At 66.4% G+C, this 56,592-nt stretch carries 50 protein-coding genes (1 of these 50 only partly in view); 24 read left to right on the top strand and 26 right to left on the bottom strand.

Annotated features, from left to right (window positions below):
* Nucleotides 1–902 carry the 3' portion of a DUF445 domain-containing protein gene (locus Q9R30_RS16245; protein ID WP_104996586.1) on the top strand. The gene continues 457 nt to the left of window position 1, outside the view, so 902 of the gene's 1,359 nt are visible here — the last part of the coding sequence; its start codon lies off the left edge, out of view; it ends in the stop codon at nt 900–902.
* Nucleotides 903–994: 92 nt separating this feature from the next.
* Here the strand turns inward: Q9R30_RS16245 and Q9R30_RS16240 are convergent, their stop codons facing one another.
* Nucleotides 995–1,744: a 5-oxoprolinase subunit PxpA gene (locus Q9R30_RS16240; RefSeq protein WP_311218238.1), complete on the bottom strand. Its 750-nt coding sequence runs from the start codon at nt 1,742–1,744 to the stop codon at nt 995–997.
* Nucleotides 1,728–2,540, bottom strand: coding sequence for a hypothetical protein (locus Q9R30_RS16235; RefSeq protein WP_104999587.1), 813 nt, complete (start codon nt 2,538–2,540; stop codon nt 1,728–1,730). The genes Q9R30_RS16240 and Q9R30_RS16235 overlap by 17 nt, the downstream gene beginning before the upstream one ends.
* Nucleotides 2,541–2,699: 159 nt before the next feature.
* Here Q9R30_RS16235 and Q9R30_RS16230 point away from each other — a divergent pair, with 159 nt between their 5' ends.
* Nucleotides 2,700–4,028, top strand: a complete 1,329-nt coding sequence (locus Q9R30_RS16230) for an MFS transporter (protein WP_311218237.1) — start codon at nt 2,700–2,702, stop codon at nt 4,026–4,028.
* A 21-nt stretch (nt 4,029–4,049) separates the two neighbouring features.
* Here the strand turns inward: Q9R30_RS16230 and Q9R30_RS16225 are convergent, their stop codons facing one another.
* From Q9R30_RS16225 to Q9R30_RS16215, 3 genes are all read right to left on the bottom strand, one after another.
* The gene (locus Q9R30_RS16225; RefSeq protein WP_104996583.1) at nt 4,050–6,392 is read right to left on the bottom strand and encodes a glycoside hydrolase family 65 protein; all 2,343 of its coding nucleotides are present in this window, start codon (nt 6,390–6,392) and stop codon (nt 4,050–4,052) included.
* A 148-nt stretch (nt 6,393–6,540) separates the two neighbouring features.
* Complete coding sequence (locus Q9R30_RS16220; RefSeq protein ID WP_104996582.1) at nt 6,541–7,293, bottom strand: HAD family phosphatase; 753 nt, start codon at nt 7,291–7,293, stop codon at nt 6,541–6,543.
* 397 nt (nt 7,294–7,690) lie between these two features.
* Entirely contained in the window at nt 7,691–8,335 is a 645-nt protein-coding gene (locus tag Q9R30_RS16215; protein WP_104996581.1) for an alpha/beta hydrolase, read from the bottom strand.
* A 242-nt stretch (nt 8,336–8,577) separates the two neighbouring features.
* On the opposite strand from Q9R30_RS16215, the gene Q9R30_RS16210 reads away from it, so the two are divergent.
* The 5 genes from Q9R30_RS16210 (at nt 8,578) to Q9R30_RS16190 (ending at nt 13,324) form a co-directional block, all read left to right on the top strand.
* The gene (locus tag Q9R30_RS16210; RefSeq protein WP_104996580.1) at nt 8,578–8,835 is read left to right on the top strand and encodes a DUF6458 family protein; all 258 of its coding nucleotides are present in this window, start codon (nt 8,578–8,580) and stop codon (nt 8,833–8,835) included.
* Between the two features lie 251 nt (nt 8,836–9,086).
* Nucleotides 9,087–9,893, top strand: coding sequence for a DeoR/GlpR family DNA-binding transcription regulator (locus tag Q9R30_RS16205; protein ID WP_104996579.1), 807 nt, complete (start codon nt 9,087–9,089; stop codon nt 9,891–9,893).
* The gene (locus tag Q9R30_RS16200; protein ID WP_311218236.1) at nt 9,890–10,897 is read left to right on the top strand and encodes a hexose kinase; all 1,008 of its coding nucleotides are present in this window, start codon (nt 9,890–9,892) and stop codon (nt 10,895–10,897) included. Before Q9R30_RS16205 ends, Q9R30_RS16200 begins: the two co-directional genes overlap by 4 nt.
* 2 nt (nt 10,898–10,899) lie before the next feature.
* Complete coding sequence (locus Q9R30_RS16195) at nt 10,900–12,984, top strand: fructose-specific PTS transporter subunit EIIC (protein ID WP_104996577.1); 2,085 nt, start codon at nt 10,900–10,902, stop codon at nt 12,982–12,984.
* Between the two features lie 64 nt (nt 12,985–13,048).
* A complete protein-coding gene (locus Q9R30_RS16190) occupies nt 13,049–13,324 on the top strand; it encodes an HPr family phosphocarrier protein (protein WP_104996576.1) in 276 nt (91 codons plus the stop codon).
* A gap of 121 nt (nt 13,325–13,445) precedes the next feature.
* On the opposite strand, the gene Q9R30_RS16185 is transcribed toward Q9R30_RS16190, so the two are convergent.
* Complete coding sequence (locus Q9R30_RS16185; RefSeq protein ID WP_311218235.1) at nt 13,446–14,300, bottom strand: class I SAM-dependent methyltransferase; 855 nt, start codon at nt 14,298–14,300, stop codon at nt 13,446–13,448.
* 189 nt (nt 14,301–14,489) lie between these two features.
* Nucleotides 14,490–15,617: a Ku protein gene (locus Q9R30_RS16180; RefSeq protein WP_311218234.1), complete on the bottom strand. Its 1,128-nt coding sequence runs from the start codon at nt 15,615–15,617 to the stop codon at nt 14,490–14,492.
* Between the two features lie 40 nt (nt 15,618–15,657).
* On the opposite strand from Q9R30_RS16180, the gene Q9R30_RS16175 reads away from it, so the two are divergent.
* Nucleotides 15,658–18,150 (top strand): ATP-dependent DNA ligase, encoded by a 2,493-nt coding sequence (locus tag Q9R30_RS16175; RefSeq protein WP_311218233.1) that lies wholly within the window; start codon nt 15,658–15,660, stop codon nt 18,148–18,150.
* A 131-nt stretch (nt 18,151–18,281) separates the two neighbouring features.
* Here the strand turns inward: Q9R30_RS16175 and Q9R30_RS16170 are convergent, their stop codons facing one another.
* A complete protein-coding gene (locus Q9R30_RS16170) occupies nt 18,282–18,542 on the bottom strand; it encodes a hypothetical protein (RefSeq protein ID WP_104996572.1) in 261 nt (86 codons plus the stop codon).
* 519 nt (nt 18,543–19,061) lie between these two features.
* Here Q9R30_RS16170 and Q9R30_RS16165 point away from each other — a divergent pair.
* Both Q9R30_RS16165 and Q9R30_RS16160 read left to right on the top strand, forming a co-directional pair.
* The gene (locus Q9R30_RS16165) at nt 19,062–20,690 is read left to right on the top strand and encodes an MFS transporter (RefSeq protein WP_104996571.1); all 1,629 of its coding nucleotides are present in this window, start codon (nt 19,062–19,064) and stop codon (nt 20,688–20,690) included.
* A 224-nt stretch (nt 20,691–20,914) separates the two neighbouring features.
* On the top strand, nt 20,915–22,024 hold the full coding sequence (locus Q9R30_RS16160) for an FUSC family protein (RefSeq protein WP_104996570.1): 1,110 nt from the start codon (nt 20,915–20,917) through the stop codon (nt 22,022–22,024).
* On the opposite strand, the gene Q9R30_RS16155 is transcribed toward Q9R30_RS16160, so the two are convergent.
* The 5 genes from Q9R30_RS16155 to Q9R30_RS16135 form a co-directional block, all read right to left on the bottom strand.
* Nucleotides 21,974–22,780, bottom strand: a complete 807-nt coding sequence (locus Q9R30_RS16155; RefSeq protein WP_311218232.1) for an SDR family NAD(P)-dependent oxidoreductase — start codon at nt 22,778–22,780, stop codon at nt 21,974–21,976. The genes Q9R30_RS16160 and Q9R30_RS16155 overlap by 51 nt on opposite strands.
* A gap of 68 nt (nt 22,781–22,848) precedes the next feature.
* Nucleotides 22,849–24,735 (bottom strand): IucA/IucC family siderophore biosynthesis protein, encoded by a 1,887-nt coding sequence (locus Q9R30_RS16150; protein WP_311218231.1) that lies wholly within the window; start codon nt 24,733–24,735, stop codon nt 22,849–22,851.
* Complete coding sequence (locus tag Q9R30_RS16145) at nt 24,732–25,301, bottom strand: GNAT family N-acetyltransferase (protein ID WP_104996567.1); 570 nt, start codon at nt 25,299–25,301, stop codon at nt 24,732–24,734. The genes Q9R30_RS16150 and Q9R30_RS16145 overlap by 4 nt, the downstream gene beginning before the upstream one ends.
* Nucleotides 25,298–26,668 (bottom strand): lysine N(6)-hydroxylase/L-ornithine N(5)-oxygenase family protein, encoded by a 1,371-nt coding sequence (locus Q9R30_RS16140; protein WP_311218230.1) that lies wholly within the window; start codon nt 26,666–26,668, stop codon nt 25,298–25,300. Before Q9R30_RS16140 ends, Q9R30_RS16145 begins: the two co-directional genes overlap by 4 nt.
* Nucleotides 26,665–28,326 (bottom strand): aspartate aminotransferase family protein, encoded by a 1,662-nt coding sequence (locus Q9R30_RS16135; RefSeq protein WP_311218247.1) that lies wholly within the window; start codon nt 28,324–28,326, stop codon nt 26,665–26,667. Before Q9R30_RS16135 ends, Q9R30_RS16140 begins: the two co-directional genes overlap by 4 nt.
* Nucleotides 28,327–28,665: 339 nt before the next feature.
* Here Q9R30_RS16135 and Q9R30_RS16130 point away from each other — a divergent pair, with 339 nt between their 5' ends.
* Nucleotides 28,666–28,977: a hypothetical protein gene (locus Q9R30_RS16130; protein ID WP_311218229.1), complete on the top strand. Its 312-nt coding sequence runs from the start codon at nt 28,666–28,668 to the stop codon at nt 28,975–28,977.
* Nucleotides 28,978–29,067: 90 nt separating this feature from the next.
* Here Q9R30_RS16130 and Q9R30_RS16125 read toward each other — a convergent pair whose 3' ends face one another.
* From Q9R30_RS16125 to Q9R30_RS16100, 6 genes are all read right to left on the bottom strand, one after another.
* On the bottom strand, nt 29,068–29,397 hold the full coding sequence (locus tag Q9R30_RS16125) for a GNAT family N-acetyltransferase (RefSeq protein WP_311218228.1): 330 nt from the start codon (nt 29,395–29,397) through the stop codon (nt 29,068–29,070).
* Nucleotides 29,398–29,642: 245 nt separating this feature from the next.
* Nucleotides 29,643–30,956, bottom strand: coding sequence for an acyltransferase (locus Q9R30_RS16120; protein WP_311218227.1), 1,314 nt, complete (start codon nt 30,954–30,956; stop codon nt 29,643–29,645).
* Between the two features lie 148 nt (nt 30,957–31,104).
* Entirely contained in the window at nt 31,105–31,956 is an 852-nt protein-coding gene (locus tag Q9R30_RS16115) for a class II fructose-bisphosphate aldolase (RefSeq protein ID WP_311218226.1), read from the bottom strand.
* Nucleotides 31,956–32,102 (bottom strand): hypothetical protein, encoded by a 147-nt coding sequence (locus tag Q9R30_RS16110; RefSeq protein ID WP_158677169.1) that lies wholly within the window; start codon nt 32,100–32,102, stop codon nt 31,956–31,958. Before Q9R30_RS16110 ends, Q9R30_RS16115 begins: the two co-directional genes overlap by 1 nt.
* A 150-nt stretch (nt 32,103–32,252) precedes the next feature.
* Nucleotides 32,253–33,152: an NAD(P)-dependent oxidoreductase gene (locus tag Q9R30_RS16105; RefSeq protein ID WP_104996562.1), complete on the bottom strand. Its 900-nt coding sequence runs from the start codon at nt 33,150–33,152 to the stop codon at nt 32,253–32,255.
* A 19-nt stretch (nt 33,153–33,171) separates the two neighbouring features.
* On the bottom strand, nt 33,172–34,650 hold the full coding sequence (locus tag Q9R30_RS16100) for a four-carbon acid sugar kinase family protein (RefSeq protein ID WP_311218225.1): 1,479 nt from the start codon (nt 34,648–34,650) through the stop codon (nt 33,172–33,174).
* A 159-nt stretch (nt 34,651–34,809) separates the two neighbouring features.
* Here Q9R30_RS16100 and Q9R30_RS16095 point away from each other — a divergent pair, with 159 nt between their 5' ends.
* Both Q9R30_RS16095 and Q9R30_RS16090 read left to right on the top strand, forming a co-directional pair.
* The gene (locus Q9R30_RS16095; protein ID WP_311218224.1) at nt 34,810–35,514 is read left to right on the top strand and encodes a FadR/GntR family transcriptional regulator; all 705 of its coding nucleotides are present in this window, start codon (nt 34,810–34,812) and stop codon (nt 35,512–35,514) included.
* Between the two features lie 124 nt (nt 35,515–35,638).
* The gene (locus Q9R30_RS16090; protein ID WP_104996559.1) at nt 35,639–35,851 is read left to right on the top strand and encodes a dodecin; all 213 of its coding nucleotides are present in this window, start codon (nt 35,639–35,641) and stop codon (nt 35,849–35,851) included.
* 87 nt (nt 35,852–35,938) lie between these two features.
* Here the strand turns inward: Q9R30_RS16090 and Q9R30_RS16085 are convergent, their stop codons facing one another.
* Together Q9R30_RS16085 and Q9R30_RS16080 are read right to left on the bottom strand one after the other, a co-directional pair.
* The gene (locus Q9R30_RS16085; RefSeq protein WP_013599563.1) at nt 35,939–36,154 is read right to left on the bottom strand and encodes a hypothetical protein; all 216 of its coding nucleotides are present in this window, start codon (nt 36,152–36,154) and stop codon (nt 35,939–35,941) included.
* A 128-nt stretch (nt 36,155–36,282) separates the two neighbouring features.
* Entirely contained in the window at nt 36,283–37,185 is a 903-nt protein-coding gene (locus Q9R30_RS16080) for a helix-turn-helix domain-containing protein (protein WP_104999584.1), read from the bottom strand.
* Between the two features lie 192 nt (nt 37,186–37,377).
* On the opposite strand from Q9R30_RS16080, the gene Q9R30_RS16075 reads away from it, so the two are divergent.
* The 7 genes from Q9R30_RS16075 to Q9R30_RS16045 all read left to right on the top strand — a co-directional run bounded on the left by Q9R30_RS16075 (nt 37,378) and on the right by Q9R30_RS16045 (nt 44,391).
* Nucleotides 37,378–38,199, top strand: a complete 822-nt coding sequence (locus tag Q9R30_RS16075; protein ID WP_311218223.1) for an aldo/keto reductase — start codon at nt 37,378–37,380, stop codon at nt 38,197–38,199.
* A gap of 26 nt (nt 38,200–38,225) precedes the next feature.
* Nucleotides 38,226–39,197 (top strand): aldo/keto reductase, encoded by a 972-nt coding sequence (locus tag Q9R30_RS16070; RefSeq protein WP_311218222.1) that lies wholly within the window; start codon nt 38,226–38,228, stop codon nt 39,195–39,197.
* The gene (locus Q9R30_RS16065; RefSeq protein WP_311218221.1) at nt 39,191–40,219 is read left to right on the top strand and encodes an NAD-dependent epimerase/dehydratase family protein; all 1,029 of its coding nucleotides are present in this window, start codon (nt 39,191–39,193) and stop codon (nt 40,217–40,219) included. The genes Q9R30_RS16070 and Q9R30_RS16065 overlap by 7 nt, the downstream gene beginning before the upstream one ends.
* Before the next feature lie 79 nt (nt 40,220–40,298).
* Complete coding sequence (locus Q9R30_RS16060; protein ID WP_311218220.1) at nt 40,299–41,132, top strand: aldo/keto reductase; 834 nt, start codon at nt 40,299–40,301, stop codon at nt 41,130–41,132.
* A gap of 133 nt (nt 41,133–41,265) precedes the next feature.
* The gene (locus tag Q9R30_RS16055) at nt 41,266–41,532 is read left to right on the top strand and encodes a GlsB/YeaQ/YmgE family stress response membrane protein (RefSeq protein ID WP_104996554.1); all 267 of its coding nucleotides are present in this window, start codon (nt 41,266–41,268) and stop codon (nt 41,530–41,532) included.
* Between the two features lie 111 nt (nt 41,533–41,643).
* A complete protein-coding gene (locus Q9R30_RS16050; protein WP_311218219.1) occupies nt 41,644–42,087 on the top strand; it encodes a YtxH domain-containing protein in 444 nt (147 codons plus the stop codon).
* A 261-nt stretch (nt 42,088–42,348) separates the two neighbouring features.
* On the top strand, nt 42,349–44,391 hold the full coding sequence (locus tag Q9R30_RS16045; protein WP_311218218.1) for a DUF222 domain-containing protein: 2,043 nt from the start codon (nt 42,349–42,351) through the stop codon (nt 44,389–44,391).
* A gap of 34 nt (nt 44,392–44,425) precedes the next feature.
* Here the strand turns inward: Q9R30_RS16045 and Q9R30_RS16040 are convergent, their stop codons facing one another.
* On the bottom strand, nt 44,426–45,292 hold the full coding sequence (locus tag Q9R30_RS16040; protein WP_311218217.1) for a putative protein N(5)-glutamine methyltransferase: 867 nt from the start codon (nt 45,290–45,292) through the stop codon (nt 44,426–44,428).
* A gap of 117 nt (nt 45,293–45,409) precedes the next feature.
* Here Q9R30_RS16040 and Q9R30_RS16035 point away from each other — a divergent pair, with 117 nt between their 5' ends.
* Together Q9R30_RS16035 and Q9R30_RS16030 are read left to right on the top strand one after the other, a co-directional pair.
* Entirely contained in the window at nt 45,410–46,468 is a 1,059-nt protein-coding gene (locus Q9R30_RS16035) for a beta-propeller fold lactonase family protein (RefSeq protein WP_311218216.1), read from the top strand.
* 209 nt (nt 46,469–46,677) lie between these two features.
* Nucleotides 46,678–49,773 carry an alpha-amylase family glycosyl hydrolase gene (locus Q9R30_RS16030; RefSeq protein ID WP_311218215.1) on the top strand — a complete coding sequence of 1,032 codons (3,096 nt, stop codon included), beginning with the start codon at nt 46,678–46,680 and terminating at the stop codon, nt 49,771–49,773.
* Between the two features lie 146 nt (nt 49,774–49,919).
* On the opposite strand, the gene malQ is transcribed toward Q9R30_RS16030, so the two are convergent.
* The gene (malQ, locus tag Q9R30_RS16025; RefSeq protein ID WP_311218214.1) at nt 49,920–52,115 is read right to left on the bottom strand and encodes a 4-alpha-glucanotransferase; all 2,196 of its coding nucleotides are present in this window, start codon (nt 52,113–52,115) and stop codon (nt 49,920–49,922) included.
* Nucleotides 52,116–52,410: 295 nt separating this feature from the next.
* Nucleotides 52,411–53,145: a GAF and ANTAR domain-containing protein gene (locus tag Q9R30_RS16020; protein WP_311218213.1), complete on the bottom strand. Its 735-nt coding sequence runs from the start codon at nt 53,143–53,145 to the stop codon at nt 52,411–52,413.
* Between the two features lie 182 nt (nt 53,146–53,327).
* On the opposite strand from Q9R30_RS16020, the gene Q9R30_RS16015 reads away from it, so the two are divergent.
* Nucleotides 53,328–54,374, top strand: coding sequence for an aldo/keto reductase (locus Q9R30_RS16015; protein ID WP_104996547.1), 1,047 nt, complete (start codon nt 53,328–53,330; stop codon nt 54,372–54,374).
* Here the strand turns inward: Q9R30_RS16015 and Q9R30_RS16010 are convergent.
* Together Q9R30_RS16010 and Q9R30_RS16005 are read right to left on the bottom strand one after the other, a co-directional pair.
* Nucleotides 54,360–55,313: a DMT family transporter gene (locus Q9R30_RS16010; RefSeq protein WP_311218212.1), complete on the bottom strand. Its 954-nt coding sequence runs from the start codon at nt 55,311–55,313 to the stop codon at nt 54,360–54,362. The two genes, Q9R30_RS16015 and Q9R30_RS16010, sit on opposite strands and share 15 nt — an antisense overlap.
* Entirely contained in the window at nt 55,310–55,861 is a 552-nt protein-coding gene (locus Q9R30_RS16005) for a helix-turn-helix domain-containing protein (protein WP_311218246.1), read from the bottom strand. The genes Q9R30_RS16010 and Q9R30_RS16005 overlap by 4 nt, the downstream gene beginning before the upstream one ends.
* Nucleotides 55,862–56,093: 232 nt before the next feature.
* Here Q9R30_RS16005 and Q9R30_RS16000 point away from each other — a divergent pair, with 232 nt between their 5' ends.
* A complete protein-coding gene (locus Q9R30_RS16000) occupies nt 56,094–56,393 on the top strand; it encodes a DUF4193 domain-containing protein (RefSeq protein ID WP_104996545.1) in 300 nt (99 codons plus the stop codon).
* Nucleotides 56,394–56,592 lie beyond the last annotated feature (199 nt).

Genomic DNA, 56,592 nt, shown 5'->3' with positions numbered 1-56,592 from the left:
TTGCCCGCCGGGCCGGCGAATGGCTGGCCACGCCGGGCGGCGCAGACAGGGTAGCCAAGGAAGGCGCCGCCCTGATCCGGGGTACTTTCAAGGTTTTGAACGACGACGACGTCCAGGCGGTCATCGAGGGAATGGTGCGCAAGCACCTGCTGGCTCCGCCGTGGGGACCTCCCGTGGGAAAGATGGCAGAGCGCATTTTCCACGACGGGCACCATCACAAGCTGGTGGACCTGCTGGTGGACCGGGCCGCCGACTGGGTGGATGACAACCACGATACGGTCACCCACCTGGTGTCCGACCGCTCCCCCACATGGGTGCCGCAGTTCGTAGACGGACTGGTGGGCGACAAGGTCTATGTGGAGATCCTCAAGTTCGTTCGCGCGGTGCAGGCCGACCCGAACCACCAGGTACGGCAGTCGATCGATAAGTACCTGAACGACCTCGCGCAGGACCTGCAGCACGATCCGGCGATGATTGCCCGCGCCGAGGACATCAAGGCCCAGGTTCTCGGCGATCCCGAGGTGCGCGAACTCGCCTCCCGCACGTGGGGCACCGTGAAGAACGCCCTCCTGGGCGCGGTGGATGATCCCGGGAGCGAACTGACCATCAAGTTCAAGGCTGCCGTCCGCGACTTCGGCTCCCGGCTGGTCAGCGAACCCGAGCTCGCCGGGAAAGTGAACACCTGGATCGGCGATGCCGCCGGCTACCTGGTGCGGACGTACCGCTCCGACATCGCAGGAGTGATCACCGATACCGTGGCCCGCTGGGATGCGCAGGAAACCTCGCAAAAGATCGAACTCCAGGTGGGCAAGGACCTGCAGTTCATCCGGATCAACGGCACCGTGGTGGGCTCGCTTGCCGGGTTGGCAATTTTTACGGTGGCGCACCTGATATTTGGGTGAGCAATCGCCCTTTTCCAAGCAACGCGAGGTCACTTAGCGCCCAATAAACGGCCCCGCACGGGCCAAAAGTGACCCCGCGTTGCTCTTCAGGCCTAGGCGAACGGCTCCAGTTCCACGCCGGCTGCCTCCAGCCCCGTCCGGACGGCGGCAGCCATCCCAACGGCTCCCGGAGTGTCACCGTGAATGCACAGGGAATCCGGCCGGACCTGTACAACGCTGCCGTCCAGGGCCACGACTTCCCCCTTGGTCGCAAGGCGCACGGCCCGCTCGACGATCGCGGCGACGTCGTGCAGCACGGCACCTTCCTGTGAGCGCGGCACCAGCGTTCCATCGGCAAGGTAGGCGCGGTCCACAAACGCCTCGACAAAGACCGGGTGGCCTGCATCCTTCGCCTGCGTCAGCAGCTCCGACCCGGGCAGCCCAAGGACGGGAAGGCCGGGATCGTAGGCGTTCACGGCGGCCACAACAGCGGAAGCCTGTTCGGCGTCCTGCACCAGCCGGTTGTAGAGCGCTCCGTGCGGCTTCACGTAGTCCACGGACGCCCCCACTGCGTGGGCAACGCCGTCAAGCGCCCCCAACTGGTACAGGACGTCGCCGAACAGCTCATCGAAGCTCATGTCCAGCGAGCGGCGGCCGAAGCCGGCCAAATCCCGGTACCCCACGTGCGCGCCGACCGTGACATCGAGTTCGTAGGCGGCCCGGCAGCTGTCCAGCATGGTGACGGGGTCCCCGGCGTGGAAGCCGCAGGCCACATTGGCGCTGGTGACCAGCTGGAACATGGAGGCGTCGTCCCCCATCTTCCATGAACCGAACGATTCGCCAAGGTCAGCGTTGAGATCCAAAAGTGTTGCCTTCCAGCGTTTTGTTGTCCTGTGCCGCGGCCGCAGCAGTGAGCTCCCCGGGGATGGTGTCCGGCATGGGGCCGAACGCCTCCTTGGCGTTGGCCACCACAGCGCGCCCCATGATGAGGTTACCGGCTCCGCCCACCACAGCACCTATGCCGAACGGCAGGGCCCGGCCGAACAGCGCACTTCCCTGGCGCTTGAGGAGGTTCTTAAGGAAGGCCTTTTGGATCCTGCTCCGGATGCTGCCGAAGCCCGGCACCACCATCGACTTGGAAAGGACGTTGCCCCAGGCCTTGTTGGCGTTCACTTCCCTGCCGGCTGCCTGGCCGCTGAGCGTCCCCAGGAGCGCGGTCCCTTCCTCGCCCAGCATGATGGCCATGACCATGGTGCTGGCCTTCTCGGGGTTGGTGAGCCGGATCCCATGCAGCTCTGCCAGGGACGTCGAGTAGAGGGCTGTTGCTTCCAGGAATCCAACGGTTGCTGCGGCGGAAAGTCCGAGGGACGCGACTGTTCCGACACCGGGCACCACGGCGGTTGCGCCCACCAGCGCACCGCCGCCGGTGACGGCGCGGAGGTAGTCGCGCTCCAGGATGTCAGCCAGCTGCGCGGCCGTGGCCCGGGGGTGCCTCTTCTGCAGCCGGCGGATGTACGCCACCACCAGCGGGCGCTGGATCTCCACCGCCTTGAGGAGCATGTTGTGGACACCGGGCTTGGGCTTGCCGTCGGCATCGAATACCGCGTTGTGGGCGGTTTCCTGCGCGATTCGTACTGCGGGGTTGCTGCGCTTAGCCATGGTCACCTCTGTTTGTCTCGCCGGCGGGCCGATGCCGGAATCGCTAATACTAAGGTTGCTTAACATTAGGCTACCGCCGGTGCCCTTCCCCACCCGGCCGCGGACGGGAGGGCGTGTGGGCTGGCGCCCCGGCATCCGCCCAAAGCCTAGACTTACCCTATGCCCACCCCTAAAGCCCTGCGGCCCTTTGCGCACCGCGAGTACCGGGTGCTCATCGCAGCGTTGGCCATCTCGATTTTTGGTTCCGGCATGTGGGCCGTGGCCATGGTGTACCAGGTGATCCAGTTGGGCGGCGGTCCCCTGGAGCTCTCCCTGGTCGCCGCCGCGGGCAGCGCGGGCCTGGTGGCGTTCGTCCTGGCGGGCGGCATCGCAGCGGACCGGGTCCCCCAGCGGCGACTGATCATCGCCGTGGAGGGTGCCAACCTTGCGGTGATAGCCACCGTCAGCGGGCTGGCCATGGCCGGCCTGCTCCAGCTGTGGCACGTTGCAGCGGGGTCCTTTGTCCTTGGCGTTGGCGCCGCTTTCTTCTTCCCTGCCTACTCTGCCATCCTGCCCCGCATCCTCCCCGCCCAGGACCTGCTGGCTGCAAACGGGATGGAGGGGTCCATGCGGCCCGTGCTCCAGCAGGCTGCGGGTCCTGCCGTGGCGGGCCTGGTGGTGGCTGCCCTGTCGCCGTCGCACGCTGTCACGGCAGTTGCGGCGTGCCACCTGCTGGCCTTCATCGTCCTGAACTTCCTGGGGCAGCATGCACTGAAGGCGCCCGTCAACGGGGCGGAGACGCAGGAACGCGGAGCGGCTGCCGGTGAAGCCGCTGAGACTGCCGGGACATCCTTCTTCCACGACCTGCGCGAGGGAGTCCGCTACACCCTGCGGACACCATGGCTGCTGTGGACCCTCATCTGGGCGTGCATCTCCGTGCTGTTCCTGATCGGGCCCATCGAGGTACTGCTGCCCTTCGTGGTGCGCGACCAGCTGGCCGGCGACTCCCGCATGTTCGGCTTCCTCCTGGCCGTCATGGGAGTTGGCGCAGCGTTTGGCTCGCTGTTCACGGCGTCCTTCCGGCTGCCGCGCCGCTACCTCACGGTGATGATGGTTTCCTGGGGCGCCGGCAGCCTGCCCCTGGCCGCCGTCGGCGTCATGGACAGCTTCTGGGCCATCGCCGCGGCGCTGTTCGTCTTCGGCGCCACCGGCAGCGTGGGAATGGTCATCTGGGGCACCCTGCTCCAGCGGCGCGTCCCGCCGCACCTGCTGGGCCGGGTGTCCAGCCTGGACTTCTTCGTGTCGCTCGCCCTGATGCCGGTGTCCATGGCACTGGCCGGTCCGGCCGCCGAGGTCCTGCCCATCTGGCTGATCTTCCTGGTGGCCGGCGGCGTATGCCCCGTCATGGCAGTGGTTGCCATGGCCGCTGCGCGCATGCCCGACGACGAATTGGCCCACCCCCTGGACCGTTCACCGGAGGCGGAACGCGCGACGGCGGCGGAAGGCTAGGCTCTCCCAGCCGCACCGGACTCAGCTGTTGGCACGCACCACGGGGATACTCGCCGTCGGATGTCCGCTGGGGAACACCGTGGGCTCCGGCTCCGGCAACGGTTCAAGCGCCACCTGGACGGGCTCGGCACCCACCGTGACCAGCTGGCCGCGGACATCCACGGCCAGGGCTTCCCCTTCGCGGACCGTCAGGGTGAGGGTCCCCGCGCGCAGTTCCACCAGCAGCAGGCGCCCCTGGATCTTCAGGTGGAAGGTGAGCCCGTCCCACTCCGACGGCAGCCGCGGGTCGAAGTACGGAACCGGGCCCTGGTCGCGCAACCCGGCAAAACCGCAGACCAGGGAGCTCCACACCCCGCCCGTGGAGGCGATGTGCACGCCGTCGATGGTGTTTCCGTGCGTGTCATCGAGGTCGATGAACAAGGCGTTGGTGAAGTGGTCCAGCGCTTCCTGCGAGTACCCCACCTCGGCGGCCATGATGCCCTGGACGCAGGCCGAAAGCGTTGAATCGCCCGTCGTCAGGGGATCGTAGAAGTCGAAGGCGCGGTGCTTTTCCTCAGGCGTGAAATCCTGCCACTGCAGGAACATTGCCAGGACGGTGTCTGCCTGCTTCAGGACCTGGTGGCGGTAGATCACCAGCGGGTGGAAGTGCAGGAGCAGGGGGTACTTGGACCGGGGCGTGGTCCAGTCCCACGGTTCGAGGTGCATGAAGTCGTTGTCCTGCGAATGCACCTGCATGCGCTCGTCGAACGGCAGCTGCATGCGGTTCGCAGCCGCTTCCCACAGCTGCCGCTCCTCGTTCGTGATGCCCGCATGCTCCAGGGCCGCGGCAGCACGCAGGTTAAAGCGGGCCATTACGTTGGTGTAGAGGTTGTCGTTGACCACGGCGGTGTACTCGTCGGGACCGGTGACGCCGTGGATGTGGAAGAGCCCGTCCTTGCCGAAGAAGCCCAGCGAGATCCACATCCGCGCCGTTTCAATCAGCAGTTCGGCACCCATCCCGTCGCGGAACGCGGTGTCCCCGGTGGCCCAGAAATAACGGTTGGCGGCAAAGGCGATGGCAGCGGCGATGTGGAACTGTGCGGTACCGGCCGCGTAGTATGCGCTGGCTTCCAGCCCGTTGATGGTGCGCCACGGGAACAGGGCGCCGTCAACACTCAGCTCCTTGGCCCGGATCTTGGCCTCGGGAAGCATTCCATGGCGGAATTCGAGGACCTGCCGGGCGCCGCCGGGGTTGGTGTACGTCAGGTACGGCAGGAGGTAGACCTCCTGGTCCCAGAAGTAGTGGCCTTCGTAGCCGGATCCCGTCACGCCCTTGGCGGGGATGCCGGCGACGTCTGCACGCGCCGTCGCCTGGGCGAGCTGGAACAGGTTCCAGCGGATGGCCTGCTGCAGCACGGACTGGCTGTCAACCACAATGTCAGAAGTGGCCCAGTAGTCGCGGTAGTGCGCTTCGCTCTCGGCAAAGACGTCCTGCACCGGACGGAGGCCTTCCTCTGCGGCCGCGGCGGGGTCGAGGGCGGGGTCCTGGATCGCCGGGCCGGCCGCATAGCTGACACTCTTTTCGAGGCGGAACGGCTCGCCCGGGCCGACGGCCAGGACGTAGCGGACGCTGCTGTCATCCTGGTCCACCAGCGTGTCGAACGGCTGGTGCCCGGCGGAGGTCCAGTGGTCCACCGCGACGCCCACGCGCTGCTTGGATTCAGCGGCCTCCCAGGCCAGCCGGAGTGACCCGTCGCCGCCGTCAAGGCGCAGGGGCAGCAGCACGCGTCCGGCGTGGCGGCCCGCCCGGCGGGGATCGTGGACAGAGTGGTCCTCCACCGGCTGGTCCTGGCGGTTGATCACCGAGGAGGTGATGTCCACGGAAACCTCACGGTCCGTCACCACATCCAGGGATATCCCCAGGGCTCCGCGGGAGGCGAAACCCACGGCCCGGCGTTCGGTGGTGGTGACGACGGCGCCGGAGCGGCATTGCCAGGTGACGCGGCATTCGTACACCCCGGTGGAGAAGTCCACGGAGCGCCGGTAGTCCAATACCTCGGACTCGGCCAGGCTGAGAGACTCGCCGTCGATAACCACGGTGAAGTTGTTGGCATCCGGTATGTAGAGGATGCGCTGGCCGGTCCGGGCAAACCCGAAGGCGTTTTCCGCGTGCTTGATGTCCCAGATTTCGTGCAGCCCGTTGATGAAGCTGCCGGGCAGGTCGGAGTCGGCGGCGGCCCAGTGGGCGCCGCGGATCCCCAGGTGTCCGTTGCCCAGGGCAAAAAGGGTTTCCAACGTCCCTTCATTGCCCGGTACGTGGCGTGTCTCCACGAGCTGCCAGGGTGTGCTGGGGAATCTTTCGCGGTCCGCTGAGATCAGGGCCATGGTGTTGGGTCCTTTGGCGTTTGGCCGGGCAACCGGTTTGCTGCCGGCCTGGGGATACTTTTCGGGGGGGTAATGCGTTCGGGGGTAATGCGTACTGACGTGAGCTGCCGGGGGTAGCAGCGGGCGGCCTCGGGGAAGGCTGCAGTCTCTAAGGCAGAAGTTCCTTGAGGTCGTTGACCACCAGGGTGGCTCCGGCGTCGAGCAGCGCCTGCCGCCCGGCGCCGCGGTCCACACCGATGACCGAGTAGAAGGTTCCGGCCTCGCCGGCCTGGACGCCGGACACTGCGTCCTCCACCACCACGCATTCGCCGGTGGGGAGGCCCAGCAGGCGGGCGGCGTACTCGTAGGTGGCGGGACTGGGCTTGCCGGGCAGGCCTTCGCTTGCCGCGACCACGCCATCCACCACCACCGGGAACCGGGCGCTGAGTCCGGCTGCCTCCAGGACGGCTGGAGCGTTTCGGGAAGAAGAGACGACGGCAACCTTCAGTCCGCGGTCCAGCGCAGCCTCGAGGAAGCGCACCGAGCCGGGGAAGGGCTCCACGCCGGCGCTCACGATGTCGTTGAAGATCCGGTTCTTCCGGTTGCCCAGGCCCTGCACAGTAGTGTTGGCGGGGTCGTCGTCAGTGGGGCCCTCAGGGAGCACAATCCCGCGCGAGGCCAGGAAATCGCGGACGCCGTCGAAGCGCGGCTTGCCGTCGATGTGGTCGAAGTAGTCACTCTCGCTGTAGCCGGGAACCTGCGGCCGGTCCGCCAGGTAGTCCTCGAACAGTTCCTGCCATGCCCGCTCATGGACGGTTGCCGTGGGGGTCAGCACACCGTCCAGGTCGAAAAGGATGGCAGAGGCACCAGCCCAGGCGGACACCTCGGCTGTTGCGTTGTCTGCTGCAATGTTTTCAGTCATCAGCGGTGCGTTGTCCTTTCAGGACGGCGGGCAGCCTGGAAGGCTGGATGCTTGGCGTTGGGGAGGCATCGATGCCCGGACGATCTGCGGCCACGGGCGGCGGCGGAGTGTGAAGGGAGCCCGGCGGCCCCGGCATTGCTGATCGGTGTATCCCTACCATCATGGACACGGCACCGGTCGTCGGACAAACCGGCGGCACCTCCAGCAGCGCTGGCCGAATAAAGGGCATGGGACAGTATCCGGCTGCAGTAAACCCTCGGCACCGCGCTGATCTCCTTGTCCGCCCAGTTCAGGGCCGCGATAACGGCCGATGAAGAGTGTAAGCGCTTACAAATTTAGCTGGCAACTGTTTTTTCCAACGGACCTCACGTGAGGCACGTCTCAGCATGGGAGACCGTCAGGCGTCGATCTTTCCGGACCCGTCCGGACGGAGCACATAGTGTCGCAGGAAGGCGCTTACGTCCACCATCTCCGTCTTCGACATCGCATGGCCCATGCCGGGGTAGGTCCTGGCGGTCAGGAGCGTGTTCTGCTGGAGCCATTCCCCGGTATAGGCGATGGCGTCCTCGTTGATGACCAGGTCCGCCTTGTCCCTGCCCCAGAAAAAGGGCGGCTTGGTGTCGAAGGATTCCGTGAGGGACAGCAGCTCATTCCGGAGCACAAAACCGGAAAGTCCCACCACCGCCTCATAGTCCTTGGGGTGGAGGCGCAGCAGAGTGCTCGCCATTGCCATGCCCTGTGAGTAGCCGAGCAGGCTTACGCTGCTGTGCTGGACCTTGACGCTGTTGATCCAGGCCTGGACGGCGCTTGAGGCCTTAATGACATCCGCGAAGTCGTTGGCGAGGAAGTAGTCCAGCAGGAACCAGCCGTAATGGTCGCCGATCGGCATCGGCGCTCGGAGCGCTGCGCACGTGAACTCGGGCGGCAGGTACTCAAAAAGGCGGACCATGCGGGACTCGTCGGTGCCATAACCGTGCATCATCACAAGCAGTGGGGTGCCCGCCCGCTCACCCTCGGGTTTGGACCACACAACTGTTTCCATCAGATCAGCCTAGCCAAGCCAGCGACCCCGGGTGCCCGGGCCGTGCCGGTTGCCGGCAACACCGGGCAAGGCGCACCAGCCCCTTTCTCCTCACATGCCACAGCACAACGAATGGGTTACGCCCCGGCCCACTCCATTGAATACAGCAACGGCTGGCTGTAGCGTGACGCTTAACGGACAGCATGCTTATCAATCGTCCTCGGGCCAAAAAGACACCCGCCGTGACTAACAAGGAGCAACTCATGAGAATCGGATCCTCCATTTTCCTTATCGCCCTCGGTGCCATCCTCGCCTGGGCGGTTGCTCCAGGCCTCATCCCCTTCGTGGACCAGGTACTCATCGGCTACATCCTGATGGCGGTCGGCGTCATTGGACTCATCGCTTCCCTCATCCTCGCTTCCCCAGGGCGCAGCCGGCGTGTCAGCGAGAGCCGGTCTGTAGTCGATCCGAACACGGGGGAACGCATCACCCGGAACGAGAGCCGCGACAGCGGGCTGTAGCACCACCGGCGTCCGCGCCGCAGCGAAGGACAAGTAGTTGACCCGAAGAGCCGGGCCGGACCATCCCATGGTCCGGCCCGGCTCTTCGCTTCCCGGGCAATGTCACTTTGTTTCATGTTGGTTTCCATTGACAAACCAACACAAGCAAAGATAAAGTCAAATAACTCAACATCATGTGATGCCAGTCACGCAGGAGCGGCATCCGCCGTGAACGATCCACACCATCAGCAGACCTACGCAACGGAGGGTACGTGTTCGCCGAGGAGCGCCAGCAAAAGATTGCCGAGCTTGTTGCCGGCAGCGGCCGGGTCAGCGTGACCCTCCTGGCCGAGCGCTTCCGCATCACCACCGAAACCGTCCGCCGCGACCTTGCCGCCCTCGAGAATGCCGGCACCGTCCGCCGCGTCCACGGCGGGGCCGTTGCGGCGGACCGGTTCAGCACCACCGAGGAAAGCGTGAATGAGCGCGCCATCCAGCGGCCGGACCAGAAAATCCGGATCGCCGAAGCCGCGCTGGCCCTCATTCCGCGCAACTCCGCCGGCAGCGTCCTGATCGACGGCGGCACCACCACGGAAGTCCTGGCGGACATGCTCTCCCGCCGGGCCGCCGTCGAACCTTCCGACCCCACGGGACCACGCGCGGAACTGGTGGCCATCACCCACGCCGTTCCCATCGCGGGCAAACTCTCCAGCGTTCCCGGAATCGCCCTTGAGGTCCTGGGCGGCCGGGTGCGCGGAATCACCCAGGTTGCCGTGGGTCAGGCAACCGTGGAGGCCGCCGGCAAACTGCGGCCGGACATTGCCTTCATCGGCACCAACGGAATCCACGCAAGTTTTGGGCTGAGCACGCCCGATCCCGAGGAAGCCGCCGTCAAGGCAGCTTTCGTCCACTCGGCCCGCCGGATTGTGGTGCTGGCCGATTCCTCCAAGCTGGACACGGAAACCCTGGTCCAGTTCGCCTCCCTGAAAGATCTGGACACCTTGATTACAGACAGCGAGCCCGGCGCGGAACTGGCAGCCGCCCTGGAAGAAGCCGGCGTTGACGTGGTGATCGCATGATCGTCACCTTCACCGCCAACCCAAGCCTTGACCGTACCGTCGCGCTGCCCGGCCCTTTGGTTCGGGGCGAAGTGCAGCGTGCCGTTTCCGTCAGCCAGGAATCGGGCGGCAAGGGCGTCAACGTTTCCCGCGCACTGGTTGCCTCCGGCCTGGACTCCGTTGCCGTCCTGCCCGGCGCGGACAGCGACCCCGTGCTGGCCGGGCTGCGGGAAAGCGCGGTGCCGTTTCTTTCGCTGCCCATCAACGAGCCGCTCCGGACCAATGTGGCGCTCACGGAACCCGGCGGCGTGACCACCAAGATCAATGAGCCCGGTCCGGTCATGGATGCGGACCAGCAGGAAGCCCTGATCAAACTGCTCCTCGAGAGCTCCCGCGGTGCCAGCTGGGTGGTCCTTGCAGGTTCGCTCCCGCCGGGATTTCCTGCCGATTTCTACGCGACGGCGGCCCGCCGGATCCGCGCGGCCGGAAACGGCAGCGCACCGCTCATTGCTGTGGATTCCTCCGGTTCGCCGCTCGCGGCGGCGATGTCCGGAGGCGATGCCGGTGCTGAACCGGCCGGCAACGGTTCCGGGAAACCGGACCTCCTCAAACCCAACGCCGAAGAACTGGCGGAACTGGCTGCTGCAGCCGGCTTCGCCGTGGCCACCGCTGACGAACTGGAAGCGGATCCGGAGGCTGCCGCGGCCGCCGCGGCCGCCGTCGTACGTTCCGGCGTGGGTGCTGTGCTGGCAACTCTCGGATCCAAGGGAGCTGTCCTGGTAACGGCCGACGGCGCGTGGCTGGCCACGCATCCGCCGGTCGCCGCGGTCAGCACGGTGGGCGCGGGCGATTCCGCGCTTGCCGGCTACCTGCTCGCCCACGGCCGGGGCGCCGCCCCGGCCGACTGCCTTCGCCAGGCTGTGGCCCACGGTGCCGCAGCTGCCTCCCTGCCCGGTTCAACGGTTCCGGCAGTACACCAAACCACCCCGGATGCCGTAACCATCACGGCCCTTCGAAAGGATTGACAGTGACCCAGCTCATCACCACGGAACTGGTCGAGCTCGACCAGAACCTGGGCAACACGCCCGAGGCGGTGATCCGGCACCTGGCAAGCAAAGTAGCTGCCGCCGGACGCGCAACAGAAGTTGAAGGCCTCTTCGCTGACGCCTTCGCCCGCGAGCAGAAGACCGCCACCGGCATTCCGGGCGGCATCGCCATCCCGCACTGCCGCTCAGCCGCCGTCACCGAACCAACCCTGGCCATGGCCCGCCTCAATCCCAAGGTGGACTTCGGAGCCAAGGACGGCCCGGCGGACCTGGTCTTCTTCATCGCAGCCCCCGACGGAGCCGACCAGGAACACCTTAAGCTACTCTCCAAGCTGGCCAGGTCCCTGATCAAAAAGGACTTCACCACGGCCCTGCGCAACGCTTCCTCCCGCGAGGAGATCGTGGAACTGGTGGACGGTGCACTGGCTGACAAGCCCGCAGCCCATGCAGCCGCGGTACCTGCTGCCGCTGTTGCTTCCGGCGCGTCCGCGGGGGCTTCGGCAGGCGCCGCTTCGGCGGGCTCTGCCGCCGCTGCGCCGGGCACGGCGTCGGCTGGTTCAGCCCCGGCCGGTCCCAAGCGCCTCGTGGCCGTGACCGCCTGCCCCACCGGCATCGCACACACCTATATGGCAGCTGACTCCCTGGTGGCCGCTGCCCAGGAGGCCGGCGTCGACCTCCAGGTGGAGACCCAGGGTTCCTCCGGCGCCAAGCCGCTGGATCCCGCCGTCATCGCTGCTGCCGACGCCGTCATTTTCGCGGTGGACGTGGACGTCCGCGGCAAGGAGCGCTTCGCCGGCAAGCCGGTCATCAACGCCCCCGTCAAGCGGGGCATCGACGAACCCGCCAAGATGGTCCAGGAGGCGCTGGCCGCAGCCTCCGACCCGAACGCGCGGCGCGTCCCGCACTTCGGTGCCGAGGAACAGGCCGAGCAGGCCGCAGCCGAAAAGGGCGAGCACATCGGCCAGAAGCTGAAGCGGGCCCTTCTCACCGGCGTGAGCTACATGATCCCGTTCGTTGCCGGCGGTGGCCTCCTGATCGCCCTGGGCTTCCTCCTGGGCGGCTACGACATCACCGAAGTCGCGGACAAGGTGGTTGTGGAGAACAACTTCGGCAACCTTCCCGAGGGCGGACTCGCCGCTTACCTGGGCGCAGTCCTGTTCAAGATCGGCGCCCTTTCCATGGGCTTCCTGGTCCCGGCGCTGGCCGGCTACATCGCCTACGCCATTGCCGACAGGCCCGGCATCGCCCCCGGCTTCGTGGCGGGTGCAGTCTCCGGTTTCATGGGGGCCGGCTTCCTAGGCGGCATCGTGGGCGGCCTCCTGGCCGGCTACGTTGCGCACGTGATCGGCACCTGGCAGGTCCCCCGCTGGCTGCGCGGCCTCATGCCGGTGGTCATCATCCCGCTGCTCGCCTCCATCGTGGCGTCCGGGCTCATGTTCCTGGTGCTGGGCGGTCCCATCGCCGGCCTCACCGCCGCCCTTAACGGCTGGCTGTCCGGCATGACCGGCGCTTCCGCCGTGGTCCTGGGCATCATCCTGGGCCTCATGATGTGCTTCGACCTGGGCGGTCCCGTGAACAAGGTGGCCTACGCCTTCGCCGTTGCGGGCCTCAGCGCCGGCAGCGCGGACAACCAGGCACCGTGGCAGATCATGGCAACGGTCATGGCTGCCGGCATGGTGCCCCCGCTGGCCATGGCCCTGGCCACCGTCCTGGACCGGAAGCTCTTCAGCCTGGCCGAGCGGGAAAACGGCAAGGCAGCCTGGCTGCTGGGCGCGTCCTTCATCTCCGAAGGCGCCATCCCGTTCGCCGCAGCCGACCCCCTGCGGGTCATCCCGGCCAGCATGCTGGGCGGCGCGCTCACCGGCGCGCTGAGCATGGCCTTCGGGGTCACCTCGCAGGCACCCCACGGCGGTATCTTCGTCTTCTTCGCGATCGGCAACGTGCTGATGTTCGTCCTCTCGATCATCGCCGGCACCATTGTCAGCGCCCTGGCCGTGATCGGCCTCAAGCGCTGGGCGGCACCCAAGAGCGCTGCTACGGTGGAAACCGTCCCAGCAACCGTCTGATCCCGCCTCACCTACTACCTCTATCCGGCATTCCAACCAGCCGCCGGAAGACAAAGGAGCAACAATGCCAGAACGCACAGCAACCGTCGCCAGCCGCGTGGGCCTGCATGCCCGCCCCGCCGCCATCTTTGCCGAGGCAGCAGGAGAGTACGACCTGGACATCACCATCGCCCGCGAGGGCGAGCCGGCGGACGAGGCCATGGACGCTGCCAGCATCCTGTCCCTCATGAGCCTGGGCGCCTCGCACGGCGACGTGGTTGTGCTGCGCGCCGAAGGTGACGGCGCGGACACCGCACTGGACCACCTGGTCCAGATCCTTGAAACGGACCACGACGCCTAGTAGCTGACAGGCTGCCCTGGCAGCCAAGCCGCACGGCCGTCGTCGGGCCTTCCCTCCCAGGGAAACGCCCGACGGCGGCCGCTTGCGTTAAGCCCCCGCCCCCAAGTGGGTAGCCGCATGGTCAGGCATTCTCCTTGGCCTTCTTCGCAGTGAACAGCAGGTACTCCCATTCCATCTGGAACGGGGTGTCGCCATGGGCGTCACCGAAGGAATCAGCCAGTTCCGTCAGCGCCTGGTCCAGGGCTTTGACCTTGTCCCCGTCCTCCCCAATGTATTTGTAGACGGAGATGGTGGGGCCGTAGTGGGACTTGAAATAGCGGACGAAGTCGCCGGGTTGATGGAAGCTCCGCACGGCCAGGGTTTTCTTGCGTGCAGCGACGTCCGTGATCTTGTCCCCGAGCAGTTCACGCACGTGGTCCTCGCTCCCCCACAGCGGCGCCGGCTGCGCTCCCGGCGGAGGCGGCGGGGCGAAGGGCTTCATGGTGGCGAACATCTTGCCGATGAACCCCTCCGGGGTCCAGCTCAACAGCCCTATGCTTCCACCCGGTTTGCATACCCTCAGGAGTTCATCAGCCGCCGCCTGGTGGTGCGGGGCAAACATGACGCCGAGGCAGGACATGACCACGTCGAACTCGGCGTCCCCGAAGGGCAGGGCCTCCGCGTCGGCTTCCTTCCAGTCCAGGCTGACTCCCCGGTTCGCGGCCTCACGGCGTCCGGCTTCGAAAAGCTCCGGGGTGAGATCGCTGGCCACCACCTTCGCCCCCATCATGGCCGCGGGAATAGCCGCGTTGCCTGATCCGGCCGCGATATCCAGCACGCTGTGGCGGGACGTGATGCCGCAGGCTTCCACCAGGATGGCACCCAGGTCCAGGAGCATCTCGTCAGCGAGGGCTGGATAATCACCGGATGCCCACATGGCCCGGTGTTTCTGTTTGAGTTCCCGGTCCGCCTTGGCTGCATCCGTTTGATCGTCCATGGTCAGCGCTCCTCACAGGGCCGTTGGAGTGTCAGCACGCTGTGGGCACAGCGGAGGCTGCGATGCGACTCATTGTGGACGCACCGGACCCGGCTGTAAAGAGCACCCCGCTACCGGAACGCAAGCAAGCTTAGTAGTTTCATGTACATGGAATCGGGCACCGGACCAGGCACCGCAGGCGGCGGGCCATCACGCAGGCTTGCGCGCCCGGGTGCCCGTCGCCTTGCTGGTGGACGCCTTGGCGGCAGGTTTCTCGGCGGACCCGGCCGCTGTCGACTTGGCGGCGGCCGATTTTGCCGCCGTGGACTTTGCCGTACTGGATTTGGCTGCGCTGGACTCCGTTGCCGTGGACTTTGCCGTGGTGCCGGTCTTTCCACCGCTGGTATTGGCCGTGCCGTTTGCGGCGCTGGCCTTCCCCGCTGCGGACCGCTTGCGCGCCGGTTTGGAGGCTCCTTCGTCTTCGCCGGCTTCGCTGCCGGAGTCCCCGCGGGCTTCGCCACCCGGGCTTCCTGCCGCGGCATCGGTCCCGCCGCCCCGTTTCCGGTCCAGGCTTCGCTTCAGCGCCTCCATCAGGTCGATGACTTCACCCTTGCTGCCCTCGCCCGCCTCCACGCCGAAGGTTTCCTCGGTGTCCAGCGATTCACCCTGCTCCAGCTTGGCCTCAATCAGCTGGCGGAGCTGGACCTGGTACTCGTCCGTGAAGGAGGCGGGATCGAAATCGGCCGCCATGGACTCCACCAGGGCGGCGGACATATCGCGCTCCTGCGAGGAGATCTTGACGGACGCATCAAGGGAAGGGAATTTCGCTTCGCGCACCTCGTCCGGCCACAGGAGGGACTGGAGCACCAGGACATCGTCCTTGATCCGCAAAGCACCCAGCCGGGTCTTCTCCCGCAGCGCGAACTGGACAATGGCCACCCTGTCCGTGTCCTCCAACGCGCTGCGCAGCAGCACGTAGGCCTTGGGAGACTTGGAGTCCGGCTCAAGGTAGTAGCTTTTCTCGAACATCATGGGCTCAAGCTGCTCGGACGGGACGAACTGCACCACTTCGATCTCGTGGCTGTTCTCCGCCGGAATGGCCTTGAGCTCGTCCTTGGACAGGACCACCGTCCGGCCGTCCTCCTCGTAGGCCTTCTCAATGTCCGAATAATCGATGACCTGGCTGCAGACCTCGCACCGGCGCTGGTAGCGGATCCGGCCGCCGTCGGCGTTGTGGACCTGGTGCAGACTGATGTCATGATCCTCAGTGGCGCTGTAGACCTTCACGGGCACGTTGACCAGGCCGAACGCGATGGCACCTTTCCAGATGGCTCTCATTCCTCAAGTGAACATCACGCAACGCCGGAGGTGAAGCCCCATGCCCGCCGCTAAGGAGCGTGTCCGGGTGGCAGGGCGGGAACTGACCCTCACCAACCTGGACAAGGTCATCTATCCGGAAACGGGCACCACCAAGGCGGATGTCCTGGCCTACTACGCCGCAGTGGCCCACGTCCTGGTCCCGGCGGCGTACAACAGGCCGGCCACCAGGAAACGGTGGGTGAACGGCGTGGGGACCGCCGACAAGCCCGGCGAGGTGTTCTTCCAAAAGAACCTTGAGGATTCGGCTCCGGGCTGGCTCCCCCGGGCAGCCATCACCCACAAAGACCGCACCATCTACTATCCGATGGTCAACGACCCCGCCACCCTTACCTGGTTCGGACAGATCAACTCCCTGGAAATCCACGTCCCGCAGTGGCAGGTGGACTCCCACGGCAACCAACTGAACCCCGACAGGCTGGTCCTGGATTTGGACCCCGGCGAAGGCGCCGGCCTGGAGGCGTGTGTTGAAGTAGCCCTCCTGGCGCGCACCATCCTCCAGGACGTGGGCCTGGACCCCGTCCCGGTGACCAGCGGCAGCAAGGGCATCCACCTGTACGCCGCCCTGGACCGGAGCCAGACCTCCGACCAGATCTCCGCCTTCGCCCGCGAACTTGCCCGGGCCCTTGAGGCCGACCACCCGGACCTGGCCGTCAGCGACATGAAAAAGACCCTGCGCAAGGGCAAGGTCCTGGTGGACTGGAGCCAGAACAACGCGGCCAAGACGACGATCGTGCCGTACTCGCTGCGTGGCCGCCCCACCCCCATGGTGGCTGCACCCCGGACCTGGGAGGAGATCAGCTCCCCCGGCCTCAGCCACCTGGACTATAAGGCGGTGATCCGGCGGGTGCAGGAAGGCACGGACCCGTTCGCCACCGTCGATAACGCCGGCAATGACCCCCGGCTGGAGAAGTACCGCGCCATGCGCGATCCCGGGAAGACTCCGGAGCCCTTCACCGGCACGGCAGGCAGCGGAAACACCTTTGTGATCCAGGAACACCACGCCAGCCGCCTGCACTATGACTTCCGCCTTGAGCATGAAGGCGTGCTGGTGTCCTGGGCACTGCCGAAAGGCGTGCCTGAGTCCGGCGGCAAGAACCACCTGGCAGTGCAGACCGAGGACCATCCCCTGGACTACGGGAGCTTCGAGGGGACTATTCCCAAAGGGGAATACGGCGCCGGCGAGGTAACCATCTGGGACCACGGAACGTATGAGCTGGACAAGTGGATCAACGGCAGGGAAGTCATTGCCACCCTCACCGGTTCCGAAGGAGGAGGGCTGGGCGGGACCAGGAAATTTGCGCTCATCCACACGGGGCGGGGGCAGGGAAAGGATTCCGAGGGCCAGTGGCTTATCCACCTCATGGAGCCCGGGCGGCCTGGCGGACGACGGCGGCACGCACCGCCCCGGGAAGGGCAGGAGGAGCCGCCTGGTACGGAGTCGGCCCACGAGGAACCACACGGGGCGCCGAACCAGGATGAGCCGCGCCATGATGAGCTGCGCCAGGAGGCACTGGATAAAAACGTTGCGGTGCGGCCCGGGGAATACAGGCCGATGATGGCCGCCTCCGGAGATGCAGCGGACCTGGAGGGCAGCAGCTGGCAGTTCGAACTCAAGTGGGACGGGGTCCGCGCCATCCTCGTGGGAGACGAAGATTCGGTACGGATTTTCAGCCGCAACGGCAATGATGTCACCACCACTTACCCTGAACTTGCGGACCGGACCTGCTGGCCGGCCCGGCCGTTCGTCGCCGACGGTGAGATCGTCGCCATCGGCGCGGCAGGAAGGCCCGATTTCGGGCTCCTGCAGGGAAGGATGAAGCTCACCCGGCCCGCCGAGGTCGCACGGGCCCGGACTGCCATTCCCGTGCAGCTGATGCTTTTCGACCTGCTGCACGACGACGGAACGGACCTCCGGAGGCTGCCGCTCGCCAAGCGCCGGCAACGGCTGGAGGCCTTCTTCACCGCATCAGCCTGCCCCGCGGGGCTTTCTCCGGTCCTTGAGGACCGGGTGGACCACATCCTGGAGAGTGCCCGGGAACTGGGCCTCGAAGGGGTGATGGCCAAGCGGACCGACAGCCGCTACGTGAGCGGGCAGCGGACCCGTACCTGGATCAAGCTGAAGGTGGAGCAGACGCAGGAGGTAGTGGTGGGCGGCTGGCGCCCCGGAAAAGGCGGGCGGGAGGACACCGTAGGCTCACTGCTGGTTGGCATCCCGGACGGGACAAAGCTGCAGTACGCAGGGCGGGTGGGCAGCGGCTTCAGCGGGCGGGAACTTGCCGAGCTCCGCCAGACCGTGGACCGGCTGGCCCGGAAGACCTCTCCGTTCCTGGACGTACCGCGCCCGGACGCCGCGGACGCCCACTGGATTGCCCCCGAACTGGTCGGCGAAGTGACCTACAGCGAGTGGACGGGTACCGGGAGGCTGCGGCACCCCGTGTGGCGGGGCTGGCGGCTGGACAAGGACCCGGCGGAGGTTGTGCGTGAAGGCTGAGCCGACGGGCCACTCGCAAAGGCGGGCAGATTGATCCGGGGCACGCACATGGCCTGGCGACACCGGATTGGGTGTCGCCAGGCCATGTGCGCGTCGCCCGAGAGGATGCGCGTCCTAAAGGCGGTCCGCGCCTAGGACGAGTGCGGCATCTGCGGCCGGCTGGTGCGGTGGATCGCCGTCACTGCGGCTCCCTGCCCCATACGGCCATGGCCCGCATCCCGCTCTTTCGGGTGCCTGCGCTTTCCGTATCCATCCGGCCAAGCCTGCTGGCCGCCCGCCCCACTGGGCGAAAGAGGCGCATCGGCACCGGGCATGTCAGGAGTGTTCATTGCCTCGGCAAGGTGGCTCGCGACCTCCGGATCGATATGGGGTTCGCGCTTTTCGTCAGCCATTTGTTCTTCCTTTCACAGATGAAGTGCTATCGGGAGTGGCCAAGACCGGGCCCCGGCAAAAACTTTCGAAGCGGCCGGCGGTGGCTTTGGCCGCAGGCGTCCCCTACCTGAAAGAAAGTGTTTCCATGGAACAACCTTAGGGACGGACACGGCACCTGTGAACCCCCTCCGCCTGCGCCACCAAAAGTGCCCCTGAACCGCGGCCGGGTGCACGCCCGGCAGGTCCGGCCCGGCGTGGGCCCCGTCACTTTTGGTGCCATATTGGGACTGATTCACGGTGGTGTGGCGCATAAAACGAAAAAGATTGGGTAACGATGCGCCCGGCCCCGCCGCATGCCAGTGATGGCGCGGCGAAAGCCGGGAAAAGAATTCGGGGAAACCTGCCGGATACGGCTGCCAAACGGGTGATCCTACGGCATAAACCACGCAGGCGCTACGGCATTCGCGTAAAATTGAAGGCCTGCCCGGAGCGGGGCAGCTATAAGTCGCAAGCAAATGACCTCCATAGGAGTCGCCCAAATGCCCACAGACCGAAGCACGACCGACTCTTCCGCAGGCGTTAACAGCGCCCCAGGAACCAACCCGGCTACACCCCCCGGCGCCCCGTCGCCGGCTCTTTCCAAAAGCCCGCGCAAGCCTAAGCTGCTCGCGCGCCGGCTCAAAGAGTCGGACGTCAACGTCGTCAACCAGCCCATGCTGAAGAAAGCCCTTGGCGGCACCATCGTGGGTAACACCATGGAATGGTACGACGTCGGCGTGTTCGGCTACCTCATCACCACCATGGGTCCGGTCTTCCTGCCGGAGTCGGACCCCACCACCCAGACGCTGTTCCTGCTGGGCACCTTCGCCGCCACGTTCATTGCCCGCCCCTTGGGCGGCGTGATCTTCGGCTGGATGGGCGACAAGATGGGCCGGCAGAAGATCCTCGCCGCCACGCTGATGCTGATGGCAGCGAGCACGTTCGCCATCGGCCTCCTGCCCGGCTACGCCCAGATCGGGCTGTGGGCCGCAGGCCTGCTGGTGCTGCTGAAGATCGTCCAGGGCTTCTCCACCGGCGGTGAATACGCCGGTGCCACCACCTTCGTCAGCGAATACGCCCCGGACAAGCGCCGCGGGTTCTTCGCCAGCTTCCTGGACCTGGGCAGCTATATGGGCTTCGCCATCGGTGCCGCCCTGGTCTCGGTCCTGCAGCTGACGCTCGGCCAGGCAGCTATGGAGGAGTGGGGCTGGCGTATTCCGTTCCTGGTGGCCGGGCCCCTGGGCCTGATCGCGGTCTACTTCCGGAGCAAGATCGAGGAATCCCCGCAGTTCCAGGCCACCCTGGACGCCCAGGAGGATCTCGCGAAGCATGCGGCGTCATCCGACCAGGCAACGGCGAAGGGCCCGGTGGGCATCGTCAAGGCCTACTGGCGCTCCATCATCGTTGCCATGATCCTGGTGGCCGCCGCGAACACTGCGGGCTACGCCCTCACGTCCTACATGCCCACCTACCTCACAGAGTCCAAGGGTTACGATCCGGTGCACGGCACCCTGCTGACCATCCCCGTGCTGGTGGTCATGAGCCTCTGCATTCCGCTGACCGGAAAGCTGTCGGACCGAATCGGCCGCAGGCCCGTCCTGTGGATCGGAGCAGTCAGCACAGTGGTCCTGGCCGCTCCGGCTTTCCTGTTGATCGGCATCGGCGAGATCTGGTCCACCCTGGCCGGCCTGGCGCTGATCGCATTCCCGGTGACGTTCTACGTCGCCAACCTGGCTTCGGCCCTTCCGGCCCAGTTCCCCACCTCCAGCCGGTATGGAGCGATGGGCATTGCGTACAACTTCTCGGTGGCCATTTTCGGCGGCACCACGCCGTTCATCGTGGCGGCCCTCATCAGCGCCACGGGCAACGACATGATGCCCGCGTATTACCTGATGGGCACCTCGCTGGTGGGGGCAGTAGCCATCTACTTCCTCAAGGAGTCGGCCCAGCGTCCGCTGCCCGGATCCATGCCCAGCGTGGATACCCAGGCCGAGGCACGCGAACTGGTTGCCACGCAGGACGAGAACCCGCTGATCAACCTGGACGAACTCCCGTTCGAGGCCCAGGACATCACCGATGCACGCGTTACCGATCCGCGCGAGGCCGAAAAGGTTCCTGCCGGCGCCTAGTTGCGCTCCGGCGGAACCGGCCCTGCCGGTCCGGGGCACGCCTAGCAGCCCGCGCTCAGAAGGCCCGCCCGCGTGTTTCCTTGGAGGAAGCACGAAGGGCGGGCCTTTGGCGTGCCGGCCAGAATGACGTTCCGAGTCCTGCGGCGGACTTCGAAGGTGATCTGCCCTGCCCCGCGGTGATAGCTTCCAAAAGGCCGTACTGAAACAGCAAGAGGTGATGAGTCATGGAACGCGTCCTCCTGCAGGTGCGCGCGCTCCACCGGCTGGAACCTGCGAACAATGACCATCTGGCGGCGTTCCGCGTAGCCCTCAGCGTCGCGGTCCCCTCACTCCTGCTCCTTGCCATGGGCCGTTCAGACCTCATGATCTACGCCGTCTTTGGTGCACTGACCGGCATGTACGGGCGCTCAGAGCCGCACCAGTTCCGGCTCCGGCACCAGTCCAGGGCCGCCGTCGTCCTGCTGGGCGGTGTGGCGGTGGGCGTGTTCCTGTCCGTCAACCACCTTCATTCCTGGTGGCTGGTGGGGGTGGAGGCTGTCCTCGCCGGCGTCGGATCCATCTTTGCGGACCGCGTGCGGCTCAAGCCCAACGGTCCGTTCTTTGGGATCCTCGCGCTGGGGGCCTGCGCCTCGGTGCCCACCGTGGTTCCGTGGCAGGTGGCCATGCTGATCGCCGCAGGATCCGCCGCGTTCTCCATGCTGGTGGGCTTCGGCGGCTGGATCCGCCGCAGGTCCTGGCAGCGCGGTGCCGTCCGGACCGTTCCGGCCCCGGGCCCCGCCGGGAAGCGGGAGATGCTGGTGCATGCTTCCCGGTATGTCCTGGCCGTGGGTGCGGCCGGCACTGTGGGCGTCCTGACGGGCAGCGGCCATCCGCACTGGGCCATGGCCGCCGCCGCCGTGCCGCTGGCCGGGGCCGATCTTCCCAGCTGCGTCCGGCGGGGCATCCACCGCATCGTGGGGACGTTCGTGGGACTGGGGGTCACCGCCGCCGCCATTCTTCCGGTGCCGTGGTCCCTGGCGGGCCTCTTCCCGGGCCGGCAGGCCGTGGTGCTGGCGCTCCTGGTGATCCTCTTCCAGTTCACCACCGAACTGTTCATGACCCGCCACTACGGCCTGGCCATGGTTTCCTTCACGCCGGTCATTTTGCTGATGACCCAACTCGCAGCCCCCGCCGATCCGGCGGTCCTGATCCAGGAGCGCGGCGTGGAGACCCTGGTGGGGGCTCTGGTGGGAATCGGCGTGGTGGTGGCTGTCCGGCGGGCGGGGTCGCGCTCACCGTCGGCTTTACTCGGGCTTCAGCCCCTGTTTCGGCTTCCGCGGCGGCCCCGCCACTAGCCTCGCAGGCGCCACCCGGGCAACGGCCGCCACTACCTTGTACCGCTTGGAGGGGATGGAGACCGCCTTGCCACGGGCGTTGTCCGCCAGGCCTTCCCGCACCACCCGCCCGGCGTCCAGCCAGGCCCACGACGGCGCCACGGACTTGTCCATGCCCATCCGGTCGTGGAACTCCGTGTGGGTGAAGCCCGGGCACACCGCGGTGACCTTGATGCCCTGTTTGCCGTAGGCCAGGTTGGCCCAGCGGCTGAAACTCACCAGCCAGGCCTTCGCCGCGGAGTAGGTGCCGCGCGGCAGGAACGCGGCGATGCTTGCCACGTTGATGATCCGGCCCTCGCCCCGCTCCAGCATGCCCTTCAGTGCGGCGTGGGTGAGCTCCATGGCGGTTTCCCCGTGCAGCTTGAGGTGTTTCTTCTCTTCCGAGATGTGGTTGTCCTCGAAGTTGTGCAGCAGGCCGATCCCGGCGTTGTTGACAAGGATCCCCACCGGCCGCCGCGCATCGGAGAGGCGTTCGACGACGGCGGCCACGCCGTCGTCGTCCGCCAGGTCCGCGGGAAGCACCTCAGCCGTGGTTCCGTAGCGCCGTTCCAGGCCTGCCGCTGCTTCCTCGAGGCGGGCCCGGTTCCGCGCCACCAGCACAAGGTTGCAGCCCTGGGCGGCGAGCTGGCGCGCGAACTCGGACCCCAGCCCCGCACTGGCTCCGGTGATGAGGGCTGTTGTCCCGGACAGTTCCTGCTGGGGGTTCGGCGTGGTCATGCTGAAAGCCTAGCGAGGCGCCGGTCTCCTGTCCCGGCGCCCTGCCCGTGGAATGCCGGGCGCGGTCCTCAGGCGAACCTCGCCAACGGATTGGCCAGGCGCCCTGCCATTTGGAGCCCGCCGGACGGGTCTGCCAGGTCCAGCATCTGCTGGTTGTTGCGCAGTTGGAGCCGGTTCAGGCAGGACAGCTCGAAGTCGGCGGCAAAGAGGTCATGCCGGGAGAACTGGCCGGCAAGTTCCGGATGCTGCCCCTGGTAGTCCTTGATGGCAGCGGCGGCGATCCGCCAGAAGTCGTCCTGGCCCAGCTTTCCGTCCCCGTCCAGGATGGCGGCGAGGAAACGGAAGATGCAGTCGAAGATGTCCGTGAAGATGGCCAGCACCTTCTGGCCGTCCGGAATCTCCGCCCGGATCCGGGATACGTCATCCGGCAGGTCCAGCCGGTCCCCCATCACCACGATTTCCTCGGCGATGTCCTTCATGACGGCCCTGGCCGGCACGCCGTTGTCCAGCACCAGGATCACGTTCTCGCCGTGCGGCATGAACGCCAGCTCATACCGGAAGAGGCAATGCACCAGCGGAACCAGGTAGGCCTCGAAATAACGCCGCAGCCAGTCCCCCGCGGCCAGTCCCGAGCGCTCGATGAGCACCGAAACCATCGGCCTGCCGCTCGCGTCAACGTGCAGGAGCGAGGCCATGGTGGCCAGCTGCTGCCCGTCCTGCAGCAGCGGCAGCGGGCTTTCGCGCCACAGGGCGGAGAGCATCTTCCGGTAGGGCGAACCGCCCGGAGCGCCTGCCTCGTAATAGCCGTTGTGGTAGCCGATGGCGGCGACCTCGCCGATCAAGGTGAATCCGCGGCGCTGAAGTGCATCGTCCGCCTCGACCAGGTTCCGCAGCCAGTCGTTGATGGCCGGGGTGGCCTTCATGTATTCCGGCGACAGCCCGCGCATGAAGCCCATGTTCAACACGGACATGGCCGTCTTGACGTAGTGCCGGGCGGGGTCGCTGGTATTGAAGAACGTCCGGATCGACTGCTGCGCCTGGTAGGTGTCCGTCCCGGTGCCCAGGTGGACGATGCGTTGCCGGGCAATCTCCGCCGCGAACGTCACCGCGAGCTTGTTCTCCCACTGCCAGGGATGTACCGGCATGAGGAAGTACTGGTCCGGGTCGAGTCCCTGCAGCTGCAGTTCGGCGGTGAAGGTGCCCAGCAGGGATCCGAGTTCGGCCTGCAGGTGCGCCCCGTAGTCCAGACCTTCCGATGCAGTGAAGACGGCGTGGCTGCGCTGCACGGCGATCCACTCCAGCTGCACCGGCGCACCCGTTTCCGGCGCGAAGGCGTGGTAGTCGCTGATGCCGAAGCCAAGGCGCCCGTTATTGGCAACAAAGCAGGGGTGGCCCTCGGTCATGCTGCGCTCAATGGCCTGGAAGTCGGCGGCCGGGTCCTGGCCCCCGGTGGTTCCGGCAGCGAGTTCAGCCGCTGGCGGCCGGCCGGCCCACTGCTTGTAGGCGTGGCTCGCCAGGGTGCTGCTGACCTCCTCGAGGTAGACGGGGAGCATCTGGAGGTTTATGCCCAGCATCCCGTGGAACTCCGTGATGAACTCCAGCACGTCCAGCGGCGCCTCGGTGCCGCCCCGGACGTGCCGGATGGAGGCGGGATCGATGGACCAGTGGTCCATGTACAGGATCCGGGCGTGGAACTGGTACTCGGAGGCGCCGTCATCGCTGCGGAGGCGGTAGCGGCCGCTCCTGCCCGCCCCGGCCCCTTCAGGATCATCCCCTATCGGTTCCGGCGTGAGGATCCGTTCGTGGGAGAACTCAGCGAGTGCCTTGCGGAGCACGTGCCGGTTGGCGTTGTCCCACCTCTCGCCGGTGAGATGCGGTACGGGGCTGGGATGCGGTGCAGGGCCGGCGGAGGCCTGCCCGGGGGTGGTGGTGGCGGAATCGAGTTCGATAGTCATAGTGGTGCTCCCTGGGTTACGGGCGTAAGGGCGGGCAGAAGGGACATTCGGGCGGCCAGGTAATCGTCGCGGCTGCAGAAACTCAGCAGCGCGTCCTTGTCCGGCAATGCGACCACCCTGGCGGGCTGGAAGCCCAGGCGTTGATTCAGGGCGTGGATCCTGGTGTTCCGGATATCCGGCTCCACCACGATGCGGTCCACGCCCGGCTTGCTGAAGAGGCGTGCCAGGACGGCGTCCATCACGGCGGCGGTGTACCCGCGCACGGGAGCGGCCGACGGCGGGGCCACCAGCAGGTGCATCCCCACGTCCCCGGGATGGACGGGGTACACAGCGGCCAGCGGCGAGGACGCGGGAAGGTACTCCTCCATCAGGAAGGAGGGGACGCCGCCGTCGAGCCCGAGCACCGCGTGGTGGTGGCCGCTGGTTTGGATGTTCCTGTATTCCAGCGCCACGTCCTCCACGCTGGCGGACAGCATGCCCCAGAACGATGCATAGGGCTGGATCACCCAACTGTGGAGGAGCGGCGCGTCGGCTTCGGCGTCGAGGCAGCGGAAGGTGAAAGTCATGCCGGCACCGGTCCAAAATCCAGCGGAGAGCCAACCGCAGCCGGCGCCCCGAACTGCTGGAACGCAATACTGCGCTCCACGGGGTACACCTCGCGGCCGGTGATTTCGCGCAGGATGCAGGAGTTGCGGTAGGCGCCCATGCCCAGGTCCGGGGTGGCGAACCCGTGGGTGTGCAGCTCGGCATTCTGGACGAAGATCTCGCCGGGGTGGACGCCGGCGCTGTAGTTCCGGTCCACGGCGAACCTGCCCGCGCTGTCCCGGGCGATGCGGTCCCGGATGCCGGCGAGGAAACCTGGTTCCTGGTAGCCGTAGCCTGTGGCGAGCACCACCGCTTCGCTGTCCAGTGTGTAGGACGCGCCCTGCTCCGCATGTTCCAGGTGAAGGGTGTGGGTCCCGGCCTCAGCGTTCCACTGGGCCGCGGTCAGGCTCGAGTGCGTCAGCAGCCGGGTGTCCACCATTCCGGAGATGCTTTTGGTGTAGAGCAGGTCGTAGATGGCGTCGATCAGGTCCGGGTTGATGCCTTTGTAGAGGTTCTTCTGGGCCTTGTTCAGGTAATCGCGCTGGTGCTGCGGGAGGGCGTGGAAGTAGTCCACATACTCGGGCGAGGTCATCTCCAGGGTCAGCTTGGTGTATTCGAGCGGGAAGAACCGGCCGGAGCGGGTCACCCAGTTCAGCTGGTAGCCGTGGGCGTCCGACTCCTGGAGCAGTTCGTAGTAGATTTCGGCGGCGCTCTGGCCGCTGCCCAGGATGGTGATGCTGCGTTGCTGCTGCAGTTCTGCCTTCCGCGCCAGGTAGTCGGCATTGTGGAGGACCACTCCCCCGGCTCCCGCGAGTGAATCGGCCACTATCCCTGCCGCAGCCCCCGGCACGTACGGGGAGGTGCCGGTGCCCAGCACCAGCCGCCGCGCCAGCAGCACCTCAGGCCCTCCCGGACCGGAGACGGAGAGCCGGTACACGCCGTCGTCGTGCGTTGCATCCAGCACGGCTGTGCCAAAACGGACGCAGGGCAACTGCCCGGCCACCCACTGGCAGTACTGGTTGTACTCGGCCCGCAGCGGGTAGAAGTTTTCCCGGATGTAGAACCGGTAGAGCCTCCCGGTCTGCTTGAGGAAGTTCAGGAATGAGTATGGCGAGGTGGGATCGGCCAGGGTGACGAGGTCAGCCATGAAGGGCACTTGCAGGTGGGCCGGCTCCAGCATCATCCCCGGGTGCCAGTCAAAGGATTCCCTGCGTTCCAGGAAGATGCCGTCCAGCCCTTCCACCGGTTCAGCCAGTGCGGCGAGGCCCAGGTTGAAGGGCCCGACGCCGACCGCGGCAAAGTCGTAGATCCTGCGCTTGCCTGCCTTTTGGGCGGCGGTGGTGCTCATGCGCCCGCCTCGTTGTGCAGCAGCCCGGCGCCCGTGCGGCGCAGGAGGTTGATGATGCCGGAAATATCCTCGAGTGTGGCCTCGGCGTTGAGGAGCGTGAACTTCAGGTAGTGCCGGCCGCCCACCGTGGTTCCGGCGACCACTGCTTCCCCGGACGCGAAGACCGCCGCCCGGATGGCCGGGTTGAGGGCATCTGCCGCGTCCTCGCTGAGCCGGCCGCCGCTGTCCAGGCGGGGCCGATACCGGAAGACCAGGGTGCTGAGCTGGGGCGGGGCGGCGAGTTCGAAGTCGTCTTCGGCGGCGAGGAGCGTGCCCACGCGCGCAGCGAGGTCTATGGCTTCGTCAAACAGGGCGCCAACGGCGTCCGCGCCCATGATCCGCAGGGTGAGCCACAGCTTCAGGGCGTCGAACCGGCGGGTGGTTTGGATGCTCTTGTCCACCTGGTTGGGGATGGCCGCCAGCGCTGCGCTCTGCGGGTTCAGGTAGTCCGCGTAGTAGGTGACGTGGCGCAGCATGGCCCGTTCGCGCACCAGCAGGGCGCTGGAGCTGACCGGCTGGAAGAAGGTCTTGTGGAAATCCACGGTGACCGAGTCGGCAAGCCCCGTGCCGTCGAGGAGGTGCCGGTAGCGGCCGGAGACAATTAGCCCGCCGCCGTAGGCAGCGTCCACGTGGAACCATGCCCCGTAGTCCCGGGCCAGTGCGGCGAGCTCCGGGAGCGGATCGACAGCGCCGAAGTCCGTGGTGCCCGCGGTGGCCACCACCGCCATCGGAGTCAAACCGGCGTCCCGCGCCTCGGCCATGGCCTGTGCGAGGGCGGCAGGATCCATCCGGTGGTCCGGCGTGCAAGGGACGGTAACGACGGCGTCGAACCCCAGGCCCAGCATTGATGACGACTTCTGGATACTGAAGTGGCTGTCCTCGGACGTGAAGATCCGCAGCGTGTCCAGCAGCGCCGGAAGCCGGAGTCCGCTGCGGGCAGGGTCCTGCCGCAGGCCGGCGACGGCGTGGTTGCGGGCGATCAGAAGGGCCTGCAGGTTGGACTGGCTGCCGCCGGAGGTGAAGATTCCGTCCGCGGCATCACCGAGGTCCAGCCTTTCTGCGGTCCAGTCAATAAGCCGCCGTTCGATCATGGTGGCGCCTGCGCTCTGGTCCCACGTGTCCATGGAGGAGTTCACCGCGGACAGGACGGCCTCTCCCACCAGCGCCGGGATGACCACGGGGCAGTTGAGGTGGGCGGCATACTTGGCGTCGTGGAAGTACACGGCATCGCCCAGGTACACATCCTCGAGTTCCTGGAGGGCGGCGGCCGTGTCCGGCAGCGGTGTTTCGAGGTCCACGGCACCTACGCGGGCCTCCAGTTCGGAAGGTCCGACGCCGGTGAACGGCCGGGCGGTCCGCTCAAGTTTGGTGGCAACAGCCGTTACGCCCTGCAGTACGTGGGCCACGTAGCGCGGCGAGTTGCGTGCGTTGAGGAGGTGGTTGCTGGCCGCCAGCGCGAGTTCAACGCGCGAGCCGAAGTCCTGGCCGCCATGTTCCTGGACGGGGCGCTGATGGTTTGGCTGGTCATGCCCCGGCCGGTCATGGCTTGGCCGGTCCTGGCTCGTCGCTTCTTTGGTGTGGGGCGGATCATCCATATCCAGCTCGTCAAGGCGGGGCATCAGCGGCACTGGTCTTCCTTTGGTCGGCATTCCATCGAACAAAGGCAAGCCTTACTTAGGTAACCCTTTTAATCAAACTTTTGTGATGTATTTGGCGAAGAGGTCCCGAAACGGCCACGCGCGGCCGCTTTTTGACGTCATTGACTGGCGGGCAGCGCCGCCTTGCTGCAAAATATCCGGCTGACCGGAACCGGGCAAGACGCCCTGAGGGGCGACCCTCAATTTGGCAAGGAATTAGTAAGCATGCTTTGCTTATGGGGTAAATGAACCTCCGCAAGCAGTTCGCGGCGGGGCTGCCAACGCCGGCAGCTTCGTGAAAGAAGCCCAAGGATGAACATCATGACCAGCGTTATTGAAGGCCAGCTTACGGTGCCCGGGGAACGTTACGCAGGAGCAGAAACTCCGTTGACCTCCACCCGGCCCGCGGACGTGGGATTGCTGGTCACACTCAATTCGCGGATGCACTGCCGCACTCCGATGGAGCTGGTGGATCCGGAGGCACTCCCCGTTCGGATGCCCGTGTATGTGGACGGGACCACAGCGGCCCCGGTGGACGTGGGTGCGGTTTCCGAGCACGTGGAGACGTACCGCTGCGCCTGCGGCTTCACCATCGACGTCCCGGTCCTCAGCGGGCACGCACTCGCCAGCTGAGTGCGCGGAAACGCCCCTCGGGCGGAACCCGTGACGGTCCTGGATCGGCGGGTCGCCCTCAGCCGTCCGGCTCAAGTGTTCGGAAGCGGATCAGCTGTCCGGCCAATCCACGCACTGCTCGTACCCCTCATGCTGACGGAGGTAGCCGGCGATGAAGGGGCAATGCGGGATGATCCGCTTTCCTGACGCCACAACATCGTCGAGCGCGAAATGGGCCAGGACGCGTCCGAGTCCCTGCCCCTCGAATTCCTCGCCGGTCTCCGTGTGGGAGAAGTCTATGTGGCCCGGCAAGTCCCGGTAGAAGGACTGGACGGCGAGGACACCACCCACGTGTAGCTCATAACGGTGCTGCGCATCGTTGCGCCGCACAGAAACATCGGGGGCGAACTTATCCTCGCTGGACATCGTGTTCTCGGTCATGGTTCGACACTGGCACTACTTCACTCCGCTGGCAATGCCTCCACGCGCGCTCTCCTACCCAGCCGAGGTGCGCCCCAGCATCGAAAGGCTCCCGGCCACATTGCCCATGAACCTGGCCCGCAAGGCCATGCGCAATCCGATCGTCGGCGAGATCGAACTTACCGGCGACGCATTGGAGCTTCCCGGCGAAGGGCTCACCCTGATCGCGTACACCGCCGAACCGGGCAGCCAGCCAAGTAGTTTGGCTAGCGGGACATTTCCGTTGCCGTGGGAGCGGATCCGGTCCGCAGCGGGCGCCGCACCCCGTGCAGCAGCACCAGTGCCAGGAGGAAGCAGGCTGCCCCTGCCCCCAGCAGTCCCAGCGTCAGCCCGTTGATTGCGGCCCCTACCGCGGCGGGGGTGAAGACCACCACGACGGCGGCCGCCACCGCCATGGCGGGCGGACGGCGGCCCTGAAGTGCCGCCGTCGGCCGATCCTCCAGGCGGCCGAACGCCGCCACCGCCGGAAGCAGCAGCAGGAGCAACGACAGCAGGACCAGGGGCCTTGCCCACCACCACTCCGCAGTTCCGGCGGCGGGCTTGGGGACGGAGGTGAGGAGGAGCAGGCCTGACATTCCCACCAGCAGGGGAAGGTGCCACAGGTACACGGTCAGCGAGCGTCCGCCGGCCGCCCGCAGCAGTGTCCGCATCCATCCGAGGGAGCAGAGCGGCGCCAGCGCAGGCCGGGCCAGTTCGATCAGGGAGGCCTGCGAAATGCCCAGGAGGAAGAGGGTCAGGTTCGGCGGGTTGAGGTTCACCAGCATGTTCCCGGAGTACAGGCCCAGGGCAGCGACGAGGCCGAGCAGGAGGTTCGCGGCGAGGATGAGCGCGAGCAGGCCGGACTTGGACAGCCTGGCGAAGCGGCCGTCGGCGGCCAGGAACCCCAGCTGCTGCACCGCACACCAGAGGAACACCAGGTTGGCATATGCGAGCAGGGGCAGCGTTCCGCGGAGGCAGTCCACGGCCACCACCAGGGCAGCAAGGACCCCCATTGCCAGCCAGGGGCTCCGCGCATGGAAGGCTGCCAGGAGCGGAATGGAAAGCTGCGCCGCCAGGTACGCCGCGAGGAACCAGAGCGGCATCCCGGCCCCGGCTGCCATCAGCTCCACCACCTGCGGATGCACGCCGAGCAGCCCGGCCGTCCAGAGCCCAAGGAACATTACCGCCAGCAGGGCAGCGGCGGGCCGCACCATCCGCAGCAGGCGTGCCTGGAGGAACTCAGCGGCGGTGCCGCCCTGGGCCTTGAGCCGCTGCCAGGACTGCAGGCCCGTGGCGCCGCCGGCAACAAAGAACAGCGGCATGACCATGAACACCCAGATCACGGGTTCAAACCAGTCCTGCTCGGCCAGGGTGTTGTGGGTGGTGACCGTTCCGTCCGGATGCAGGACGGGGCTGCCCATCATGGAGTGGCCAACCACCACCAGTGCCAGGCAAATGAACCGGACAAGGTCGAGCACCTCGTCACGGCTGGCTGCCGTACCGGGCTGCTGGGATGTCCCCTGCTCCTGTGCGCCGCCCACGTTCAATCCTTTACGGAAACTGCTCGTTACAGCTCCATTGTGCGCCCGGAAGCAGGCTCAGGTTAAGGGTGAGCTTGAAGAGGACACCAGGATCACAAAAGGAGGAAGGCCAGGATCATGGTTGATCCTGGCCTTCCTGAGGAAAAACTCAGCGCGTGAGCGTCGCCAGCGTGGTGGTTGCGAAGTGGCGGGCGGAGCTGTTCCAGTGGCCCAGGAGCGCCTGCAGGTTCTCGCCGTCGGCGCGGTGTCCCGGAAGCTGCTCCTCAAGCGTGGCCAGGACGCCGGTGCGGAGCTCCGTGTTGAAATTGACCTTGCCAACGTTCATGGAGGCCGCCTTCACCAGCTCCCCCGCCGGGATTCCGGAGGCCCCGTGCAGGACCAGCGGAATGTGCGTGCGCACCGCAATGTCCTGCAGCACGTCCCAGCGCAGCTGCGGCTCGCCCTTGTATTTACCGTGGACGTTTCCGACGGCGACAGCCAGCAGTTCGGCGCCGGTCCGGGCTACAAAGTCCTCCACCAGCGCGGAGTCGGTGAGGCCGGCCACGGCGGCTCCGGCCTGGTCCGCGCTGAAGGCGCGGTCCTCGTCGCCGGCGAGCCCGCCAAGCTCGGCTTCCAGTACCACGTCCGGCCCCAGCAACGCACGGGTCGCCCGGACCAGCCCAATGTTGTCCTCGTAAGGAAGGGAGGAACCGTCGGCGAGGACGGAATCCGCCCCTGCCGCAACGGCGTCGGCCATCACCCGAAGGTCCGTTGCGTGGTCAAGCTGCACCGCAACCGGGACGGACGCAGCGTCGGCGAGGCCACGGAGTGCACCGATGAGGCGCAGGCCGTTGGAGGTGGCGGCAGTCCTGGGGGCAACCAGCAGGATGACGCCGCGGCCGGATTCCTCCGCCGCCGCCACCACGGCCAGCGCCGTCGTAAAGTCGTAGCAGGTGAAGGCCGGCACGGCGGAACCCTGCTGGAGGGCGGAGGTTACCAGGTGGTCGAGTCGTGTGCGCATCAGATGCCCAGGCCTCCCACCGGGATCCAGGCCACGAAGGCCAGGACAAAGCCGGTCAGGAGCAGCGGAGTACCAAGCTCCACTGCGGGTTTGATGGCTGGAGTTTCAGCCGCCCGCGCGATCAGCGGGTACATCAGGTGGTTCATTACGGGGTGTCTCCTTCGACAGGCCGGTCTTCCAGAAGACGGGCCATCAGGCGCTGGTTGTTTCTTAGTCGGGGAACCGCAGGGGGTACGACGACGGCGGAAGGGGACCGCCGTCGTCGTGCCTTTCAGGGAAGTGCTGGAGGCAGGTGCCTACGCGGTGCGCTTGGCGGGGGCAACAACCTTGATGACGGCGGAGTCGTCGGCGGCGGCGAGGCCCTGGGCCTGGCCCAGCAGGTAAAGCTGCTCGGCTGCAGCGGCAACGGGCGCTGCCAGGCCGGCGGCACGGGTGGCCTTGCCCACGATGCCCATGTCCTTGACGAAGATGTCCAGGCGGGAGAGGACCTCGGCGCCTTCCTCGTTGTAGGCCTCAAGGATGCGCGGGCCGCGGTTGGAGAGCATGAAGGACCCGGCGGCGCCTGCTTCAAGGGCGGCGAGGGTCTTGGCCTGGTCCAGGCCGAGGGCGTCCGCGAGGGCCATGGCTTCGGCCGCTGCGGCGATGTGCACGCCGCAGAGGAGCTGGTTGACGGTCTTGAGGGCCTGGCCGTCGCCGGGCTTGTCGCCCACCACGGTCAGGGTGGAGGCCAGCAGGTCCAACGCGGGGGCTGCCTTTTCGCGGGCTTCGGGGGAAGCGCCGACGACGATCAGCAGGTCCCCTTCGCCGGCGCGCTTGGGGCCGCCGGACAACGGCGCGTCCACGAGGTCCACGCCGTATTCGGCGAGCTTGGCGACGGTTGCGGGGATGGCTTCAGTGCCCACGGTGCTGCCGAGGATGACGACGGCGCCGGGCTCAAGCACGGAGGCCACGCCGTCCTCGCCGAAGAGGACCTCGTTGAGCTGCTCGCCGTTGCGGACGGCCAGGAGCACGGCGTCGGCGCCCTTGGCGGCTTCGCGGGCCGAGGCGAAGGTAGCAATGCCGGCTTCTTCGGCAAGCTTCAGGCGCGGTTCGGCGATGTCGAAGCCGTGGACTGACAGCCGGGAAGCCAGGCGGGTGGCCATGGGCAGGCCCATGGCGCCGAGGCCCAGGACTGTGACGGTGTAGTTACTGGTCATGGTGTTCTTCCTTGGATTCCTAAAAGGTGTTGCTGAGCTTGCGAGTGACGTCGGCCAGTGACTGGTCGTCGCCCACGTTGCCGGCGAAGACGATGTACGGGATGCCCTTGGCGGGGCCGTCCACCGGTTCCCAGAGCGAGACGATGCCGGGAAGCATGGGGCCGCGGACAATGGCGTGCCTGATTTCCAGGCCGTGGGCGGCCACGTCGGAGGAGGTGATGCCGCCCTTGGCGATGACGAACCGCGGCGGGAAGGTCTTCAGGGTCCGGTTGACCACGGCGACGACGGCGGCGGACACGGTGCGTGCGATCCGCAGGCTTTCGGCGGGATCGTCTGTCTTGATGAGCAGGCGGCTGGTGTGGACAATGACGTCCCCGCCGCGGAGGGCCTCGACAACCGCGTCCACCGTCTGATCCAGGTGGCTGGCGGCTTCCGGGCCGAGGAGCTTTTCGACGTCGATCTCCACGATGCGGGCCGCGCTGTGCTGTTCGGTCAGGGCCTTGAGCTGGCGGGTGGTGACGCCAACATGGGAGCCGACGACGATCAGGCCGCCCGCTTCCGACGGGGTGTTTCCGGCGTAGGCTTCCGCACCGCTGAGTTCGGCGCGGATTTCCTGGCCGATCCGGGCACGGCCAAACGGCGGCCCAACGCGGTAAAGGAGCTTCTTGCCGCGCCGTTCGGCTTCTTCCAGGCCGAGGGACAGGGCACGGAGGTCGTTTTCGGTCACGATGTCAGCCACGATGGGGGTGGAATCCGTGGCCCGCTCGAGTGCGTCGGCGATGGCGTTGGCAGAGACGGCAGGGTCCTGGGCTGCCGCGCCGGCGCGGATGATGTTCAGGTCCAGGACGATGACCCTGTCCGCGGCGAAGCGGCCCTTGGACTTCTCCTCAACGTAGTCGGCCATCACGGAGGTGGAAAAGCCGAAGGTGGCGTCCTTGGCGAACTCTGTGTCGGACACCGGGATGAGGGTGCCGGCCGCTTCTCCGGTGCCGCGCATGTAGTGGACGCCGCCAATGGTGACCCGCCCGGCGTCAGGGAAGGCCGGTACCAGCACAACGCCGTCGGTCTTTTCCCCGCTGACGCCTGACACGGTGGCCGCGATGACGTCCGGCTCCAGGGGATAGTGGCCGCGCAGGGTGGAGTCGCTGCGGCTGACGAAGCCAAGGCGCAGTTCTTCCGGGGACCCAGCTGCTGCGAGGGCGTTGCGAACCACTTCTTCATTGCGGGCGGCAGCCTCGGCAGGGTCCAGGCTGCGGGTGTTCGTGAGGACGTAGACAGCGGGCTTCGACTGGCTGAAAGCCCAGATGAAGTCTTCCACCTCCCAGCGGGTGAGCACGGGCAGGTCTGCCACGGACTGCGTTCCGGTGGGGTCGTCGTCGAGCACGACCAGGACACGCGGGGTCTCCGCGTTGGAGGCAGCCAGGGTGCTGGCTACCAGTTCGGCGGGAATCCGGACCTCGGCCGGATACGCGGCCAGGACGTCTGCTTCAAGCGTCACAGTGCACTCCGTTGTGTATGGACCCGATGAATGGATCCTGATGTAAAGGTAGGTGTAAGATGTCAGACATCTTGCATTTGGTTGCTAGTGTGGCACAGGACATAACGGCGCGCAAGTAGACTTGTCAGACATATCCAATGAGGGAATATCGGGGGCAGCATGGCGAGGCAATCACTGGTGGGCCAGGTGGCGGACGAGCTCCTGGACCGCATCATCGCCGGTGAGTTCCCGCCCGGCGCCACCGTTCCCGGAGAACATGAGCTTAGCGCCCGGCATGAGGTCAGCCGGATGACGGTCCGCGAGGCCATGAAAACGCTTCAGGCGCAGCGGATCCTGAGCGTCGAGCGAGGCCGGGGAACGTTCGTAAACCCCCTCAACCGCTGGGCATCGCTGGAGGCCGTGTTGCGCGCCGCTTCCGAGGGCAAGAACGAGGCGGACGCCTCCATCCAGCTCATCGAACTCCGGCGCATGCTGGAAGCCGGCGCATGTGAACTGGCGGCGGGAAGGATCAGCGACGCTGATATCCAAACCCTGTACGGCTATGTGGCAGCCATGCGTGCCGCCCACGAAGTCAACGACGTGGCCGCGTTCGTTGACGCGGATTTGGCCTTCCACGACCTGATCCTGCGTGCCTCGGAGAACGTCTTCGTGGCTGTGCTGTTCGAGCCGCTGCATCGGGTGCTGGAAAAGCGGCGCACTGAAACCTCGGCTGTCCGTGACATCCAGGAGCACGCGATTCAACACCACCAGAACATTGCCGAGGCGCTGGAGTCCCGGGATGCCACCCGTTCGCGGCAGGCCATGGACGCACACATGGAGCAGACCCTGGACGACCTCAGGAATCTGGTGCTCGAGGCGAAGTAGGCAGCCGGCTCAGCCTGACGGCGGTGCGGAACATCCGGGTGAGGGCTGGTCAACGCTCCGCGAGTGCTACTAGTCTTCAAGAACCGCCCGCAACCGGGAGCACCGTTGATCACGAGGAGCGAAGTTGGCCAATCATACGTACAGCATTTCTGAAATCGTCGGCACGTCGGACCAGGGAGTGGACGACGCCGTCCGCAACGGGGTTGCCAAGGCCTCCCAGACCCTCCGCAACCTTGACTGGTTCGAGGTCAAGGAAATCCGGGGCCACCTCGAAGAAGGCAAGATCGCCGACTGGCAGGTCACCATCAAGATCGGCTTCCGGCTGGAAGAGCACTAGTTCCCGCAACAACTGACTCGCAGCAGACGTCGCGAAACCGCGTTTTTGACGACGTCTGCTGCGGGTCAGTTGGCGTTTAAGCGGGGCTTAGTTGGCCGAGACGGCACCCGCCGAGCGACGCCGCCAAACGGTTGGAACGCCGTCGAACGCGGGAAAAACGTGTCCTTCGAAGAAGGACAGGACGGTGTGCGGATCGTGGTCCGGGCTCCACAGGCCCGACGCCGGGCAGTGCGAGCCGGTGGCAGTGGACGGGGCGCCCGCGGCGGCCGCCTGGCGTTCCTTGAGCAGTGCGATGCGTTTCATCATTGAGACCATCCTTGGTGGGGAATCCTTGTTCCTCCAGCCTAGGAAAAGTGCAATCTTTCCCCAATGGGCTCGTGGCCAGAAACATCCGTCCCAACTGGCCAAAAGTACAACGGCTCCGGCCGCCGTCATTCCCTGCGTTCCGCCGTCGCCGGAGCATCGATGCGGCCGGTTTCACGTTCGGCCGCCGGGTGGGGTGCTCCCAGGCTGCCGAGCAGCGCAAGGGCGTCGGCCGACGGCGAACCCGGCCGGGCCGAATACATCCGAAGCGTCTGATCGGGATCGTCCGGGAGGACGAGGTTTTCAAAGTTCAGCTCCAGGTCCCCGACGGCGGGATGGTGCAGGCGTACGCTTCCCGCGGACCTCGTGGCCACCCGGTGCCCGGCCCACCATTGGCGGAAGTGCTCGCTCTGGACGGCGAGTTCGCCCACCAACTGGTTGGCCTGGGCGTCGTTGGGGTGGCGGCCCACGTCCAGCCTCAACGCCCCGGCTGCTTCCGCCGCCACGGTTTTCCAGTCACGGAAGAGCTCGCGGGCAGACGGATCAAGAATGAGCCAGCGGGTCAGGTTACGTTCAGCGGCCGGCAGGGCGGGGAAATCCGCGAACAGCAGGAAGGCCATCCTGTTGCCGCCGAGGATGTCACTGCGTCGGCCCAGCACCATGGCCGGCACATCGCCCATCGCCTCAAGGAGCTGGCGCAACGCCGGACGGACCGCCTGGGCGGCCGATGTGCTGGACCTTGAGGCCCCGGCACAGTTTTCCAGGAGGTCCATCATGTGCGCATGCTCGCTGCTGTCCAGCCTCAAGGCCCTGGACACTGCCTCCAGGACGGTCCGCGAAGGATGGATGTTCCGGCCCTGCTCCAGCCTGACGTAGTAATCGGTGCTGACCCCTGCCAGCCTGGCGACTTCTTCGCGGCGGAGGCCGGGAACCCTGCGCGCACCGGAGGTGGGTCCCGCACCGGCGTCCTCAGGGCTCAGGCGGGACCGCATGGCTTTGAGGAATTTTCCGAACTCGGCGCTTTGACCCATGCAGACCATTGTGCCCGGCATGGTGGCCCCCGCCTACAACGAAGGTAGGACTGGGAGTCCTAGGAAAAACAGAATCAGGTTCTCCTGCTGACTTCCCGGCCAAAAGTGCATAGGCTCGAAAGCGAGCCAGCGGAAACCGCTTTCTCCCGTCGAGTCAACGGCACCCAACCCCGCATGTTTCAAGGAGCCCCAATGTCAGAGCTGACACTGAACAACGGCGTCGCTGTCCCCCAGCTTGGTTTCGGCGTCTTCCAGGTACCGCCGGAGGACACGCAGCGGACCGTGGAGGACGCCTTCGAGGCCGGATACCGCCACATAGACACGGCCGCCGCCTACCGGAACGAGGCGGGCGTGGGTGCCGCCATCGCGGCCACCGGCATTCCGCGCGAGGACATCTTTGTCACCACCAAGCTCCGGAACGGCGAGCAGGACCGCGCGCAGGAAGCATTCCAGAACAGCCGCAAAGCCCTTGGCCTCGACTACGTTGACCTCTACCTCATCCACTGGCCCGTCCCGTCGCAGGACTTGTACGTCCAGGCCTGGAAGGAGATGGAACGGCTCTACGAGAACAACCAGATCCGCGCCATCGGCGTTTCCAATTTCCTCGCCGAGCACCTGGACAACCTGCTGGAGTCCTCGGAGATCGTCCCGGCCGTGAACCAGGTCGAACTGCACCCCAGCTACCAGCAAGCAGACCTTGCGGCCAAGTGCCGGGGCCTTGGCATCGCAGTGGAGGCCTATAGCCCGCTGGGACAGGGCGGTGACCTGAACGGCAATGCGGTGACCGGCATTGCCAACGCCCACAATGCCACCCCGGCGCAGGTGGTGCTCGCCTGGCATCTGGCCGCAGGAAACATCGTGATTCCCAAGTCCAGCCAGGCCGCCCGGATCCGGGAGAACTTCGCCGCCTCCGCCCTCACCCTCTCCGCCGATGAGCTTGCCGCCATCAGCGCCCTTGAGTCCGGTGCCCGCATCGGTTCCGATCCCGCCGTCGCCGCCTTCACGCAGCTGTAGAACCACCAAACCCAAAGGATTCAGCAATGCAGTACACCCATCTGGGCCGCTCCGGCCTGAAAGTCTCCCGCCTTTGCCTCGGCACCATGAATTTCGGTCCGCAGACAGAGGAAGCGGACGCCCACTCCATCATGGATTCGGCCCGCGAGCAGGGCATCAACTTCTTCGACACCGCCAACGTCTACGGCGGCGCCGGCCACCGCGGCTGGACCGAAGAAATCATTGGCCGCTGGTTCGCCAAGAGCGGCGAGCGCCGCGAGCACACCGTCCTGGCCACCAAGCTTTACGGCACCATGACGGACCGCCCCAACGAGTCCAAGCTCTCCGCCCTGAACATCCGCCGCGCCCTCGACGCCAGCCTGAAGCGCCTGCAGACGGACTACATCGACGTCTACCAGTTCCACCACATCGACCGGGACACCCCGTGGGACGAAATCTGGCAGGCCATCGAAGTGGCTGTCCAGCAAGGGAAGATCCTCTACTCGGGCAGCAGCAACTTCGCCGGCTGGCACATTGCCCAGGCCCAGGAGGCGGCCAGGCGGCGCAACTACACCGGCCTGGTGAGCGAGCAGTCCATCTACAACCTGTTCATGCGCCAGGTGGAGCTGGAAGTGATCCCGGCGGCCCGGCAGTACGGGCTGGGGCTCATCCCCTGGTCGCCGCTGCAGGGCGGGCTGCTGGGCGGGGTGCTGAAGAAAGAGCGCGACGGCGTCCGGCGCACCGAGGGCCGTGCAGCCGAAACGCTCAAGAAGCACGAAGACCAGATCCGGCAGTACGAGGATTTCGCCGATGAGCTGGGCCACGAGCCGGGCGACATCGCCCTTTCCTGGCTCCTGCACCAGCCTGCCGTCACGGCACCCATCGTGGGACCGCGCACCCAGGAACAGCTGGACGCCGCCGTCAGGGCATTGGACGTGGCCCTGGACGCCGACACCCTCAAGCGGCTGGACGACATTTTCCCGGGCCACCGTACGGCACCGGAAGACTACGCATGGTGAACCCATCCACCCCTGAAGCCGGTACGGTTGCGCCGAGGAACATCCTCTTCCTCGGCGGCACCGGCGTCATCAGCGCGGCGGCGGCAGAACGCGCCGTCGCGCTGGGGCACCGGCTGACCATCCTCAACCGGGGCCGGTCCACAAGGCCGGTCCCGGAAGAGGCCGAAAGCCTGACCGCGGACGTCCGGGACGCCTCCGCGCTCCGTGACGCGTTGGGGGGACGCGATTTCGATGCCGTCGCGGACTTCATCACATACACCCCCGACCACGCCAAGGCCGCCCTGGACCTGTTTACAGGCCGCACGGGGCAGTACGTGTTCATCAGCTCCGCCTCTGCGTACCAGAAGCCGCCCACCCGGCTTCCGATCCGCGAGTCCACGCCCCTGAAGAACCCGTTCTGGCAGTATTCGCGGGACAAGATCGCTTGCGAGGAACTGTTTTACGAGGCCTACAGAGAGCAGGATTTCCCGCTCACCGTGGTGCGCCCTTCCCACACGTATGACCGCACCAAGATCGCCATGGTGGGCGGCTGGACGGACATCCACCGGATGCGGGCGGGGCTGCCGGTCATGGTGCACGGGGACGGGACCTCGCTGTGGACCCTGACGCACAGCATGGACTTTGCCAAGGCTTTTGTGGGGCTGCTCGGCCTGCCGCAGGCGGTAGGCGAGAGCTACACCATCACGTCCGACGAGTACCTGCCCTGGAACCAGATCTACCAGCTGTTCGCCCGTGCAGCCGGTGTTGCGGACCCGGAACTGGTCCACGTTGCCTCGGAAACCATAGCCGCACACAGCCCGGAACTCGGACCTAACCTCGTGGGCGACCGCTCCCACTCGGTGGTTTTCGACAACACCAAGATCAAGTCCCTGGTCCCCGGCTACTGCGCCACCATTCCCTTCTCCGACGGCGCCCGGGAAATCGTGGACTGGTATGACGCGAATCCTGGTCTCCAGCTGGTGGACCGGCAGTTCATGGACCTCAGCGACCGGCTGACCGGCTGGGCCAGGCAGGGCGCCTGACGCAGGCGGGCAGCGCCGCTTTCCAATATTCCCCGGGCGTTCAAAGGCCGGGCAGGCCGATCCGGGAGAGACTGTTGAAATGACACTTGCACCGCTGACCAAGCTCAATGACGGCTACTCCATCCCCCAAGTGGGCCTTGGCACCTGGCCGCTCGACGACGACCAGGCGGCCACCGCCGTCGTGCAGGCCTTGGAAGCCGGATACCGGCACATCGATACCGCAGTGAAATACGGCAACGAGCAGGGCGTGGGCAACGGCATCCGGGCCAGCGGCGTGGACCGTGGCGAGCTGTTCATCACCACCAAGCTGGACGGCCACTTCCAGGGGAACGACAGGGCGGTGGAAGGGCTGGAGGGGTCACTGAAGCGGCTGGGGCTGGATTACGTGGACTTGCTGCTGATTCACTGGCCCCTGCCCGCGCGGGACGAGTACATCTCCACGTGGAAAACCTTCGAGCGGCTCCAGGCGGAAGGAAAAGTGCGCTCCATCGGCGTCTCCAATTTCAAACCCGCCCACCTGGAACGGCTGATGGCCGACACTGACGTGGTCCCCGCCGTCAACCAGATCCAGCTGACTCCGGCCGTCACGCGCGCGGCCGAGCGGGAATTCCACGCGAAGCACGGAATCGTCACGGAGTCCTACAGCCCGCTGGGGGGCGCCGGAGCCAGCCTGCTCGGCGCTCCCATCCTCTTCCAACTTGCCGAAAAGCACGGAAAAACGCCCGGCCAACTGGTCCTTCGCTGGCATGTTCAAAACGGAATTGTAACGATTCCGAAAACGTCGAATCCGGACCGGATGAGGGAAAACCTGGACATCTTCGATTTCGCCCTGGATCCGCAGGATCTAGCGGAATTATCGGTCCTGGACGAAGGTCCCGGTGCGGGCAACGATTCAGACGTGACGGGGCACTGAAACGGGCCTGAAGTGGACTTTTCCGTGAATCCGGGGTTGGCAAATAGATAATAAGCATGATTACTATTGAGCCAGAAGGATGAAGTGCTTCCGGGATCCGGAGGCCTCCTTTACTTAGGAAGAGGAACGAAAAATGGGATTTCTTGCATTTCTGATTCTCGGACTTATTGCTGGTGCGATCGCTAAGGCGATCCTCCCGGGCCGGCAGGGTGGCGGCTGGATCATCACCCTCGTCCTGGGCGTCGTTGGAGCACTCCTCGGCGGCTGGATTGGCGGAATGATCTTTGGCAGCGGACTGCAGGAGTTCTTCTCCCTGCAGACGTGGCTGCTGGCCATCGGCGGCGCGCTTATCGTGCTGCTGGTTTACGGCATGGTCACCAAGCGTGGCGCCCGCGGCTAACTGCCGCGTTAGCCAGGAAACCGGCCTGGGGACAACATCCCCGGGCCGGTTTTCCTATCTCCCGGCCTCTCTGGCCGGAAGTGAAACCTTCTCAGTGAGCAGGAGTTCATCATGAAAAACAAACTTCTTTTGGGCATTGGTATTGCCGCTGGCTACGTGCTTGGGTCGCGGTCCGGCAGGGCCGCCTATGACAAGCTCAAGGCACGCGCTGCGGGCATCTGGGACAGTAAACCTGTGCAGGACAAAGTTGCGGTTGCAACGGAGGCCATCAAGGAAAAGGCTCCCGAGGTCGCGGACCAGTTGAGTGAGGCCGCACGCCGGGCAGGTACGGTGATCGGCTCAGCGGTGCATCGTGAAGGCTCCTCCGGTTCCGGCGGCACCAAGCAGTCAACCTCCGACGCCGGCATGACAGCCGGTGCTCCCGGCACCACGGTTCCGGATACCTCGGGCACCCTAAGCGGCGACGACCTTGGCGAGGACCACATCCCCGCGCACAGCACCCACCCGGAAACGCTGAACCTCGGCACCTCCGACGAGACCGATTCAAAGGCCTAGTCCCGGCGCGCCGTCCGGCCTGTGACGGCCCCGCGTCCGCTTGACAGCGGGAAAACAGCGGGTCTGTGCTACAACTGAATGGCTTTGCTGGCCGTCGCGATCCTTGGGGGACGCGGCGGCCAGCAGCGTCTTAGCCAAATTACTAGCCCGCGTGCCCCCTTTCCCGGCCCCGGGACTGTTCGGGCGGCGGACCTCGGCCACGTTTTCCACATAGCAGATCCAGCACGGTTTTTTGTCAGTGGTCTTTGGCAGAGTTGTCCTATGGAGGCCATTGGGGAGCACCTTGAGGAGTTCGGCGGTTTAGCCGCCCTGGCCTCCCATGCCCTTCCAATTAGGCACGGCCACCTGCATGCGGTGCCCGCAGACAGCACCGCGTCTCCCTCCGGCTCCGGGGTGCTCCCGGTCCCCGGTGACATGGACATGGACATGGACGAATTGTCGGCGGTCGGGCTGTCCGGACTCGGCGACCTGCTCAACGCCGTCGTGGCAAACAGCGCAGGCCCCTTGCGGAGGGCCAGCTACGTGGAGGTGTCCAGGTTCGCGGGCCAGGTTGAAGACATTGCCCGGACTATTGAGCACCTTCAGCTGCTGTCCGCCGGTGCCGTGGACCGCAAGCGCACGGAGGCGATCGCCGACGCTGCAGCTGAGCGCTCCACCCGCTCCCGTTCGTGGGTCACCGGTTGGGACAACGGCGTCGAAACCCTGTACCAAACCGACGCGGACTGGCCCGCACCAGCCGCCCCGGCTGACTGCCCTGCGGAGAACGGCCCTGCGGAGAGTCCCGCGGGGAACTGCCCTGCGGGGACCGGCTCTACGGAGACCCGCGCGGGCAGCGCCAGGCGGATTCTGACCTCGCCGGCCGATGACGGGTGCAGGAACACGGCTGAGTTCCTCCGGCTCCGCCTCCGCATCCCCTTGCGTGAAGCACGCCGCCGCCTCGCCCTGGCCCGCCAGACCTTGCCCGGCACGAGCCTCACAGGTGAACCCCTCCCACCGGCACGGCCACACCTTGCCACCGCCCTCGCCCCTGTACCCGGTCGCGTCTCGGCGCAGGGCAAGTCCTCCCCGCCGGTGGTGTCCTCCTACGCCGGCACCATTATTGCCACCGCACTGGACCGGCTTGAGCGCTTAATTACACCCGACGCCCTGGACCTGATCGAGAAGGACCTCACCAGCGCCGCAATTACCGCCGACCCCGACTTCCTCGCCAGGCTTGTCCAACGCTGGACTGAGGCCATCGACGCTGACGGAGCCGAACCCAGCGAAGAAGCCCTCCGCCACGCCCAAGGCGCCTTCCTCCGCAAGCCGCGCCACGGTCTGCACCACTTAGAAATCTTCGCCACCACTGAACAATACGAACACCTCCTTACCGCCATGAATGCCGCCACCAACCCCCGCACCACAGCCGGCATTGCCTCCGGGATTGCGCAAAACCCGGGTACCGTGGCTATAGACAGTGTGGGCCTGGAGGGAAACGGCGCCGGCCAGGACGCCGTCTGGAGCGACACCCGCGGGGACACCGGCCCGGACCTGGAACGGCGCACCAGGCCCCAGCTACAACTCGACGGCATCATCGGCACCGTCAAAGCAGGACTCACCACCGACACCCTGCCAACCACCGGCGGCAACCGGCCCCAAATCATCGCCACCATCAACTACAAAGACCTCCTCCCCCACCTCCCCGCCAGCCCGGCTGGCCCGGCTGGCCCGGCTGGCCCAGGAACAGGCCCGGAAACCGGAGGGGGAACGGACGCAGAGGCCGCTGGAGGATCACGCCGCCTACACGGCTGGGAAAACTCGTCAGGAACCCGCAATTTGTCGGGGACGGGCAGCGGGTCAAGCAAGGGCCAGTTGTCAGGGACGGGGAACTTCGCCTTCACTGGCCCCGTCGCCGCCCAAGCCCTGCGCAAGATTGCCTGCGACGCCGAGATCATCCCCGCCCTCATGGGCACCGACGGGGAGGTCCTGGACCTCGGCCGGAGAACCCGCCTTTTCACCGCGGCCCAACGCCTCGCCCTTATCGCCCGCGACCAAGGCTGCACCTTCCCCGGCTGCACCATCCCCGCGCCGTGGTGCGAAGCCCACCACATCACCTACTGGTCACGCGGCGGACCCACCAATCTGGACAATGGCGCACTCCTTTGCGCACACCACCATCACCTCATACACAAAGAGCAATGGACCATCGCCACCCGCCATGGCACCCCCTGGTTCACACCCCCGCCCCACATCGACCCCCAACAAAAACCCCAACAAAACCAGTACTTCAAACCACCCCCGCCGCCGGCAGTACCCCCGGAGTGAGGGACCCAAAGACGCAGTCGGGGGAATAAGGGATTCAAGGGTGCGCGGAGTGGACAGGAGAGTTAGGAACAGCCGTGGCCTGGGCACTGCCAACGACAGCTGCGCCAATAACCACCGTGCCGTCGAGTTCGTCTGAGCGGACTGTCCGAACGGCAAGTCCTGCCGCGGCCACAACGGATGCAGTTCCCTCAGCCTGCTGCTCACTGGTCTCAATGAGCAGATGCCCTTCGGAGGAAAGCCAGTCCCGGGCCCCGGTGGCCACGCGCCGATGAAAATGGAGCCCGTCCGCGCCTCCGTCGAGAGCTATCCGTGATTCATAGTGACGGGCTTCCGGCGGCATGGTCCTTATCGCATCCGTGGGGACATAGGGAGCATTCACGGCCAGGACGCGCACCCGGCCCTGGAGCCCGGGCGGAAGCGCCGCGAACAGGTCCCCTTCGTACACGCGTCCGCCCACCGGCCCCACGTTGCGGCGCGCGCACTTCGCGGCCTCAGGGTCAACGTCGGCCGCATGCAGTTCGGCGCCCGGGACCCGTCGGGCAATTGCAGCCCCAACTGCCCCCGATCCGCAGCACAAGTCAACAACAATGCGGGGTGCGGGAAACCGGCCGCACTGCAGCAGTCCCACTGCCTCGTCAACCAACAGTTGGGTCCGGCGCCGGGGTACAAAAACCCCCGGCTCGAGAGCGATGCGGTTCCCGTCGAAGCCGGCCCAGCCAAGAATGTACTCCAGGGGCTCGCCGGATGTGCGCCGGCCAACCCAGTCAGCGAGTGCTGCAGGGCCGGGCGCCTCCCTGATGAGCAGCCCCGCCTCATCTTCGGCGAAAACACATCCGGCGGCCCGCAACGCGGAAACTATGGCGGCAAACGTGTGGGGCGCGGAGGTCCCGGAAACTGGCAAGGGCACACCTTTCTGTGGGCCGGGTGTTTCTACAAGCCGAGCCGGCCTGGGCCGGATGGAGTCCAATGCTAATCCCCAATTGCACCGCACGGCAGCGCTTGTTGGCAGGATGGACCTATGACCCCGCCTGCCCGGAACGACCTCATTTGGACCGGTACCTACACCGCCGATGGAGGCGGCCGTGCCGATGGCATCGGTGCCCTCGCTGCGCGCAGGGACGGAAGCCTCGAATGGCTGGGGACGGCGGTGAAGGCGGACTCGCCGTCGTTCCTTGCCGTTCATCCCGCCTTGCCCGTGGTGTACGCGGCGGCCGAGCACCGCGGGGCGGTCCGGGCTTTCCGCCGCACCGGGGACTTTGGACTGGAGCCGCTCGGCGGTCCACAACCAGCCGGACAGGCAGCTTGCCATGTGGGAGTGGACCCCCTGGGCCGCTTCCTTACGTCCGCCTGCTGGGGCGACGGCCAGGTCCTGCTCTATGGATTGGATGACGACGGCGGGATGACAGGCTGCTTCCCGGCGGCACCATCGGTGGATCCGCACGCCAGCCTCAACCCGGATGAACCTCGGCAAAGCAGGGCCCATGCCAGCCTGATGCTGGCGGACGGACGCGTCATGACAACGGACCTTGGCCACGACACCCTCCGGGTCTGGAACTACGTGCCGGGCACCGGCCTGGTGGCCGACCATGAGGTTGCCCTCCCGTTCGGCAGCGGTCCCCGCCACGTGGTGCAGCACCATAGCGGCAATGTGTTCGTGGTGTCCGAGTACTCCGTTGAAGTGTTCGTCGTGAGGCCTGAAGCGGGGACATTCGAGCTGATCTTCCGTGGTCCGGCCACCTCCGGCGGCTGGGCTCCGGGCGACTCCGCCGCGGAGATCTGCCTTGGCCAGGACGGCCGTTTCGCATATGTGGGTGTCCGCGGCTCCAATATCATCAGTGCACTCAAGGTTGGATCCGGCGGGACGGAGCTGATGCCGGTGCAGGACACGCCCACTGGCGGAAACTGGCCGCGCCACCACCTGGTCAGGGGAACGTGGCTGCACGTAGCCCACGAGCGGTCTGACAACGTGGCAACACTCGCCTTGGACGACGTGACCGGCATTCCTACCGGGATAATCAACGACGTGCAGGTCCGGTCGCCGACTGCCCTGGTCCCCGCCTTGGCGCCGCCCGGCTGAACATTCAAAGGGCGGCCGGCGGGAAACGCTGAAGCCAAGCGGAACCGCGGACGCCATTGGCAAAACACTGGAGTTATTCAGTGCAAGCGCTTACAGTTGTGCCGTGGCTCACAAGGAAGCTTGCTTACCCGTGAGCCCTCACAGCAGTCGCCGGCTGTTTCCCGCCGGCAAGCCTGAACAGCAGCGCCGCTCCCAGGAAGGTCTCAGCCTTGATATTCCGCACCCGTCCCAGCGCGCCCCCACGCGCCCGAAAGTCTCCAGGATCCACCAAACCCCCGGCCGCGCCGGCCCGGGCTGTTGCCGCCGGACTGCTGGCAGCCGCCGTCGCCGCCTCCGCGGCAGTCCTTCCCGCCCAGGCTGCGCCTGGCCCCAAAGACCCTGGGTCGGCGTCGGCCCTTCACTCACTCCGCGCCCCCGTAACGGATGAGAACTTCTACTTTGTGATGGCGGACCGCTTCAGCAACGGAAGCAGGGCAAATGACCAGGGCGGCCTGGGCAGCGATCCCATGGTGTCCGGCTTCGACCCTACGAACAAGGGGTTCTACAACGGCGGAGACCTTGCGGGCCTCCTGGACAAGATCGACTACATCCAGGGCCTCGGCACCACCTCCATCTGGCTCACCCCCAGCTTCAAGAACAAAGCGGTGCAGAAAGAGGACGGATCGGCCGGATACCACGGCTACTGGATCACCGACTTTACCCAGATCGATCCGCACCTGGGCACGAATGCCGAGCTCAAAGCCCTCATTGATGAGGCCCACAGCCGCGGCATGAAGGTGTATTTCGATATCATCACCAACCACACGGCTGATGTCATCAGCTACAAGGACGGCGCTCGCCAGGGATACGTCTCCAAAGATGAAGTGCCCTACAAGAGCGCGGATGGCGTGGCGTTCGACGACCGGGATTACGCCGGCTCGGACAGCTTCCCGCAACTCGACCCGCTGGAATCCTTCCCCTACATCCCCGAACTGACAGCCGAAGAGCAGGACCTGAAGGTCCCCGCCTGGCTGAACGACCCCACGCTGTACCACAACCGCGGCGACACAACCTTCGCGGGTGAGGACGCCTACTACGGCGACTTCTTCGGCCTGGATGATCTCTTCACCGAGCACCCCAAAGTGGTCAGCGGCATGAAGGACATCTACAAGGCCTGGATCGGGGACTTCGGCGTGGACGGCTTCCGGATCGACACCATGAAGCACGTCAACAACGAGTTCTGGCAGGAATTCGGCCCGGACGTCCTCAACTACGCCAAGGAGCAGGGCAAGGACGAGTTCTTTATGTTCGGCGAGGTCTTCGACACCACCAAGAGCTTCACCTCCCAGTTCACCACCCGCAACCAGATGCAGGCTGTCCTGGACTTCCCGTTCCAGGAGGCCGCGCGGAGCTTCGCCTCCAAGGGCCAGGACACCCGCGCCCTGGAGACCTTCTTCGCGGGCGATGACTGGTACACGGATGCGGATTCGAACGTGTACCAGCTGCCCACCTTCCTGGGAAACCACGACATGGGCCGCATCGGCAGCTTCATCGCCGCGGACAACCCCGGAGCAACGGACGACGAAAAGGTGGCCCGCGACCGGCTGGCCCACGAACTGATGTACTTCTCCCGCGGCAACCCCGTGATTTATTACGGGGACGAGCAGGGCTTCACCGGCCCCGGCGGGGACCAGGACGCCCGCCAGACCCTCTTCCCCAGCAAAGTGGAGGCATACCTCGACGACGACCTGCTGGGCACCGACGCCACGCACGCCGAGGACAACTTCAACCCCGGGCACCCGCTGTACAGCAAGATCAGCGAGCTCGCCGCACTCACCAAGGAGCACCCGGCCCTGCGCGACGGCGCCCACCAGCACCGCTATGCCTCCGACGGACCCGGCATCTACGCCTTCTCCCGCACGGATGCGGCGGACCAGCGCGAGTACGTGGTGGCGCTGAATAACAGCGAACAGGCACAGACCGCAGAGGTGCCCGCCTACATTGCCAAGCGCACCTACACGCGGATGTACGGCGAAGGCGCAGACGAGGCGAAGACTTCCGCGGACGGCAGGCTGACCGTCACCGTCCCGCCGCTTTCCGCCGTGGTGTACCAGTCCTCCGGCAGGATCCCGCACTGCAAGGAAGCACCCGCCGTCGTCCTCCAGGACCCGGCACCCGCGCAGGGTGACAACGGGCGCCTCAAGGTGACGGCCGACGTCGGCGGTTCCTCGTTCTATGAGGTCACCTTCGAAGCCAGGGCGGCAGGCGGGGACTGGACGCCCATCGGCACTGATGACACTGCCCCGTACCAGGTCTTCCACGACGTGGCGGCCTTCGACGCCGGCACAGCGATGGAGTACCGCGCCACCGTACTGGACAACGGCGGGCACACCGCCACTTCAGAGTCCCGCACGGCAAACGTTCCCGCGCCCGTCATCACGCTGCAGAAGCCGGTGGAAGGCAGCAACGTGAAAGGCTCGGTGGAGCTCAGCGCCACGGTCGATCCCGAGAAGGCCAGCCACGTGGTTACCTTCGAACGCAGCGTGGCCGGCGGCGAGTGGACCACGGTTGCCACCGACGGGTCCTCACCCGTTTACTCGGCCACGGACGACATCTCGAGGCTTGAGGACGGCACCAAGGTGGCATACCGGGCCACAATGACCGGCCCCGGTTTCAGCGTGGCCAGCGAGGCCAGGACCGTCACGGTGGGAGATGCCCCGCAGCCCGGCTCAGTGACCGTGGTTGGATCCCTGAACACGGCCATGGGCTGCGCGGCGCCCTGGGAGCCCACCTGTTCCCAGGCAAAGATGACACTGGACCCGGCCGACAAGATCTGGCGGCTCACGGTGGACCTGCCCGCCGGCCAGTACGAGTACAAGGCCGCGCTGAACGGCGGCTGGGCGGAGAACTACGGCGCCGGCGGCAAGCTCAACGGGCCGAACATCGCCCTGGACCATCCGGGCGGCCCCGTGACGTTCCGCTATGACAACAGCACGCACGTGATCACGGCCGTGTACGCCTCCCAGCAGCCCGGCGCCGTTGCGGCTGCGGGGAGCATGAACAGCGAGCTGGGCTGCATCAAGGACTGGGATCCGGCCTGCGACCAGGCGCAGCTGGTGCTGGACCCGGCAGGACTCGTCTGGAAGCTGGCAGTGCCGAACCTGCCCGCGGGCACGTACGAGTTCAAGGCCGCCCTGGACCGGTCCTGGAACGTCAGCTACGGCGCGGGCGGGAGTTCCCCGGGCGGCAACATCGCATACAAGCACGACGGCGGCCCGGTCACCTTCCGCTACGACCACTTCAGCCACCTGATTACGGCTAGCTAGCGGAGCCGTTCCGCCAGGGCAGAAATCGCGGGGTCACTTCCCGTCCAATCCAGAGCTTTGGATGGGCGGGAAGTGACCCTCCCCACCCGCGCCCTAGCCTCGCAAGCTCGGCCAGGGAACCCTGCGGGTGTGGGCCCACGTGGCGTTTAGCTGCGCAGCGCACCGTCCACCGCTGCGAGCAGCGAGTTGAACCGCGCGTTGGCGGGAAGGTCGTCAAGGAATACCGGCTTGCCGTCAGGCCCGCCCAGCGGAACCTGCCAGTTGGGGTACAGGGCCTCGGTGGTGCCGGGCTGGTTCTGGACGCGGCGCTCCCCCACGGCGTCCACGAGGGCAACGCCCAGCAGGATCGACGGCGTCTGGGTGAGCAGGAGATGCAGTGCCTCGATGGTCTGTTCCTCGGTTTCCGCCAGGGAGCCCGTGCCACCCGGCAGGTAGCCACGCTCCCGTACCAGGGCCAGCATCTTCTCCAGTGAGGCGTTGTGCTCGGCCCGTTCCTCCGCCTCGGACCGCTCCAGGAGGCCCAGCCCGCTGCGGAGCGCCACGTGGTCACCGGCCAGGTAGCCGGCCGTGGGCGGAAGGTCGTGGGTGTTGACGCTGGAAAGTGCCTGCGTCCGGTACTTTTCCGGCGCAAGGGGGGAATCGCCGTCGTACTCAAACCAAAGGATGGACGTTCCCAGGATGCCGCGGGCGGCAAGGTAGTCACGCACCCACGGTTCGAAGGTGCCCAGGTCCTCGCCGATTACCACGGCGCCGGCGCGCTGGGCCTCCAGGGCGAGGATGCCGATCAGCGCCTCATGGTCGTAGCGGACGTAGGCGCCGTCACCGGGGGCGTTTCCCACCGGGATCCACCAGAGCCGGAAAAGGCCAAGGATGTGGTCCACGCGGATGCCGCCGGCGTGCCGCAGAACGGTGGCCAGCATGTTCCGGAACGGAATGTAGCCGGCTTCGGCCAGGCGGGCGGGATGCCACGGCGGCTGCCCCCAGTCCTGGCCCTGCTGGTTGTACATGTCCGGCGGTGCGCCCACGCTTGTGCCGGGAGCCAGCACGTGGCGGAGCGTCCAGGCATCGGCGCTGCTGTGGTCCACGCCGACGGCGAGGTCGTGCACCACGCCCAGGCGCATTCCGGAACGCAGGGCCGCCTTCTGGGCCTCCTCGAGCTGCTCATCGCAGATCCACTGCAGCCAGCGGTGGAATCCGATCCTGTCCGCAAGCTTTTCGCGCAGTGCTTCAGCCTGCGGTGTGCCCAGGGAAGTGGCCGGATCCGTCCACAGGGGATCGTCCGGCGCGACGTCTTCGCGGATGGCGGACCAGAGCGCGAAATCGTCCAGCCCGGTCCCGGAGATCCGGCAGAACTCGTCAAATGCGGCCTGCCGGGCCGGGGACCGGCGGGCGTGGTAGAGCATTTCCAGGGCCTGGAGTTTGGCGGCATAGACGGCGTCCCGGTCCAGCCGGCCGGCCTCCTTGTTGAGCCCGGCGACTTCCTCCCGAAGCTTTTCAACCGCGGCCCGCCTGCGCGGCTTCAGGTAGGCCAGCTCGGGAATGGCTTCGATGCGGATGTAGAGCGGGTTGAAGAACCGGCGCGTGGACGGCGAATACGGGGACGCCTGCACCGGCGGCACCGGTTCGGCCGCATGGAGCGGGTTGACCAGCACGTAGTCGGCCCCCCGCTCACCGCTGAGGGCAGCAAGGTCAGCCAGGTCGGCGAAGTCGCCAATGCCCCAGGACCGTTTGGAGCGCACGGAATAGAGCTGCGTGGCAAGCCCCCAGCCGCGGCGTTGTTCGAGGGGCCTGGCGGTTGTCAGCTGGCGCGGCGTCACTACCAGGGTGGCCGTGGCGGTGGCGCTGCCGGACTCGGCGGTCAGGGTGTGCCAGCCAAGCGGCAGGTCTTGCGGGAGGGCGAACGTGGCACGGCCGGTGGACACGCCGTCCACATCCACAGGCTGTTCCCAAACGTCCTGCTGGACGGCGTCCACGGTGCCTGCACCATCCTCGAGGGCAATGCCCAGCCGGACAGCGGCACCGTCGGGCACATGGACCGGGACCAGCGCCGGCTCGCCATGCTGGATGACGACGGCGGGAGGCAGCATCCGCCGCCACGGCGCCAGTTCCGCTTCCGCCAGCGCGGCCTCAATCGCCGGGTTGGTGTCCGCCTTCACGCCCAGGGCAGCCAGGACCTTGATCAGGGTACTTTCGGCCACAGTGTGCGGAAGCCCGTCCCAGCCCTGGAAGGAAGTGCCCACACCATGGGCGTCCGCGAGCTTCTGGAGCAGGTGGGGGTCGACGGCCCCGCCGGCAGCAGCTTCCCCCGCAGCAGGCAGGGGGCCCGGAGGATCAGTTGGCATCCCTGGAGGATATGAGTGCTGCTGGTCTGAAGCCGTCATGCGTGTCCGCCTCGTCTGGTGTGATGTGGCCCGAACTTACAGTGCTGCCTGTTGCTGCCTGTTGTACCGGGGCGCCTGCACCCCCGCGCACAACCGTTGGTTCAGATTATTGCAGGGCGGCGCCCAGACGAAACCGGCGGGACACGCAGTGGAAATCGAAGTCCCCACCGGAACCACCGCCAGGGTGGAGCTGCCCGGGCAGGCGCCTCAACACGCCCTGCCCCTTGCAGGCTGTATACGTTGAGAGCTCGCGGGGCTACGGATCAAAGTGCGTACTGACCGGGCCCGAGCTCACCCGGCTCAGGACTTCCGCCGCAAGGTCCCTCAGCTTCTGGTTCCGGTGGCTGGACGCCTTGGTGAGCAGGGCCATGGCTTCTTCCTGCGAACAACGGTTCTGGGCCATGATCACACCGCATGCCAAGTCAATGGTGGTGCGGTTCTGCAGCGCGGCGGAAAGGTCGTCAGCCAAATTCCGCGCGTCCGCGATCTGCAGGGCCAGCTGGAGCGCCCGCCGGGCCTGGTCAGCAAAGCCCTGTGCCTTGCTGATGACGGCGCTGGTGAAGACGCCGGGTTCCGAGGAGAAGAAGTTCAGGGCAGCCGCCTGGCTGTCATCGAGGGCGAGAGGTACGCCCAGCACGCTCCGGCAGCCGCTGGCAGCTAAGATCTTTTGGAACTCCGGCCAGCGTTTATCTGTTTCCACGTCAGCCAGGACAACAGGCCGCATGGTTTGCAGCGATGCCAGGCACGGGCCGTCACCAAGAACCTGCTCCAGCCTGTCCAGTTCCCTGGCCCGGTCGCTGCTGCCCGCCACCGTGATGCTGCGCTTACGCCGCCGCAGTGTCACACCGCATTCAACCAGCGAACCCACCGACTCACTCAGGGCGGATGCTGCCAGTCCGGACAGCTCCGTGAGGAAGTCGTTCACATTAGGGCTGCCAATGATCAGGTCGTGCAACCTAATGAATTGTTCGTCATCGCGGGTAGTGCCCATCCCTCAATATAGGCGAAGCCACGGGGAAAACGCCCGCCACAATTCGTCACGCCGGCGCTCCTGCGTTACTCCGTGCGAAGAAAAGCGAAGGACTAAGGCATACACCTGCCGCCCCCTGGTGAAGCTGTGTAGCCTCATGACGATCGAAGGCATCAGTGGCAACGCAACGGGAGGAACCGGGGATGAGCCTCAGCGAACTGCGGGTATTCGGGCGGTCGGGAGCCCCGGTCAGCCCGCTCACTTTGGGCACCATGAATTTTGGCGAGGGCAACGGCGGCCCGCACGGCGCCCCCACCGGCGCCGATGAGGGCATCCGGATCATCCAGGCGGCGCTGGACGCCGGGATCACGGCCGTCGACACCGCCGATGTCTACTCGCAGGGCGAGTCGGAACAGGTGGTGGGCCGGGCGCTGCGCGGACGGCGCGACGACGTCTTCCTCGCCACCAAGTTCCATGGGCAGATGAGCGCCAACCCCGCCCACTCCGGAAACTCCCGCCGCTGGATCACCCAGGCAGTGGAGGGCAGCCTCCGCCGGCTCCAGACAGACCGGATCGACCTCTACCAGGCACACCGGCCGGACTACAACACCGATGTCCTGGAAACCATCACCACCCTCAACGACCTCATCCGCCAGGGCAAGATCCTCTACTACGGCACGTCCGTCTTCACCCCGGCCCAGCTTGTGGAGGCACAGTGGCTGGCCACCACCAACCACCTCATCCCGCCGCTGGGAAACCAGGTGCCGTACTCCATGCTGGTGCGCGGCAACGAGCGCGACGTCTTCCCGATCGCCCAGCAGTACGGCCTTGGCGTCCTGGCCTACGGGCCGCTCGCCGGCGGCTGGCTGTCCGGCGACTTCACGCTCGAGGCAAGCAAGGCGCCCACCCGGGTGCACTCGCTTCCGGGCCGGTACGACATCTCCGGCCCCTCCAGCGAACGGAAGCTCCACGCCGCGGACGCCCTGGCCCGTCTGGCGGACAAGCTGGAGCTTTCGCTGGTGGACCTTGCCATCGGCTTCGCCCTCAGCCACCCCGCCATCAGCAGCGTCATCATCGGGCCCCGCAGCGAGGAACACCTGCAGGCGTACCTGCGGGCAGCGGACGTCCAGCTCAGCGAATCCGTGCTGGACGCCATCGACGACGTGGTGCCGCCCGGAACCAACTTCGTGGAGCGGGACGCCGGCGCAATCGTCCCGTCCATTGAGTTCGCGGAACTACGACGGCGGTAGCGGCCCCGCCGCCGGACCAGAGGCCGGCCTCCGGGGCGTCAGGATGAAGAGGCTGAAAATCACGACGGCGGCGCCAAGCCAACCATGGAGGGGCAGGCGTTCACCCACCACCAGCACTGCCAGGACCGCCGCCACCACCGTTTCCAGCAGGGAGATGCCGGTGGCAGTGCTGGCCCGGATCCTGGCCAAGCCCCAGCCGAACAGGACATAGCCGGCAAACATCGGAACCAGTGCCATGTAGGCCCCCACCGAGAAATTGGTCCAGGATTCCAGCAGGGGCGCACCGGTGACCGCGAGCACGGGCATCAGCAGGAGCCCACCGAGGCCAAAGACAGTTCCCATGGCAGCCCGCGAGGACAGGCCGCCGCCGATAAGGCGGTGGGCTGCCCAGGAATACACGGCATACGTGGCACCGGCCACCAGGCCCAGGGCAATTCCCGCCAATGGCGTCCATGACCCGCCGGGGGAACCGGCTGCCTGCCCGTGCCCCTGCCCGGCGAAGGACAACAGTGCTGCGCCCGTGACACCCAGGAAAGCTCCGGCCAGCCACCTCCGGGTGAGCGGCTTTCCGTCCGCGAAACGCTCAATGAGGGCGGCCGCCACCGGCGCCGAGCCAATGGAAACCACAGTTCCCACTGCTACCCCCGAAAGACGCATCGAGCTGTAGAAGGCGAGGGGATAGACGGCCACCGCCGATGCACCCAAGGACACCAGGCGCCAGCGGTCCAGCAGGCCCGGCCACTGCCCGGCGATGGCACCGACGGCGTAAAGGGCCTGGAGCAGCCCGCCGATTCCCATGGCCACCGCCCCAACTGCCAACGGACTCACCGACGGGGCGAAGGTGGCAGCCGTGCCCGTGGTTCCCCACAGCACGGATGCGGCCGCAACGCACAAAGCGCCCCAGAGCGTCACCTTGAAATTTCCGGCGCCCGGGTTCACATCCCCTCCAACAGCCGGGCAGCGATGGTCCGGCCGTCCTTCAGTCGTTGGTCATCCCCCTCCAGCCCTGCCCTTGCCATGGCACCCTCAAGCAGGAAAGCCAGGTGCCGGGCCAGTCCGGCGGTGCGCTCATCCTGCCCCGGCAGGAGTTCGGCGACGTGCCCGGCCAGCAGTTCCTCAACCTCCTCCTTGTGCTCCCGGACCGCCACCCGCCCGGCCGCCCCCGCGGGAAGTTCCGCTGCCGCATTGAGCAGCCCGCATCCCCTGAACCCGTCCTGGTAGGCGAAATTCGCATGGTCCATGTACGCGTCAAAGACGGCCAGTACCCGTTCCTGCGGAGTCTTCGCGGTTTCCAGCCGCCGGCGGTACAGGCCAAGCCATTCATCGTGCCGGGCTTCCAGGTAGGCCGCCACCAGCTCCGCTTTCGAGGAGAAATTGTTATAGAGGCTCTTCTTGGCCACGCCGGCTTCAGCGGTGATGGCATCGATGCCGGTGGACCCCACACCGCGGGCGTAAAAGAGCCGGGCCGCAGCGTCAAGCAGCAGCACCCGGGCCGGATGCCTGGTCGATCCGGCGCGAACTGGCTTCGCGGCTGCTGGTCCGCCCGAAGCGGCAACGGGAGCGCCGGATCTGGTGGTTCGCGGGAGGGACAAAGCGACTCCTTGGGTCAAAAGTAGTTAGATCAGTCTACCTACTTAACCATCGGGAATAACCCGGCCCGCCTTCATGTTGTTGCTCTGTTCAGAACAAACTGCTTCCAGCCGACAGGAGAACACATCGATGTCAGTTGACTATGACGCTCCACGGGTGACGCCCGAGGAAGAGCCTAACGCCGGCTTCGAGGAGCTGAAGACCGAGAAGTCGGGCCGACGGGAGGCTATAGCCGACGTAGACGAGGCGGAGCTCGCGGACAGCTTCGAGCTGCCCGGGGCGGACCTCTCAAACGAGGAGCTCCAGATCCATGTGGTGCCGGTCCAGGCCGATGAATTCACCTGCATGTCCTGCTTCCTGGTCCATCACCGCAGCCAGCTCGCCAGGGAGAAGGACGGCAAGAAGTACTGCCGGGAGTGCGAGTCCTAGAGGGGCGGTTTGTCCGGTGGAGGCCGGCGCTGCACTGCCTCCACCCCGGCCGGCTGGAAAGAAGGCCAGCGGGCTGACACGCGGTAATAACCGGCCTCCGGCAGCGCGTGCGGCTTACCAGTCGTGGACCGTTCCGTCGATGAGGCGGTTGTAGGGCAGGTAGGCCTGCTGGTACGGGAACGCCGCCGCCGCTTCCTCG

The sequence above is a fragment of the Arthrobacter sp. AB6 genome (assembly GCF_031844545.1).
Lineage (GTDB): Bacteria > Actinomycetota > Actinomycetes > Actinomycetales > Micrococcaceae > Arthrobacter.
The sequence above is the reverse complement of the archived record's forward strand: the minus strand, read 5'-3'. Positions and strand labels throughout refer to the sequence as shown.

Excerpts from the sequence above, each read along its gene's own strand:
- Q9R30_RS16235 (WP_104999587.1), bottom strand. The coding sequence starts at position 2,540 with ATGGCTAAGCGCAGCAACCCCGCAGTACGAATCGCGCAGGAAACCGCC.
- Q9R30_RS16230 (WP_311218237.1), top strand. The coding sequence starts at position 2,700 with ATGCCCACCCCTAAAGCCCTGCGGCCCTTTGCGCACCGCGAGTACCGG.
- Q9R30_RS16225 (WP_104996583.1), bottom strand. The coding sequence starts at position 6,392 with ATGGCCCTGATCTCAGCGGACCGCGAAAGATTCCCCAGCACACCCTGG.
- Q9R30_RS16220 (WP_104996582.1), bottom strand. The coding sequence starts at position 7,293 with ATGACTGAAAACATTGCAGCAGACAACGCAACAGCCGAGGTGTCCGCC.
- Q9R30_RS16215 (WP_104996581.1), bottom strand. The coding sequence starts at position 8,335 with ATGGAAACAGTTGTGTGGTCCAAACCCGAGGGTGAGCGGGCGGGCACC.
- Q9R30_RS16210 (WP_104996580.1), top strand. The coding sequence starts at position 8,578 with ATGAGAATCGGATCCTCCATTTTCCTTATCGCCCTCGGTGCCATCCTC.
- Q9R30_RS16200 (WP_311218236.1), top strand. The coding sequence starts at position 9,890 with ATGATCGTCACCTTCACCGCCAACCCAAGCCTTGACCGTACCGTCGCG.
- Q9R30_RS16190 (WP_104996576.1), top strand. The coding sequence starts at position 13,049 with ATGCCAGAACGCACAGCAACCGTCGCCAGCCGCGTGGGCCTGCATGCC.
- Q9R30_RS16185 (WP_311218235.1), bottom strand. The coding sequence starts at position 14,300 with ATGGACGATCAAACGGATGCAGCCAAGGCGGACCGGGAACTCAAACAG.
- Q9R30_RS16180 (WP_311218234.1), bottom strand. The coding sequence starts at position 15,617 with ATGAGAGCCATCTGGAAAGGTGCCATCGCGTTCGGCCTGGTCAACGTG.
- Q9R30_RS16175 (WP_311218233.1), top strand. The coding sequence starts at position 15,658 with ATGCCCGCCGCTAAGGAGCGTGTCCGGGTGGCAGGGCGGGAACTGACC.
- Q9R30_RS16170 (WP_104996572.1), bottom strand. The coding sequence starts at position 18,542 with ATGGCTGACGAAAAGCGCGAACCCCATATCGATCCGGAGGTCGCGAGC.
- Q9R30_RS16165 (WP_104996571.1), top strand. The coding sequence starts at position 19,062 with ATGCCCACAGACCGAAGCACGACCGACTCTTCCGCAGGCGTTAACAGC.
- Q9R30_RS16160 (WP_104996570.1), top strand. The coding sequence starts at position 20,915 with ATGGAACGCGTCCTCCTGCAGGTGCGCGCGCTCCACCGGCTGGAACCT.
- Q9R30_RS16155 (WP_311218232.1), bottom strand. The coding sequence starts at position 22,780 with ATGACCACGCCGAACCCCCAGCAGGAACTGTCCGGGACAACAGCCCTC.
- Q9R30_RS16150 (WP_311218231.1), bottom strand. The coding sequence starts at position 24,735 with ATGACTATCGAACTCGATTCCGCCACCACCACCCCCGGGCAGGCCTCC.
- Q9R30_RS16145 (WP_104996567.1), bottom strand. The coding sequence starts at position 25,301 with ATGACTTTCACCTTCCGCTGCCTCGACGCCGAAGCCGACGCGCCGCTC.
- Q9R30_RS16140 (WP_311218230.1), bottom strand. The coding sequence starts at position 26,668 with ATGAGCACCACCGCCGCCCAAAAGGCAGGCAAGCGCAGGATCTACGAC.
- Q9R30_RS16135 (WP_311218247.1), bottom strand. The coding sequence starts at position 28,326 with ATGCCCCGCCTTGACGAGCTGGATATGGATGATCCGCCCCACACCAAA.
- Q9R30_RS16130 (WP_311218229.1), top strand. The coding sequence starts at position 28,666 with ATGACCAGCGTTATTGAAGGCCAGCTTACGGTGCCCGGGGAACGTTAC.
- Q9R30_RS16125 (WP_311218228.1), bottom strand. The coding sequence starts at position 29,397 with ATGACCGAGAACACGATGTCCAGCGAGGATAAGTTCGCCCCCGATGTT.
- Q9R30_RS16115 (WP_311218226.1), bottom strand. The coding sequence starts at position 31,956 with ATGCGCACACGACTCGACCACCTGGTAACCTCCGCCCTCCAGCAGGGT.
- Q9R30_RS16110 (WP_158677169.1), bottom strand. The coding sequence starts at position 32,102 with ATGAACCACCTGATGTACCCGCTGATCGCGCGGGCGGCTGAAACTCCA.
- Q9R30_RS16105 (WP_104996562.1), bottom strand. The coding sequence starts at position 33,152 with ATGACCAGTAACTACACCGTCACAGTCCTGGGCCTCGGCGCCATGGGC.
- Q9R30_RS16095 (WP_311218224.1), top strand. The coding sequence starts at position 34,810 with ATGGCGAGGCAATCACTGGTGGGCCAGGTGGCGGACGAGCTCCTGGAC.
- Q9R30_RS16085 (WP_013599563.1), bottom strand. The coding sequence starts at position 36,154 with ATGAAACGCATCGCACTGCTCAAGGAACGCCAGGCGGCCGCCGCGGGC.
- Q9R30_RS16080 (WP_104999584.1), bottom strand. The coding sequence starts at position 37,185 with ATGGGTCAAAGCGCCGAGTTCGGAAAATTCCTCAAAGCCATGCGGTCC.
- Q9R30_RS16075 (WP_311218223.1), top strand. The coding sequence starts at position 37,378 with ATGTCAGAGCTGACACTGAACAACGGCGTCGCTGTCCCCCAGCTTGGT.
- Q9R30_RS16070 (WP_311218222.1), top strand. The coding sequence starts at position 38,226 with ATGCAGTACACCCATCTGGGCCGCTCCGGCCTGAAAGTCTCCCGCCTT.
- Q9R30_RS16065 (WP_311218221.1), top strand. The coding sequence starts at position 39,191 with ATGGTGAACCCATCCACCCCTGAAGCCGGTACGGTTGCGCCGAGGAAC.
- Q9R30_RS16060 (WP_311218220.1), top strand. The coding sequence starts at position 40,299 with ATGACACTTGCACCGCTGACCAAGCTCAATGACGGCTACTCCATCCCC.
- Q9R30_RS16055 (WP_104996554.1), top strand. The coding sequence starts at position 41,266 with ATGGGATTTCTTGCATTTCTGATTCTCGGACTTATTGCTGGTGCGATC.
- Q9R30_RS16050 (WP_311218219.1), top strand. The coding sequence starts at position 41,644 with ATGAAAAACAAACTTCTTTTGGGCATTGGTATTGCCGCTGGCTACGTG.
- Q9R30_RS16045 (WP_311218218.1), top strand. The coding sequence starts at position 42,349 with ATGGAGGCCATTGGGGAGCACCTTGAGGAGTTCGGCGGTTTAGCCGCC.
- Q9R30_RS16035 (WP_311218216.1), top strand. The coding sequence starts at position 45,410 with ATGACCCCGCCTGCCCGGAACGACCTCATTTGGACCGGTACCTACACC.
- malQ (WP_311218214.1), bottom strand. The coding sequence starts at position 52,115 with ATGCCAACTGATCCTCCGGGCCCCCTGCCTGCTGCGGGGGAAGCTGCT.
- Q9R30_RS16020 (WP_311218213.1), bottom strand. The coding sequence starts at position 53,145 with ATGGGCACTACCCGCGATGACGAACAATTCATTAGGTTGCACGACCTG.
- Q9R30_RS16015 (WP_104996547.1), top strand. The coding sequence starts at position 53,328 with ATGAGCCTCAGCGAACTGCGGGTATTCGGGCGGTCGGGAGCCCCGGTC.
- Q9R30_RS16000 (WP_104996545.1), top strand. The coding sequence starts at position 56,094 with ATGTCAGTTGACTATGACGCTCCACGGGTGACGCCCGAGGAAGAGCCT.